Here is a 57,223-nt window from a genome sequence, read left to right as displayed (position 1 = left end):
CCTGAATCGCGACGGCTGGCTCGATGCGCTACGCGAAACCATCCCTGAGATCACGCCTACCCTGGCGCTGACCACGCAGGCACAAGGCGGCCTGCTGATCGATGTGCGTGAGGATGCGGAGCGTGCCTCGGGCATGCCCGCCAACGCGCTGGGCCTGTCGCGCGGGTTTCTCGAGCTGCGCATCGAACAGGCCGAGCCCGATCGCGATCGGGCGATCGCCTTGATCTGCGGCAGCGGGCAGCGCTCGCTGTTGGCCGCCGAATCGCTGCGGCGCATGGGCTATCGGCGAGTGAGCTCGGTGGCCGGCGGCTTTGGCCGCTGGAAAAGCGAGGGCTTGCCGATTTCCCGCAGTGGTCTCGACGCGGATGCGAGCGAACGGTATGCCCGCCAGCTGCGTCTGGCCCAAGTCGGCGAGGCCGGACAGGCGAAGCTGCAAAACGCCAAAGTGGTGCTGCTGGGCGCAGGCGGCCTGGGTTCGCCGGCAGCGCTGTACCTGGCCGCGGCCGGCGTCGGTCAGCTGACTCTGATCGACGACGACGTGGTCGAACGGTCCAACCTGCATCGCCAGATCATCCATGCCGATGCGCGCGTCGGCATGAAAAAAACCGAGTCGGCGCGCATGGCGCTGCAGGCGCTCAATCCGCGCGTGCGCATCGTGACGCATGAGGAGCGCCTGCAGGCGGACAACGTCGAGCGTCTGCTGGCCGGCCACGATGTGCTGATCGACGGCGCGGACAATTTCGCTGCGCGCTATCTGCTGACCGCCGCGTCCTTGCGGGTCAAGTTGCCGATGGTCTATGGCGCCGTGGAGCGTTTCAGCGGGCAGGTGAGCGTGTTCGATCCGCGTCGAGACAATTCTCCCTGCTACCGCTGCCTGTTCCCCGAACCGCTGTCCGTTGCCGACGCACCCAATTGCAGCGAGGCCGGGGTACTCGGCGTGCTGCCGGGAATGATCGGGCTGCTGCAGGCGACCGAGGCGCTGAAGCTGATCCTCGGTATCGGCGACTCACTGGTCGGACGTCTGCTCTGCTTCGATGCGCTGGATATGCGCTTCAGCGAGCTGCAGCTGGCGCGCGATCCACGTTGTCCCGGCTGCGGAGCCGATGCCACGTTCGGCGGCTACGAAAATATTGCACGCCAGTGTGCCGCCGTCGGAGGCTGAGCGCGGCATCTACCCCGAGCGCATGTCGATACGACTGCTGCGCAGAGTCAGTTCGAGGTAGTCGGTTGGCATTGTCAGGCTCCGGCTAGCATGAAGGGAAAGGTGCGAGGGACGAGTAGCGAGGGCGCATGCTCACGAGACAGACCCGCACCGCCAACCTACGTAATGCCGTTGGAGTCGCTACAGACCACGGCCGGTTTGTAAGCGCGTCGTCCAGCCGGGATAATGGCGGACTTTACGGCCGGGCATATCCATGAGCGCACGCATCCTCGACGGCAAACGCATCGCGCAGGAACTGCTGGAGCGCGTGGGGCGTCGCGTCACCGAACGCCTGGCGCAGGGGCTTCCCGCGCCCGGTCTGGCGGTCATTCTGATCGGCGACAACGCCGCGTCGTCGGTCTACGTACGTAACAAGCGCAAGGCCTGTCATCAGGTCGGCTTTCGGTCGTTCGATCACGACCTGCCGGCGGATACCAGTCAGGAAGAGGTCTTCGCGCTGATCGACAACCTCAATGCCGATCCGGACGTGCACGGCATCCTGGTGCAGTCGCCGCTGCCGGAGCATATCGACGAGGACGCGCTGGTCGACCGCATCGACCCGGCCAAGGACGTGGACGGTTTTCAAGCCATCAACGTAGGTCGATTGGCGCTGCGCCGCTTCGGCTTGCGGCCGTGCACGCCGCGCGGTGTGATGACCCTGCTTGGCCATACCGATCGCCCTGTGCGCGGCCAGCACGCGGTGGTCGTGGGGGTATCCAACCACGTCGGTCGCCCGCTGGTGCTGGAGCTGATGATCGCCGGCTGCACCACGACGTCCTGTCATCGCTTCACCCGCGATCTGGAAAGTTTCGTACGCCAGGCCGATATTCTGATCGTGGCGGTCGGCAAGCCGGGGCTGGTCAAAGGCGAATGGATCAAGCCCGGCGCGGTGGTGATCGATGTCGGCATCAACCGACTGGAGGACGGCCGGCTGGTCGGCGACGTGGATTTTCAGGCGGCCTCGGAAAACGCCAGCTGGATCACCCCGGTGCCCGGTGGCGTGGGTCCGATGACCGTCGCCACACTGATCCAGAACACCCTGGAAGCCGCCGAGGCGCACGCTTCCCACGGAGTCGATTGCAACTAAGTACGGCAATGTTCAGTCGCTGATCTGGCGAGCATCACGATGACCCGCGTATAATTCCCTCTTTGCAGCGGGACTTTCGCATGCGCATCCTCGCCGAGGCACTGACCTACGACGACGTTTACCTGGTTCCCGGCCACTCCATCGTGCTGCCGCGTGACGTAGACACCTCCGCCCGTTTCACCCGCAACCTGCGCCTCAACATTCCTATCGTCTCCGCCGCGATGGATACGGTGACCGAAGCGGGACTCGCCATCACGATGGCGCAGTGCGGCGGCATCGGCATCATCCACAAGAATCTGACGCCGGAACAGCAGGCGGCGGAAGTGCGGCTGGTGAAAAAGTTCGAGGCCGGCGTGATCCGCCGCCCGATCACCGTCACGCCCGATACGTCGATCAGCGAAGTGCTGCGACTGACCCGCGCGCACAACATCTCCGGCGTGCCGGTGGTGGAGGGTTCGAAGCTGGTCGGTATCGTTACCAGCCGCGATCTGCGCTTCGAGCGCAAGCACGACGATCCGGTACGCAACATCATGACCCGCCAGGAAAAGCTGGTCACCGTGCGCGAAGGCGCCAGCCAGGACGACGTGTTGCTGCTGCTGCACAAGCACCGCATCGAGAAAGTGCTGGTGGTCAACGACGACTTCCAGCTGCGCGGTCTGATCACCGTGAAGGACATCCAGAAGGCGCGTGACAATCCGCATGCCGCCAAGGATCAGCAGGAAGCCTTGCTGGTCGGTGCCGCCGTCGGCGTCGGTGGCGATACCGAGCGGCGCGTAGCTGCGCTGGTGGAAGCCGGTGTGGATGTGCTCGTGGTCGACACCGCGCACGGCCATTCGCAGGGCGTGATCGAACGCGCCGGTTGGGTGAAGAAGCACTATCCGCAGGTGCAGGTGGTGGCCGGCAATATCGTGACCGGCGACGCGGCCCGTGCGCTGCTCGACGTCGGCGTGGATGCGGTGAAGGTCGGCGTGGGTCCGGGTTCGATCTGCACAACACGTGTGGTGGCCGGCGTCGGCGTGCCGCAGATCACCGCGATCGACATGGTGGCCAACGCGCTGAAAGACGAGATTCCGCTGATTGCCGATGGCGGCATCCGCTATTCCGGCGACATCCCCAAGGCGCTCGCTGCCGGCGCGTCGACCGTGATGCTGGGCTCGATGTTCGCCGGCACCGAGGAATCGCCCGGCGAAGTCGAGCTGTTCCAGGGCCGTTCGTACAAGAGCTACCGCGGCATGGGCTCGATCGGCGCGATGCAGCTCGGCTCGAAGGATCGCTATTTCCAGGACGAGGCGGACGCCGACAAGCTGGTGCCCGAGGGCATCGAAGGTCGCGTGCCGTACCGCGGGCCGCTGCGCAACATCATCCACCAGCTGATCGGTGGACTGCGCGCATCGATGGGCTACCTCGGCGCGGCCAATATCGAGGACGTGCGCCACAAGGCGCAGTTCGTCAAAGTCACCTCGGCCGGCGTCACCGAAGCGCACCCGCACGATATCCAGATCACCAAGGAAGCGCCGAATTACCGGCTGAATTCTTGATGGGGCAGGGATGAGGGGCGAGTAGCGAGGGCGCGATAAGCGGCGTCCTTCGCTACTTGTTTGAACTGTTAGTCAGTGGGCGCATGTTGACGTGCTCTTTATCGACGTTCCTTAGGGATCGGTTGCCGAGCCCTCGCTACTCACCCCTAATCCCTCGCTTATTGCAAATCCAGCCAAGCGCACTGAACCGCAATTTCCATTCGCCCGTATCCCCAAGCCGCCAACCCATGACCAACATCCATAGCGACAAGATCCTCATTCTCGATTTTGGCGCGCAGTACACGCAGCTGATCGCCCGGCGCATCCGCGAGATCGGCGTGTATTGCGAAATCTGGGCCTGGGATCACGACCCGGCAGAGATCGCTGCTTTCGGGGCGAAGGGCATCATTTTTTCGGGGGGGCCCGAGTCCACCACCTTGGCCGATGCGCCGAAGGCGCCGCAGCAGGCGTTCGATGCGGGTTTGCCGATTCTCGGGATCTGCTACGGCATGCAGACGATGGCCGCGCAGCTGGGCGGCGCCACCGAAGCGGCCGACGCTCGGGAATTCGGCCGTGCCGAAGTGGATATCGTTGCGGATAGCCGTCTATTCAAAAACCTCACCGATCACTCCAGCAGTCATCGCCTGGACGTGTGGATGAGCCACGGTGACCACGTCGCCAAGGCGCCGCCGGGTTTCGTCATCACCGGCACCACGGACCGCATTCCGGTTGCGGTGATGGAGAACGAGGAAAAGCGCTGGTACGGCGTGCAGTTCCATCCTGAAGTCACGCATACCAAGCAGGGTGGCGCGCTGCTGAAGCGCTTCATCACCGAGATCTGCGGCTGCCAAACGCTGTGGACGGCAGCCAACATCATCGACGATCAGATTGCCCGCGTGCGCGAGCAGGTCGGCGATGACCACGTGCTGCTCGGGCTTTCCGGTGGTGTGGATTCATCCGTGGTCGCGGCGCTGTTGCATCGGGCCATCGGCGACAAACTCACCTGCGTGTTCGTCGACACCGGCCTGCTGCGCTGGAAGGAAGGCGATCAGGTGATGGCGACCATGGCCGAGCACATGGGCGTCAAGGTGATCCGCGTCGATGCGCAGAACCGCTACTTCGACGCGCTCGCTGGCATCAGTGACCCGGAAGCCAAGCGCAAGATCATCGGCGGTTTGTTCATCGAGATTTTCGACGAGGAATCCTCCAAGCTCACCGCCGACGGCGCGGGCGCGGTGAAATGGCTGGCGCAGGGCACGATCTACCCCGACGTGATCGAGTCCGCCGGCAGCAAGACCGGCAAGGCGCACGTGATCAAGAGCCACCACAACGTCGGCGGCTTGCCGGCGCACATGAAGCTCAAGCTGGTCGAGCCACTGCGCGAGCTGTTCAAGGACGAGGTGCGCCGCATCGGCGTGGAGCTGGGGCTGCCGCGTGAGATGGTGTATCGCCATCCGTTCCCGGGTCCCGGCCTGGGCGTGCGCATTCTGGGCGAGGTAAAGCGCGAGTACGCCGATCTGCTGGCGCAGGCCGACGCGATCTTTATCGACGAACTGCGCAAGGCCGACTTGTACGACAAGACCAGCCAGGCGTTTGCCGTGTTTCTGCCGGTGAAGTCGGTCGGCGTGGTCGGCGATGCGCGCGCCTACGAATGGGTCATCGCGCTGCGCGCGGTGGAAACCATCGACTTCATGACCGCGCACTGGGCGCACCTGCCGTACGAGTTTCTGGGCCGGGTATCGAATCGCATCATCAACGAACTGCGCGGCGTTTCCCGCGTGGTCTACGACATCAGCGGTAAGCCGCCTGCCACGATCGAGTGGGAGTGATTTTAACCCCTCCGGCAGTATCAATTTGTACGCCCACGTACGCCATAAATCGTTGAACTATGGGTTCACCCCCCGATTTCACTGACACTTACGAGAAGGCCGATGAAGGCCGATAGGAGTGTTCATGTCGAAGCGAAGAAAGTTCAGTGTGCAGTTCAAGCGTGGTGCGCTTGAGCAAGCGAGGCAACCGGACGTCAGTTGTGCCCAGGTTGCTCGTGAGCTGGGGATCCGGGACAACCTGTTGACGCGCTAGAGGCGTGAGGCCGGGAGTCAAGGCAATAGCGCCTTTGCCGGTACGGGCACGCCACGGGATGAGGAGCTGGCGCGTTTGAAGCGCGAACTGGCGCGGGTGAAGAAGGAACGGGATTTTTTGCGCGAAACGGCGACGTTCTTTGCCAAGGGATCATCCTGAGGTATCAGGTGATCGAACGTTACCGCGATGAGTTCCCGATCCGCCTGATGTGCCGTTGCCTGCGGGTATCGGCCAGCGGTTATTACGACTGGAGCCGGCGTCTGCCTAGCGCCGGCCAGCTCGACAATGTACGTTTGCTGAGGCGTATGCGTGAGCTGCACGAAGACAGCCGAGGCACGCTGGGTGCCGGCCGGATGCAGGAAGACCTAGCCGATGAAGGTCAGCGGGTCGGCCTGAACCGCGTGGCTCGGTTGATGGCCGCTGATGGCTTGCAGGGTTGGCCGCGCCCGAAGCGTCAGCGGATGCGAGCACGGCCGGCACTCACACCGCTAGGCGTACGCAACCGGCTGGAACGGGACTTCACCGCACTGGAGCCGGAAACCAAATGGGTCACGGACATCACCGAGATTAAAACCGGGGAAGGCAAGCTTTATCTATGCGTCGTCTTGGACCTGTTCGACCATCGGGTGGTGGGTTGGTCGATGCACCATCGGCAAGATCGGCAGATGGTGATCCGGGCCGTACAGACGGCTGTATGGCAGCGACAACACAACGAACCGGTGATCCTGCATTCGGATAGAAGTAGTCAGTTCAGAAGCGGTGATTATCGGAAGTAATTGCTGGCCAACGCGCTGGTGTGCTCGATGAGCGCGGTTGGCCACTGCGGCGATAACGCTGCTTGCGAGGGCTTCTTCGGCCTGCTCCAGCGCGAACGGATTTATCGCATGACCTATCCAACACTCGATACCCCAAGAGCGGATGTGTTCGAATACATCGAGCGCTTCCATAACCCAAGAATGCGGCGAAGGACCGCCAGGCAGGAATTGAAGTTTTCCACCCTTTCACAACCGTCCGTGATTTCGGGGTAGAACCCTTAGGCGGCGGCTGCTTCTTCGACCGCCTCAATGAAGAGAGCAAGGCCGTTCGCGCGAAGACAGGCGCGAGCTGTTGCCGCGTAAGCGGCTTTTGGACCGGCGGCAGCGCTCAACTTTTCTATCAACCGCTCTACTCGTTGATGATCCTGGAGCGTACAAGCTTCATATGTATCAGGACATGCAAGGCGGTACTCCTCGATCAAATCGGAAATTTCTCGCCATTTCTTTTTTCTAGCAGACACCAAACGAGGACTGTCCAGATAAAGAAAATGTACTGTTGTCTCGACCCGCTTCTTCACAATGGCATTGGCCGGATCGACAGGGATTGGCACACCCTCCTCGTCGAATGTCATCAACTTCGGATCCGTCTTACTGGCTGGATCGAGGAGAAGGACCGTTTCGCTTGCCGTACTTCTCTGGTCCCAGGTTGCTCTTACCGAGCCATTCGATAATGGGAAGTAATCCCATTTTCCTCTTGTAGCGCCTTGGCCATCAGTGTGCGGCGAGTTTGGATAGCTGCCGGCGATCCGGTAGTTCTTCCAGTCGAAAGCCAGCCACGGATAACCATCGTGGGCGGTTCTATCTTCATCCAAGGCTCTTAGTTTCGGCCGAAAGTGATCGACGTGCCAATCCGAAACGGCATCCGGAGCCTCAGAATACCAACATTTGTTGTGAGACATTTGAAGAAGAAGGTCTTTAACCTCTCCCCAAATTCCCATCTTACTGTCAATGTAGGCCTTTCTCTTGGCCTTCGTATCGAGCTGATCAAGAGCTATCTGCAGGGCAGCAACTTTTGCCAGCCAAGCTGCCGGGATTTTCGTTTCATCTTGAAAGACGTAGATCATGGGCGATCGCCCTTAGGGGCCATGATCTCGGTCAGCAGCAGTTTCGCTACATGATTACGTTGTGCGATCGTTTCCGGCGATAGTGCCTTCCGCCCTTCATGCTTGAGGTCTGTGAGAGCGCGCAGGAACAACTCGTACTCTGGCTCTCGGTCTTCGAGAACGAAACCTAGTCTCCTAAGCCGCTCGGTTAATTCCAGCAGTCTATGTTCCTGGAGAGTGTTGCGTGGATCCACTCGCAGGAGCTGGTTGCGCTCGTCGAGTTCTTGCTGAGTATCTGGGTCAAGGGTGGTAGGAAGACCGAATATCTGTGTCAGGATGCTAGTGAAACCAAGTCCACGGGGATCAACCTCTGGCGGCCTTATAGAGACACTGCCATCCTTAGATCGTGCCATCACCTGGACTTGAGACGCTTTGAGGCTTCCGATTGTCAAAGGGTCATGAGTGGTGAGGATGATGTGGCTCTCGCCGCGTTGCGCCACGTCCTTCACTAAATGCAAATAGTCCCATTTCCAATTTGGATTCAGATGAGTGTCCGGCTCATCTAGTAGGAAGAGACTTTCATCTTGACTCGTGAAGCGCATCAGGCCAAGCACACTCAGAAGCTGCTTTTCACCGTCGCTGATTTCGTGAAAGGGAATTTCCCCTTCAATGTCATCCTTATCGACCCAGATGCGCACCTCACGAATCAAGTCGGAAATGTCGAGTGATTCAAGGAGTGCGAAAAATGTTCGCTCGTCTTCAAATGAACGCGCTATATCGTTCAGCGCAGCCAAGTCTTTCAAAAATATATATACTTGCTCTTCATTGGTGGGTTTTGCACGGTAGTCGTCTTGCTCCCGAGCGCGGTCGGCGATCGGCGCTAATGCTTGATTCCACAGCTTGTCGAGGAGCGTTCGAACCAGCCCTGACGAGTTCCAGAACGTTTGATCGCTTGCCTTTACATTGGCTGCCGAAGAGCGGCCATCAGCCCAGCGGGGCTTCCTGAGGACGAGAAGGGCGCTGTCAAAACCAGTGATGCCCATATGCTTTTTCAGAAACGTTTTTGCGGAGTCGGATCCGAAAGCGAAGTAGCTCAATAGTGCTAACTGGCCATAGGCCGGTCGACAATAGAACAGTCGGCGAAGATCTAGATTCTGAATGTCTGCCGCCGAAGAACCGGGAGAGATCACCCTTTTATAATATCGAAGCTGGTGTCTATCGAACAACTGCTCCAATCGCCTACTAGAGCCCGAATAGTAACCAAAGATGTTGGCTGGTAGATAAGTAGATCTGTGAGCATTGAACGCGGATCGGGTTTTCGCCTTACCGTCAACTTTCACGGAAAACGCGCCATCCTCAGCCGAGTTCTCAATTTCGATCCGATGCCCATGACAGTTATACGCAATAGCGTAGGAAAAGGATGTTTGCTCCCCAAAATCCAAGTCACGAAAAATGGTGACTAATGCCTCGATCACGTTCGATTTTCCGGTTCCGTTCTCCCCAACAAGTACGGTGGAAAGCTCGCCTTCGTCGAAGTCGATTTGGACATCAACGAGATTCTTGAACTGACCGATCTTTAACCAATCAAGCCGCATGTCGGACCACCAGTTCGTCATTGGTGCTGCCGATCGCTACGTCGCCCCGGTCTATTTCCTGCCGAAGTTGCTTGTAGAATTCATCGATGATCATCTCGCTTCTCCGCCAAAGCTCCTTGGCAGAAGCGATCCCTCCCATGTCCACTAGCGTCAATTTGAGATAGTCAGACGTGACGTCGGCTCTCCTCTTTTGCGACATGAGGGCTCCTCTTTTGATAGTGTGCGTTTTGCGCTTCGGCTGCACAATGCGTTGACGTCGGCGGGGAGGTTGAGCGTTCTTGGTTCGCTTTATCCGCTCAAAGAGAAGGTCCGCGGGTTCGTCGCTCGGTGCAGGCTGCACCAGTTCGCCACGAAATGCCCTGCTCAATATTGCCTTTTGAAGATGCCGTAGTGTCTCCAGTGTGTCGGCTGCTGTTTGCCGCATAATCTCAATCGTTGCGAATTCACGATCAATAAAATCTGCGGCTTCGAGGAAATTTCCGCCTGGAGGAATGGGGATTGGCAAGCCTCTAAGGGTCGCACCGCTTATCTTCGGCATATTCCCCGCAGTGCCGGTGGCATGTTCGCGAAGATAGCGGCGGGCGTTAGCGGAATTCAGATAGCGCCATAGATAGCGACGCCGACTCTCGTCGCCCACCCGTAAACGCATCATCAAATCAGGATAGATGTAGGTCTTCTCAGGCCCGTCGAAAATTGCCGTCGCACCAAGATGCTCAAGCGCATTAGCTCGCTGAACCAGCAGATCGCCTGACTTCAGCCAATACTTCGAATCGTCTTGCGGTCGCTCGTAAACGCGCTTCACCGCAGCCTCGTCGAGCCGCAGGTATCCTGATGTCGTTGCGGTAAGTCGTAGTGCTAGCGGGCCGGTGGCATCCGGGCCAGTTTTTGGAGACCAGCCGTTCGCGGGTCCTTCATCAACCAATTCGACTAGGGGCAGGTAGTCCGGGCGTTTCCCCTTGTAGCCGGGGTTCTCCTCGAACGCTTTTCTTAGAACGGCTTCTTTGTATTCCTCGCTCGCGGAAAGCGCGGTTTGAACGCCAGCGTAGGTTACGTCGATCCTATCGCTGTAAGCTGCAATCGCTGCAGCGATGCGGCGCTGTTCATTGGTGGGAGGAAGGCTGATCCTCGTCTTCTGAAACGTACCTTTGGTGACGTGCCGAAGTCCGACGCCGCCGTGGGCTTGGCCGATGAGCTCGTCGAGAGTTTCATTGATTGCAAACTTGAAAAATACAGGGTCTATAAGCTCTCGGTCGAAGTCTACTCGGTAAATGTGCTGGTTCAATACGGCGGGGCCGCCTTCCCACAAGTGCGCTCCGAACGATGTGCCCGGGGTACCTGACCATGCAAACAGCAGGTCTCCGTCATCGACGGCAAAGCGGTCATCGATCGGCCCTTCGAAATGATTGAATGAGGCCGTCGGTCTATTGAGATTTTGAATCCGGACGATTGGGTGGCCCGTTTCCGACCACTCTGAAGGCTTGAACGCGCGCCCATTCACGAGGTCACAAATGTCGCCGATGGGAACAGTAACCCAATGTTGCGGCAGCGACGTCATCGCGCATCATTTCCTTCTGCGCTCAGCTCATCGCTTAGCAGGTCAATCTGTTCGATGGCGGCGCGAAGGAGCTGTGAAATCCGGGCAGCGAGCTCTTCGGGCTCCGCATTCGTGCCAGCGTTGTCCTGATCTGCGCGTAGCCAATCGATATCGAGGTTCTCATTGCGCGCCGCGATTTGTTTACGCGTGAAGCGCCGGAAACGACCCTGCTCGCCGAGGTCCTGACGAGGACTTGTCCCGAGCGGATCGGGACCGAAACAAGCCTCAAACTCTTCGAAGTGTGCCGTTGCGAGCGGTTGCTTCTTACCAAACGCTGGCATGCCCGTGCGCATGTCGTAGATCCATGTTTCCTTGGTATTTCCCCGAGGCTTTTCGCCCCGAGAAAAAAATAACACGTTGGTCATCACTCCCTGGGCGTAGAAGATGCCCGTCGGAAGCCTAATGATGGTATGCAGATTGCATTTCTCGAGGATGTCCTGACGAACCTTTCTCCCTACACCATCTTCAAACAGCACGTTGTCCGGCAGCACCACCGCAGCCCGGCCACCAGGTTTCAGAGCAAGATAGATGTGCTGGAGAAACGCGAGTTGCTTGTTGGCAGTAGGAAAGGGAATGTCGCGCCGCTGCCGACGGGCACCACCAGCACGAGCGCCGAACGGAGGGTTGGCTAAGATGACGTCCGGATCCGTCAAATTCGCAGAGTCGACGGTGAGCGCATCACCCAGGATAAGCCGTAGATCCAACCCGTGCAAAAATGCGTTCATTAGACAAATTCGGTAGGTGCCCTTCTCAATTTCCATCCCCTCGAAACGAGGCAAGCTTCGCTTAGCAGTTTTCGATTGTGTTCGTCCGAGAACGAAGTCGTTGGCAGATACGAGAAAGCCGCCACTGCCTGCGGCTGGATCTTGGATCAGTTCGCCACCCCTCGGCTGGACTAGGCGAACGATAGAATCGATGAGTGCTCGAGGCGTGAAGTACTGCCCGGCTCCCGAGCGCGCATCCTGTGAATTTTTCGCAATGAGACCTTCGTAAATGCCACCCATCGCGTCTGTTGAGATGGAGCCCCAATCGAGCCTGTCGATTCCGTCTATAACTGCTCGGAGGTTCTCACTATGGGAGAACACCGTCGTCGGGAAAGCGTAGATCTTTCGGACCCGATCGTCATTTGCATGCCCTCCGAGGAACGTCAGGACGTCTCGATAATGTGTAAGAAGATCGCCGCCGGTGTATCCCACGATATCATCCCAGCGATATCCATCAGGGATAAGCTTTTCAGTCTCGTTCTCGGCGGCTATTCTAAGGAATAAGAGGTACGTAAGCTCGGATATATATTCATGATAGCTCACCCCATCACCCCGAAGGATGTGGCATAAGTTCCATATTTTTTGCACGATATTTTCTTGTTGCACTTTACGACCCCAGACGCATTGCTAAGTATTGCACCGGTTTCTTCCATGCCTTTGCGTTTACATAGCCCGATGCGGTTGATGTCGCTGAGCGTCTGATCGGAAAGGTTTTGCTAACCGCAATCGAAGCCCTCAGGCGTACGGCGAACTCAGTGCGCCTTGGCACCTTGTGCCCGTGCTGGAGTAGCGATGATTACTGCACCGAGAAACAAGTCGATTGATCGGGGGGCAGCTGCAGTCGATGGTCTGCATCATAGCGCTAACGCCCGTTTTAGATCATCTTGCTTGAAGGCGCTGGCCATCCGGTCAATTTCGGCGGAGCGCGCACCGGCGGCCTTGGCGGTTGCACGCCACGTCGCGGTCACGGTCGCGACCTCTTTGATGATTGTGCGTGCCTGCGGCAGTGTGAGGCCGAAGAACTCCGAAGCCGACTCAAGCAGGTCAAGCGAGCAGGTGCCCTCGTCGAGGTCGATGTTCGTCGTCAGCACGCGTACCTTGAGGTCGGTGGGCGCAGGATTGAGGTCATAGGCGGGAGAAAGAGACCACCCCGTCTTGCCGAGCCAAAGGAAGCCATGGTTGCGCAGGTGGTCGTCGACATTGGAAATTAGCACGTTAAAGACGATCCGCCGATAGAGGGCATGAGCGTCGGTCTTCCCCTGCGCGCCATGTTGCGTAAGAGCGTCGACGATCTCCGGATAGCTGCCGCGCTCACCGTCCTTGGCATGCATCATCGCCATCGCTGACAGGAAAGGAATGCGGATCGCGGATCGAGCCGGAACGATCGAAGCGTCGGGACAGCATCACAGCCTTGCTTGCGACTTCGATCAGCTCATGGTGCGGCGTGGTAATACCGGACTGCTCGGCCAGCCGCAGTGCGATCTCTTCCCATGTTTCTATGCTGTAGTCGTCGGTCTCCTTCGGAAACTTGGCGATGGATCGGTGATCTGGAGCAGCCGCCCGAGTTCGATCAGGGCTGGGACGCCGACGCGGATAGGCGCTTGGAACGTTTCTTCGCCTGCCCAGCGGAATCTGAGGGCACCCAGGCGGGTCTCGTCGGCGACGCCGAGCAGGTAATCGCTTTCCGCAAGGGTGCGAACAGCGCGGCCTTCGCGTTCGGCAAGACGGCGCCCTTTGCATAAGACGGCGCCCCTATGTGTCGGGCGCTGAGTCTCATACGGAGCCGAAGGTCACCCGTCCGGGCGGAGGGGCGAAGGAACCGCGGGTCAGGGCAAGGGCAGGCTCAAGTGAGAACCGGTCTGGATCGGCGAGCCACGCGCCATCATATTCGAAGAGGATAGTTTCCGTGCCTCGAACGCGATTGCTCCTCGCCAGGCCGATAGGGCGCGTGCGGCCGTTCAGGTCGATATGTACCTCGAAGTCAGCCATCGCGAGATGATCCGGCTGTTCGCTTGAGATGCGCGTGCTTGGGCAGTTCCGCGCTGGCCAGCGCTTGGCCAACCGGGTCGTTGCCGAAGTCGGCGATCTGGCCCAAACCGTCGAGCAGGCTGAGCGCCTGAAGGACGCTAGCATAAATGCCGATGCTGACATTGGTGTTCCCAGCCTCGACTTTTTGCAGGGTCGAGCGGGATGTGAAGGCACGTTCTGCGACGATAGCCATTGGCAGCCGCCGCCGCCGACGGGCATCGTTGATGTCTGCACCGTGCTTGCGCAGGACGCGCCGCACAGCGGCGGGAGGGTTATGTGGTGTAGGCATTTGTAACCTTCGAACTACATATTGACGAAATATGTAGCCTGAAGATTGCAATATTTTTAGCCCTCGCGCGATGGGCATGCATTGAGGGGATAGCGGACCGAGCTCATGAGGGTATAACTCTGGGGGCTGAATCTTGACCGGCGCGGGCTGATGTGACTTTCGAGGGTGATGGCGCCGTTCGTGCAACATCCGGCGGCTAACACTTCCCGAGAGGACTCGGTTGTTCACTACAGCCGCTGATCGCCCCCCGAAGAGTCAATCGATCCGCCTAGAGACGGTCACTCATGGACAGGCAACATGGGCGCGGCAAACGCTGATGCGATATCTGCACTCAACATCGAGGAGAAACCGACCTTTAGGAGCCGTTGGCCGGATCACGCAGTCTCATGCATGCCAAGCGATGTCGCGTCAGAAGGGAAGAACGGGATTCGTATCGCCCAGGAATTGTTCAGGTTTTGCTCGAAAATGTTGAATTTTTCGGCCTTATAAAAATTGCCCACGGGTGTTTTTGCAACGTCGGCTCCATTCGCGACGGCCTGCGCACTTTGCATGAAGCTCAGAAAACCCACGGCATTGCCTGGATCCTGCGTTAGATCGATCTTCGCCCCGTTGAGGGCATAAATGTCTTTATCGTCCGCGTTGGGTACCTTGCTGCTGGCTCCCATTTGCCTGAACAGGCTCATGAAGCTGACGAGGTCGTCTGCCTGCTTGCTGATCGCGTTGGACTGAGCGTCGGTCAGCGGATTGCCGTCGGCATTTGCCCAGGCCAAATATCCGCCCACGAGGTCGTTGTGAAATGACTGGACGGCGTGAACCAGGGAGCCGTTACTGTTCAGCAGGTTCTGCAGCCACGCTCGGTCACTATCGCTAAGCGTGCCGGACGTTACCTTAATCGCGCCGTTGTCCGACTGGAAGTCAAACTTCGCATTGGCGAGATCGGGCCGCTGGAGAATGAGTTGTTGCATCGACGAAACGAGTGCCGTTGCCACCGCTTGGGCATCCTGACCCGTACGGGCATTGCTGTCGAGTGCCTGTTGGTACTTCGCAAGTGTCGTTGCAGCGGCGCTCAGCGAGGTCTGATTCTGCAGTGCGGCGGGCTCGAGACCGTTGGCCGCCATCATAGCCTCGACGCCGCTCCACTTGTTCATGAACGCTTCGTTGGCCGCTGTGTCGACGGGCGTCACAGCGGTCGCCGCCGCAGTCGAAGGGTTCGTGGCGCCGCCCTCGAATGGAGCAAGCGCTACGTAGCTGAGTCCTGGCGTTGCGGCTAACGCCGTCGCGTTTGTCGGATTGATGTTGATGCCCATCTTTCTCTTCCCACTATCTGGCAACTGTTATGACGGCGCGGTGTAGCAAAAACTTAAGCTCCCGATGATCGTCTGATTAGATGCTGGACCAAGTGAGATTGTCAGCAATCCGAGTGGTTAAGTTGCAATCATGTCTTTTCAATAGGACTTTTAGCGGCCGTTGAGGTGATTCCGACCTGCTGAACAAAGTCGACCTCATCGCCAAGAATCACTACCTCACAGAAACCCTCGCCACACGTTGGCGGTTCGAAGATTCTGAAGACGTTTTCGACGGCCTCATCGGGAACTGTTTCGTCGGCCGCTCGGCTCTTGTTGCGGCGGAGCGCGGTCTCCAAGTCAACCTTCACCCATACCGCACGGATCGGGACTCCAGCGGCTTTGGCAATTTCGATTACCCGTGCACGGCGATTCGCGGTGGCGAACGTTGAATCGACGTAAATGGCGTCGTTCGACTGCGCTGCCCATTTCCTCGTCCAGGTAGATTTGCCCGCGCCTTGCACACCGATGACCATGATTATCCGTCGTGGGCGCGCCAGGAGCGCCGCAGATAAGTCCGTATACAACCGTTCCCATGCGGCGGCATGGCGGTCTGCCGTAAAGACTCGACCGGCGGCAGTCTGCAAATAATGGTCTGGGTTGAGATGCATCAGATCTGTCTTTCCGATGTCGATCTGCAGTCGGTGATTGTCGCCAATCGGGAATGTCTCAGAGTGGTCGATGGTTACATACGTTGCTTGCCAGAAACCGATTCGCGTCAGACCGCAGTCGATCCGAAACCGCCTGTTGCGGACGGCCGTTTTCGGGAAGGACAGCGACGCAAATCAACATCAGTTTTCGCCCTGACAAAGCCGAACTCTATCAGCAGCTCCTGAAGACTAACCTTCAAGGCGGGGCTCGCCGGAAGGTAGGGCCGTGGCTGGTGTAGATGGCGGTGGAGGGTGATCACTAACGCATAAATGAGTGTCCGCCAAGCTTCCAATAGTGTCCGCGGACAACGCCCGCAGGCTGCGGTGAGCGGTAATGCATTGAAACGTCATCGGAATTCATATTCGTGCGATTGGCACGGTATTCGCTCCGAACAGTCGATTTCCAAGTCTTACGTCGCTGCCCACGAGTGTTAATCAGGAGTCCATCCGATGCTGAGGTCTATCGCCACACTGCCTTTACTTTGCCTGTCGTTGACCGCTGCCGCCGCGGCCCCCGTTCCGGTCAAAGCACGGCCATTCGACGCACAACTGGCTAATCGCATCGATGCCGACGTGCAAACCATCATGCAGCGTACGGGTACGCCCGGTGTGACGATCCTTGTCGCCGAGCGCGGCCACGTCGTCTATCGCCACGCATACGGCTTGACCGATCGCGAGAACCATAAACCAGCCACGGTGCTTACCGAATACGAGATCGGCTCGATTACCAAGCAGTTCACCGCTGCGGCGATCCTGCTATTGCAAGAGGCCGGCAAGCTGCATCTCGACGACAAACTCTCCGTCTACCTGCCAAACGCCCCGCACGCCGACGAAGTCACATTGCGACAACTGCTCTCGCACACCAGCGGCTTGCCGGAATACATCGATGCGGTCGATACAGCCAAGGCGATCGATAAGCCGGCGACCTTCAACGAACTGATGAAGTACGTCGCCGACAAACCACTGGACTTCCCACCCGGCACCCATTGGTCGTACTCCAACACGGGCTACATCCTGGCCGGTCGAGTCATTGAGGTGGTGTCGCACGAGACATATGGGCACTACCTCCAGACTCATCTGCTCGATCGCGCGGGCATGACGCACACCTCCACCGTGGCGGAAGAGGGCAAGTTGCCCGGTATGGCGATCGGTTACGACCGCGAGAAGGGACAGATCACGCGTGCGCGTACCATCGCCGCCTCGGTGGGTTGGGCCGCGGGGTTCCTGGTCTCGACCGTCGATGATCTCCAGAAATGGAACCTCGCTCTACGCGGTGGAAGGATCGTGACGCCGGTCGATTTCACACTGATGTGCAGCTCGGTCAAGACGAAACAAGGTGACGCTGGCTACGGCCTAGGTCTGTTTGTCGACAACATTGACGGCCAGCCTCGCGTGGGTCACACAGGCGGCTCGCTGGGGTTCACCACTGCGAACGAGTACTTCCCGCGTCAGGACATGCAGGCAATCGCCTTCACCAACTTCGTGGACCACCCGGAACCCGGCGAAATGATTACGACGGCGATCTTCGAGGATATGAATCCCACTATCGCCGCAGATGCGATGCGACCGGCTCAGGGCGAGAATCCGTTGGTCACGGCAAAGGTCAATGCTTACTTCGTGCAATTGCAGGCCGGTGATGCGGACTCTCCCTATCTCGCAGACAAACTCGCGAAAAAAATGAGGACGGGCTTGGCCAAGCGTCTAGGTGATGAGTTCAATGGCTACGGAAAGCCCACAGCCTTGGTGTTCAAGGGCACGCACACCGATGCCGGCGTGACGTTTCAAGATTACGTGATCCATTTCGGGCCGGGCAGTCAGCTCAAGTTCGGTATCGCACTGGATAAGGCGGGAAAGATCGGAGCGCTTTCGTTCGGATGAATCACGCACGGCGGTCGCTGCTGATCGGCTTCGCCGAAGCCAACTAACCTCAAGCAAACGCGAACTGGGGCTGTTTTACGGGCCATGAAGGGGACGCGTGGTGTTCACGAAGTTGGCGTATCGAAGCCAGTGCGCTTTCGAACCGGAGGCGGCGTCCGTGACCGATCGCTTTGCTGCGATCCAGCTGAAAGGGCGATTGTCCGCAGATGGCCGAACAGCGACACAGAGCGATCGGCCCATCGCCCCTGAGTCGACCCTTCCCGGGCGAGGCGGTGAACGTCTCCAGCCGGCCAGAAAAATGGGCCGTGCAAACTTCGATTTCCTCTGGCCATGGCCTCTTGAGTGGACAGCAGCTTTTTCGGCGTGAATGCGTGCTCTACAACGCGTCGAGTGGGATTTTCAGATAACGCGTGCCGTTGTGTTCCGGCTCAGGCAATGAGCCGGCACGAATGTTGATCTGGACGGCCGGAAGAATAAGCGCAGGCATATCAAGCGTCTGATCGCGGGCCATGCGCATCGCGACGAACGTATCTTCCGAGCTATCGTCATGCAGATGAATATTGCTCTTGCGCTGCTCTGCCACTGTGGTTTGCCATTGCGGTTGACGCGACTGCGGCGGGTAGTCGTGACATGTATAAAGCCGGGTCTCGTCAGGCAGCGACAGCAGTTTGCGTGCTGAGCGATAAAGCGCATGCGCGTCGCCGCCCGGAAAATCGCAGCGTGCGCTACCTACGTCCGGCATGAACATCGTGTCGCCGACAAACACGGCATCGCCGATCTGGTACGCCACGTCAGCCGGCGTATGTCCGGGCACGTGCATGGCTTGTGCACTCAGCTCGCCGATCTGGAACGTCTCGCCGGCAGCGAACAAATGATCGAACGGCTGACCGTCGGCCGGCACGTCCGCCCCCAGGTTAAAGACACGCTTGAATACATCCTGCACTGTGCGAATGCCATCGCCGATGGCGATCCTTCCTCCCAGTCGTGCCTTCAGATATTGCGCGGCCGACAGATGGTCCGCGTGGGCGTGCGTTTCCAGCAGCCATTCAACTTTCAGCCCGCGTGCCTGCACAAATGCCACGACTTTGTCGGCCGATTGCGTCGAAGTACGGCCGGACTTCGGATCGTAGTCAAGCACCGAATCGATCACGGCGCACGCAGAGCCATCGCCAGCGTGGACGACATAGGTAACGGTGCAGGTGGTCCGATCAAAGAACGCTTCTACCAGTGGCTTCATCGCATGCTCCAATCAATACATTGAAAAACAATATATATTTTCATATATTGTAGGTCAAGATGATTGTCAGGTAGAAGGACGCCGATTCATGAGCACACCGTTATCGCCCGCCGCGCTCGACGTGCTGCGGCAATCCGCGACGAAATGCTGCGCCCTTCTCAAAGCCATGGCGCAGGAGGACCGTCTGCTGCTGCTGTGCCAGTTGATCGAAGGCGAACACAACGTTGGAGAGCTGGAAGCGGCGGTCGGACTTCATCAACCGAGCCTTTCGCAGCATCTTGGCGTGTTGCGCGAGGAGGGACTCGTCAGTGCGCGGCGCGAGGGAAAGTACATGTACTACAACCTCGCGAGCGTCGAAGTCTTGAGCATCATGCAGACGTTGTCGAAGCTCTATTGCGGCAAGGTCAAAGGGCGCCTGAAATGAGTGTCGACCTGGTCCACTTCTCGCCGTTTTCCGCGCTCGTCGGCGGCTTATTGATCGGCTTCGCGGCAGCGCTGCTCGTGCTCGGGAACGGCCGCATCGCCGGCATCAGTGGGATTATCGGTAGCCTGCTCGACACGACATCCAGCGATCGTGCTTGGCGCGCCGCATTCGTGCTCGGACTTTTCGCCGCGCCCTGGATATTCAAGCTGTTCACGGCACTGCCGCCAGTCACGATTGCGTCATCGCCCCCTGTGCTTGTGGTGGCCGGCCTGCTCGTCGGCATCGGCACCCGTTATGCGTCTGGTTGCACCAGCGGTCACGGTGTGTGCGGCCTCTCACGAGGTTCGGCCCGGTCTCTTGCCGCCACCGTGACGTTCATGGCGATGGGCTTTTTCGCCGTTTTCGTTACCCGCCATCTGCTGGGGTTTTGACATGCCGATTCTCAATGCGCTGTTGGCTGGGCTGATATTCGGCGCAGGACTGCTCGTTTCCGGCATGGCCAACCCGGCGAAAGTGCTGGGCTTTCTCGATATCGCCGGCAACTGGGATCCGTCACTGGCGTTTGTCATGGCCGGCGCCATCGCCATCGGCAGCGTCGGCTTCGCGATGGCGCGCAGGCGCAAATACAGTCTGTTTGACGCCGCCATGTTGCTGCCGACCGCAAGCCGCATTGACCGCCGCGTGCTTGCTGGCAGCGCCATGTTCGGTGCCGGCTGGGGTCTGGCAGGTTTCTGCCCTGGACCTGCGCTCGTGTGCGTCGGCAGCGGTGAGTTTGGAGCGATGCTGTTCGTCGTCGCCATGCTCGTTGGCATGAAGATTTTCGCTCTGGCCGAACAACGTCCTAGCCAAACCAACGGATCGTAATCTCGCATACATTCGCGTGCATGCCCGGAGTCAGCGGACCGTGTTGGCCTGTTTTCCGCATTCCGCGGAGCGGGATGTGTCGGCGAGATTGAGCCGGCGGCAGAAGAGCTCGTGGCCCCTGCAAATGCTCTTCTGCCGGTATCCCGTTCTTTTGGATCGACCGTGACCGACGTGTGGTCGCGCGAGGCGGGCAGGACGGTAAATACCTGGGCGGAACGCGCATGCCTGGGTCGCGCACACGATGGAGTCGCGGCGCTTTGACAGCGCTCGATCAACGAGCTTGACGTGTTGGCCGCAAAGCGTGAGCGGGCCGACGGCAGCACCGTGCATCCGCGGTTGAACAGCGAAGCGATAACCGATCGAGCCAGCGGGACTTTGCAAGCCGGACGCCGGGGCATCGACCTTTGAAGCCGTCGATTGGCAAGACGCGGCAGGTGCCGCCGCCATGCCGCGAGCCTCGTCGCTCTTCATGGAGCCCTAAGAGCCTGTTCCCGGTTTCCCCGTACCTTGCGTTGTCATCGAGCGGCCGTCAGGTGGTAGGGCGTGGCGCCGGCTTGCCTGGCTGGCGAGTCAAACCGCACCCTGCCGCCTGGCGGCCGCTCGGTGGCAACCCTGCGGGCAGGGGCTGCCTGCCCCCATCCCGGCGTCATCACTCCGTCGTGGACCGAATCACTCCGTCGTGGACCGACGTCCACTCCCCTCGTTCTTCCTTGGCCTGCGCGCAAACAGCTCCCGGCGCGGGGCACGGGAAGATCGTAAACCGGCCCTTAAGACTATTTCGCATTGACACGATGAAAGTCGGCAGGCTAATAGAAGCCCGAAGGGAATGACGATATTTACCGACTTTCAGAGTCCGGTGATAAAGCGGCAACCCGTTCATTTCGCAGAGGGAAACCGGCATGCTTAAGGGGTTGAGGACGCGATGGCAGCAGCACTTGCTCGTCGCCGCGCTGTTCTGCGGGACGTACCTGCTGGTGCGCGGCCTGTCCATGGCCTATTTTGCTTACTGGATGCCTCAGAACGGCATCTGGCTAGCGGGTGTGCTGCTCTTGCCGCGCCGTTTCTGGCCGACCTTGTTGATGGCGAACGTGGTGGCATACGCACCCGTCGCTTATGCGTGCTTCGATCAATACGGTTGGGGTGGGTCGTTATTGCATCTGGTTCCGATATCGGCTTTTGCCATGGGTGTCGCATGGCCGCTGCGGGCGCATCTCCCGGGCACCGTGTCCGGCAAGCGGATCCTCGAATCGGTCACGGCCAAGCAGATGGTGGCGCTGGTCGGCTGCACGTTTGCCTTCGCTCTGCTTTGCGCCGCGGATAGCACCTTGCAGCTTGTTCTGCAGTTTCAGCCGGGGGATAACGGTCCCGCTTGGGTCCGGCTGTGGGCGCCGCGCTACCTGTTGGGAACCTATTTCGGTTCTCTCACGGCGGTGCCGCTGGCGTTGGCCGTCGTCGGAGCCGTTCGCCGGGCGGACTCATGGAGTGGCTTGCTTCGGCAGATGGGTCGCAGCCGTTTGCTGCTCGAGGGTGTGGTTCTCGGCCTGGCTTGCGTCGGCGTACTGACCGCGATGGGGGCGGGTGTCGCCGGGGACCTCTGGCGCCAAGCCGCACGCATGGCCCTGTTTTTGCCGGTGGCGTGGATGGCCGTGCGCTACGGCTGGCAAGGTGCGGCCGTCGGCGGTACCGCGGCCAGCATAGGCATCATGCTCAGCATGCCTGCCCAGTACGATCCCGGGGTCATCAACGCCCAGAATTTCATGGCCATTTTTCTCACGGTGTTGCTGCCGCTCGGTGCGAGACTGAACTGGCTCAATGAACAAGAGCGGCAGCTGGCGACCGACCAGGTGCAAGTTCGGCAGGCGGCGCAGCGCGAAATCCACCAGGGCGAACTGCGCTTGCGCCGCGGTATGGAAATGCAGGGGCAGGCCCACGAGTATATGCAGGAGGGTTACGGACGGCTGCTGGAGCGTGTCGGCGACATGCTGCCCGAAAAAGAGCTGCATTACTTTCGCACGCTGCTGGTTCTGGTCCGGCGCTTCACGTCCTCGGTGCAAGGCAGTTTTCTTCCTGCGCCATGGAAGTGGCCGCGCCTAGGCTTGCTGACGGCGCTTCGGGGCGGCGCGATCGCCGACACCCTCGAAGAATGCGGCATCACCTTCGATGACCATGTTTCGGAACGGGTTGCACTGCTGGCGCCGGGGGCGCAGTGGACACTCTATCGGCTGGCCTGCGAGGCAGTGGCCTATACCCTGATGCAATCGCCCGCTACACCATGTATCCGTCTCTACGTTCGGGTGGCCCTGGTGGGGCCGATGCGCGATATACCTTGGGCCGTGCTGGTCGTGGTCGGCGAACCCGAGCCGCCCACGGCGCCGCCCCTGCTGATCGCGTTACCCCAAAGCAGCCATCTGCTGTTATCCCGACTCGGCGCCCTGGGCCTGGACCTCGCCGGCATGCGGGATCGTGCCAGCCTTCACCAGGGCAGGTTGCGCTCCAACAAGCGGTGGCAGCGCCTTAGCGTGTCGTTGCTGGATGCGCCGGACGTCAAGCTCGATGCCGGCTACGCCGCGCATAAAGGCCGACGCGCTGTTTGTGCGGCGTAAGAACCTGTTTATGATCTCTCCGTATCTCGCGTTTTTATCGAGCGGTCGTCAGGCGGTTGTGCTTGGCGCCGGCTTGCGTGGCTTGCGCGCTTGCGGGGCGTGGCGGTTGGCTCGCGTCCCGGCGCGCGGCACGGTGAGATCGTGACCGGCTTCCAAAACGGAAAAAGACACGGCACGCTTTACGGCAGCTGGTTAGAATTCCTCGATACCTAAACGCTTGTATGCGAATGACCCGATAGAGGTGACACCATGATTCGACACAATGCACGGCGTGCATCATTGCTGGTGGGTTTGATCGCCAGCATCGCGGCGCTGCCTGCCATAGCACAGCGGCAGGCTGGAGCCAGTCAGCCACAGCCAAGCCTGGGCCAGTCATGGCCGCAGATGACGAATGTCAGTGCAGCGCCCGGCTGGCGCGTCTACGTGTTCGTACAGGACAAGGTCAAATACATCCAGGTCAACGATCTGGTCGGCACCGTACGCGCAACGGTGGCCACGGCGAATGGTCATTTTCTGGTACTGCCGTTGGGTGCCGATGCGCGACGCGTGTCGACACCGACACAGCCGCTTGCGGCGGCTCTTGATAGCACCTCGCCAGCCATCATCGTCTACCAGGACAATGAGGTGCAGCTGACGGCCCGATACCAGAGCGACGGCAGTACCGTATGGACGGCTACCGCCAAGAAAGCGTCGGCGACAACAACACCCTCCAGCGCGGCACCGCCAGCAAAACCGGCAACGTCCGTGGTTTGTCCGCCATGCGCCGGTGGTCAGTCCAATTGATCCATCCGCGAGCGCCGGTGAGGCTCGTGGATGTGAAAAGCTCATGCCGCGTCGGAAAACGCGGTGCTGCCAAAGTCAGCCATTGAGCCGGCTGTTGTTCCATGGAGCTTCCTGCCGCGGCAGCTGTCATCCAGCCTCAGCGGCCAGGCAAAACGGCTGACCCGTCGGCTAGCAACACGGCAAAGAATTTAGCGCGCTTGGGCTGCCGTCATATGGCGGCGGCATAAGCCGATGCAGCCTCAGAGCCTGTTGACGATCTCCCCGTGCCCCACGCTGGGAGCGATTTGCGCGCGCGAGGGTACTCGGGGAATTGCCATGGCTGGCGCCGGCTTTGAGGAGCGAGGAGTGGACGTCGGTCCACTACCGAGCGATGACGCCGGGATGCGGGCAAAAACGCCCTGCGAATAGCGTCGTTGTACCATCCCGATCAAGACAATCCGAGGATCGACATACGGAAAATCACGACATGCGCCAAGAACATTCCTCGGCCATCCCGCCCACGGATTGGTTGGGCAAGTGGGCGGCATCGATCACCGACTATTCGATCAGCGCCATCTCGTTGGAGGGCCGGGTGCTTACGTGGAATCCGGGGGAGAAGTTATCCACGGATACCGACCCGACGAAGTCATCGGACAACCGATAGGGGACTTCTACACGGAAGGTGACCGACACAGAGGCTTACCCGCGACAGGACTGGAGCGGGCTAGGCAGGTCGGCCGCCACGATACGGAAGGGTGGCGGGTGCGCAAGGACGGCACGGTGTTTTGGGCCAGCGAACTTCTTACCGCTTTGTATGCGCAAGACGGCCAGATCGACGGCTTCGCGAGGATTGTGCGGGACATGATCGACAGCAAGCGCGCGCACGATGCGGTGCTTGAAAGCGAGCGCAGATTCCGCATGCTGGTCGATGGCGTGACCGACTATGCGATTTTCATGCTCTCGCCGGACGAGGCGGTCACGAACTGGAATTTGGGTGCCCAGCGGATCAAGGGCTACGCGGCGCAGGAAATCATCGGTTCGCATTTTTCGCGCTTTTACACGCCCGAGGATGTCGCTGCCGGGTTGCCTCAGCGCGCTTTGGAAGCAGCAGCGCGCGATGGGCGCTTCGACGCCGAGGGATGGCGCGTCAGAAAAGACGGTACGCACTTCTGGGCGCAGGTCGTCATCAATGCGATACGTGGCGACGACGGTACGATTGTGGACTTTGCCAAGATCACGCGGGACATCACCGAGCGCAGGGAGTCGAACCGCCTTCTGGAAGAAACGAGAACGGCCTTGGTTCAGTCGTAAAAGATGGAGGCCATCGGCAAACTGACCGGCGGTGTCGCCCATGACTTCAACATTCTTCTACCGATGTTGCGCGGAAACCTGGAGCTGCTCGAAAACCGTCACTCTGGCGACGTTTGGACCCGTGAGCGGCTCGGTAGGGCCATGGATGCGGTGGAGCGTGGGGCAAAGCTCGCTGCGCAGCTCCTCGCGTTTGGGCGCCGACAGCCGTTGCGACCGGTCGTGATCGATCTGGTCCCCGCTATTGCAGGCATGGAAGATATTCTTCGGCGCGCGCTGGGGGAAAGCCGTCGAGATACAAACCGTCGTGGCGGAAAAGCTGTGGAGCACATGCGTCGATGTCGACCAATTCGCGAACTTCGTCCTGAATCCGGCGATCAACGCGCGCGACGCGATGCCGTTCGGCGGAAGGCTGACCCTGGAGCTGGCGAACGCGGTGCTCGATGATCGCCATGTGACCGGTATGCCCGACGTACCCGCAGGGCAATACGTCATGCTGGCCATGACCGACACGGGCACCGGCATGCCACCCGAAGTGGCCGAGCGCGTATTCGAACCGTTTTTCACGACGAAGCCGGAAGGCGCGGGCACGGGCTGGGTTTGAGAATGGCGTACGTTTTCGTGAAGCAGAGCGGGGGACACATCCGTGTCTCCAGCGAGCCGGGTGACGGCACGACCGTCAGGATCTATCTCCCGCGCTTCACTGAACCCGTCGTCGCCATGCCTCCGGATGCAGTGGAAGCCAGTGTCAGATCGCTCGGCGGGATGGAAACCGTTCTCGTCGTGGAAGACGACCTGAAGGTGCAGTCGACCGTCGTCGATACCTTGTCGAGCCTTGGCTACAAGGTATTGAAGGCAGATAGCGCCGCACAGGCACTGGAGCTCGTTCGAAGCGGCATCCACGTCGATCTTCTACTGACGGATGTCGTCATGCCGGGCCCACTTCGCAGTCCCGATACGGTCGCGCAGTCGGTCACTATCCTGCCGCGCCTGAAGGTGCTCTTTACGTCCGGCTACACGCGCGACGTGATCGCTCACGGCGGCCGTCTGGATCCGGGCGTGGAACTGCTGAGCAAGCCTTACAGCAGGGAACAGCTTGCCGACAAGATCCGGCAGATGTTGAGGTCTGCCGATGCTGAAAACGTCAACCGCGTGCTCGGATAAGACAAATGAACCGCCGGATTTGCCCATATTCCGGGGTGCCCGTGCGGCTGTTCGAGTAGGACTGAAACATCGTGCGGCAGCCAGGACAGGTCGGCATGGCGAACTGCATGACGCTGAAATCGATCAATGCGCGGGATTTCGAAACAAACGAAGTCCGATACATGCAGTCGTCTTGCCGACGATAAGAAGCCGTAATGTCGGCATCGCTCGATCGTTGCCGCACGCGTTTGTGAGCTGGATATCTAGCGTTATGCAGAGGCTTGATGTCCAGCTCTCCCGCACTCGACGGGCAGGCAGCCCTGCTGCCCGCATTTTTCGTGCGCAGTGTGGTGGCCTGATGATTCTGCATACCCTCGCAGGCGAGGATGGTCATCAAGCGATGTCCGATAAGCATGTCGCGTCGATCGGCATTTATACTGCGGCGGTAACGATCTGAACCATCTCTTGCGGGTGCCCGCCGTCTGCCGTCGAAGATGGCGTGGAAGGTAACTTCCCCTGCTTTTTATCGGCCGCCTATATGGCGTGCGGCGCCTCCAGGCAATAGCCACAGTTGACGAAACGTTTGGAAGGCTTTATGGCCGATAGGCACGATCGGTTTTTCGATTCCTTGTCGCGCAGGCTAAAGGGAGTCGCAGTGACCTGGCGCGCTGAGACATTGTTCCGGCGTGAACCGGAAGATGTCTACAAGACACTGGTTGCCGATTTATCGCAGACTCTTGTCCCGACCACCATCATGGGAGTGACCACGATCGGTGTGGATTTGTTCGCGTGGCTATCGAGCAAAAGTTCCATGCTCTTGCTTGCAGCTAGCATCGGCGGATTGGCCTCGGTCGCCAAGATTCTGTTGATACTCGTGCAATTGCGGCGTGGCGTTCGTGATGACATGTGTATTCGCGAAGCGCGGCGTTGGGAAGCCTCGCATTACGCAGCGACCACCTTGGTCGCGTTATCGGTCGGCATGGCTACGTTTGTGATTTTTCGCCGGTCTGACGTCCAGTTGCACTTGTTGGCGACGGGACTACTTTTCGGTTATTGCGCGGGCATCGTCGCACGGATAGCCATCCGTCCTCGGATGGCTATCCTCGCATTGATTCTCGCGGCCGGTCCGGGCATTGTCGCTGCCGCATCGTGGAACGATTTGCCGCACAAAATTATCGCGGTGATATTCACTATCTTCTTACTCGGCGGCTTTGAAACCGTAAGGCATGTCCATCGCACTGCCGTGCGGCATATCACTACCCGGCTGGACATGGCCGCGCTCGCTCATAATGACCCGTTGACTGGCTTGGCCAATCGACTCGGCTTGCGGGAGGCGTTTCGTGACGCCGCTTTTCATCGAGGAAACGTTGCCGTTCATTGCCTGGATCTGGACGGCTTCAAGGCCGTCAACGATCGCTACGGGCACGCCGGGGGCGACGGTATCTTGATTTGCGTCGCTCAACGCCTTCTTGCGATCGCTCCGGAAAATGCCACGGTGGCCAGAGTGGGCGGCGATGAGTTCGTCGTACTCCAATGCGATGTGCGTCATGAAAGCGAAGCAAACGCCCTGGCGCGCCGGATCATATCGACTCTCTCCGAACCCTTCGCGCTCTCGGAACAAATCGTGGAAATCGGTGCCAGTCTTGGCTACAGCCTGCCGACAGCTGGAAAGAATCTCGACGACTTACTGCGTTCAGCAGACGAAGCTTCTTATCGTATCAAGCGAAGTGGAGGGGGAATGGCCAGCGCGATCGGTTGAATGGCATCGGCGTTGGATGCGTCATTGAATTTCGCGGCGGCCGCAGCCAAACGCGCCGAGAGCACGATGCATGCGAGTAGCGACATCGGGTTCCCCGAGGATTAATGTCGATCGATGCGGTGCATCGTCGTTCTTCCTTGGCCTGCGCGCCAACCGCTCCCGGCGCGGCGCGAGGCACGCGGCACGCGGCACGAGGAGATCGTGAACAGGCTTTTAGTTCTTCGGTATGCCGGCCGCTGTTCGGCAGTCAATTGCCGCCATGCGCAGGTGCCCGCTCAAAACAGTGTTCGACGACCCAGCTTGCCGGTTTTATCTCGCCGTCGGGGCCGAACGTGAGCGGTCGTTCCGCGAGAGGGCCGCTGGTGGCCGTAGCACCAGTGCGGTGTGGCGTATCCAAAACCCCCAAGGTGATAATCGTCGACACGGAACGCGTGGCAAGAATCAGGTCGAGGTAACGTTTGTAGGTCTCGGCGACGATCGCATCGCGAGCGGCCGTCGAGCCGGAGAGACGACTGTCGTCAACGTCCAACTCCGTCACATAAACGGACAGCCCGAGATCCCGTATGGCCCAGATGAAGCGCGAAAGCCCGGGTCCGAAGCTGTGTGTCTCGCCAGCGCGCAGATGGGACTGGATACCTAGCGCGTGCACGGGCACACCGCGTTTCTTGAATCCCGCCAACATCGTGAGTACGGCAGCACGCTTGCTTTCCCCGTCGGGCGTGTCGTTTTCCAGGCCGTAATCGTTATAGCAAAGCATCGCGTCGGGATCGGCCTGGTGTGCGGCTCGGAATGCCGTGTCGAGATAGCGTGGTCCGAGCATCTGATACCAGAACGCATTACGCAGGCCATCGGGTTGACCGTCCTTCAGCTGAATGGCTTCGTTGACGACATCCCATGAGCTGACCCGGCCTCGGTAACGACCGGCGACTGTGCGAATGTGGGCGGTCAGCACCGCTTCGGCATTGGCCGGCGTGACAGTCCGGTAAACCCAGTCGGGCAACGCCCGATGCCAGCAAAACGTATGTCCACGCATGCGCTGACCGTGGGCCTGCGCAAAGTCGGCAATGGCATCGGCCGGCGCAAAGTCGTAGCGTTCCGGCTCGGGGTGGACCGACTGCCACTTCAGCGCGTTCTCGGGCACCACGATACCTGCCTGACGAGCGACGACATCGCGATAGGTCGCGTCGGTATTCAGCTTTGCCGGGTCGAGCGCAAAGCCGAACTGGATGCCTTTTTTGGCGGCCAGCTGGCGCAGCGGCACGAAGGGCGCGCCAGCAACCGACAGGCGAATGCCTGCGACTGGGATGCACGCTAGCGCACGAAGGGTTGTCGCCATGAAACGGCGACGGCTTGCTGAGTCCATAAGTTGAGCCCTCATCACAGAACGAAGCGGATAAGCCTCTCGCCAGCACTGGTTGAAGCGCTTGAGTTTAAGTGGAGGCGATGGTTCGTTCGATAGGAACGAATGGCGATGATAGGCCGCAAGCTTGCGCTGCCATTCGGGCGGCCGGTGCAGAGGCTGCGGGGTCGCTGAGGCCTCTTTGGGTAAGTATGCTTCTCGTCGTGTGGGAGCATTGGCCGGCGATCCGATAACAGCTCACCCGATGGGCTTTGTAGAACTATACGAGCGAAAAGCGTCGCGAGTTGTCGAATATGCGTATCCGCTTTCAGGCGATAGCGCGGCTGGATCGTGCCGCGGAACATATTGGGATGATCAAGTCATGTGGTGTGAGCTGGCACGAATAGCGTGGATATGGACCCTGAACAAATAAGATTTTTCGGCGCGTTATCCATCGGATGGATGGCTCTGGTCAGCTTAGGCGATGGGTAGCATTTTTTTCGATATTTGTGTCGTTATGATTGGTATGCGTATTGGTCGATCTTTTCCGATGCGAGTCTGGCAAGTGCGACGAGCTTGTCTTGCTGTTCGGAGGCTATCGAACGCGGATGTCGGTCGAGAACGCAAAGCGCCCCTAGCGGATATCCATCGGCGTCGCGTATGGCAATCCCCGCATAAAAACGTATCGAAGGTTCTTCCGTGACCAGCGGATTGCTGCTGAAGCGTTGATCCAAAATGGCATCTTCGAGAACGAAGATGCCATTTTGCATGATCGTGTAATTGCAAAATGCCCAAGCTCTCGGTGTGTCAGTGACAGTCAGGCCGTGACGTGCTTTGAACCACTGCCGATCGGATGAGAGAATGGTGACAAGAGCGATCGGCATCTGAAGTAATTCGGCGGCGGCAATGACAATGTCATTGAGTTCATGCTGCTCACCGCGGGTCAAGACGTGAGACTTTTCCAATGCGCGCAGACGGCTCTCCTCATTAGTAGGAACAGGGTACGTGAGCAATCCTGTTTCTTGCCTTTGTGGCGGCAACGATATCGCCTCCAGTAGTTGTTCCTGGCTGTGAGTAGGGGGCAGGACTTGCATTCGAGGATGGTCTCCCACGTCGATCTTGATTTGTTCCAGGTGCATAGTCGTTATAAGGACGATCCGCGCATGCGCGAGTGGGCGCGATTGGAGTATCCGCCTGAGCATGGCCAGGCGACCCCAATCAGAGTGCGCGATTTCAATGATGAGAACGTCCGGCTTTTGATGACCCGCTTCGATAAGAAACGACAGCGCATCGCCGCATGTCGTAATACGGGCATTTGGAACAAGCCTCAATAATTCCATGGGCTGCAATCCCGATTCTCCATCCGTCAGGACGAGTAGCGGGATGACGGCTTCGTCGTTGCGTGCGATCAATCGCTCGCGCAAGGCAAGCACCGCACTTCGCCTCACTCGTCGGTGTCCGCCTGGTGTCTTCCACGAGTCGATAACGTCCTGCTCGATCCAGGTTTGGACTGTACGAATCGAAACGCCCAGTAAAAGCGCCGCTTCACCGGTGGTGAGGATGGGATCGTCCATAAGGCATCTCGGTTGGCGGAGGTCGGCAGATCGTACGTCTGAATTCGGTAAATATGTAGAATTTTCAGATAAAGATGGAAAATTCGAAATTCGAAAGAGGCAGTCTGTCGTCGTGTAAATGAATAACCTATTGTATTTCATAGGCATATGTTTCATTGGCGCGATGGTATCGACTTGGCTAGATCGTGCCAGGGTTTCTATCTGGCAAAAATTAAAGTTCGTGCTTGCTCTGCCGACATAGGCATCAGCGCGGCAATTGAAGATGTCCAGAGCCCATGCACCATGCACCGGCATGCGAGAAGAAACATGCAGATAGAAAAGTCAGGCTGTCCCGAGCAGTACGTCGGTAGACAGCCGATTCTGGATGCCGGTGGTCGGCTGGTGGCCTATGAGCTTCTTTTTCGTAACAGCTCTCAGAACGATGCTCGTATCACGGACGGTGTCATAAGCACGATGGCCGTCATTGGGGCGTCGCTCGGCGAGTTGGGTCTTGGCGATGTGCTAAACGGGAAAGATTGTTTTCTCAATTGCCCGGATGAATTTTTTTACTCGCCAGCTTTGAAATTACTTCCGCCGGAGCGCTTTGTGCTTGAGGTGATGGAAACAAGTGCGCTTGGCCCCGAACTCCATTGCGTATGCAATCGTCTGCGTGAGGAGGGTTTCAGGATCGCGTTGGACGACGTAACCGCCTATACCCCGGACGTGGAGCGAATGCTTTCGGCTGTCGACATTGTCAAAGTCGACTGGAAGTACACGGTTCCGAGCGAGCGGGCCGCATTGTGTCGCGTGTTCAAACAAGCTGGGGTGCTCGTTCTCGCTGAAAAGGTAGAGGTTTGGCAGGACTTCCATCTTGCCTTGGATGCCGGGGCTTCGCTGTTCCAAGGTTATTACTTCAGTCGTCCGGAGGTGCTTAGTTCGAAAGCGATCCCTCCTACCGTGGGCGCCGTACTCGAGATTATGCAGATGCTGTTGGAGGATGCGCCATACCGGCATGTCGCCGCTGCGCTGCTGCGCATCCCGGCGTTATTGGCGCAACTGCTGCGGCTCGCTGCCAGCGGGGCCACTCCGTCAAGGCGGACTTCGCGATTCGAATCGGTCGACGATGCATTGCTGCTCGTGGGAAACGATCGACTGATGCAGTGGTGTGCTCTTCTGCTTTATTTGAGCCATCTTCCCGATGGCGATGATCCGTTGGCTCACATGGCGACTCAGCGCGCCATCATCATGGAGAGGTACATCGTTTTTCATCATCCAAAAAATCCACGTCTTCAACGTAGAGCCCACTTGGCGGGAGCCCTCTCATTGCTGCATGTGGCGTATCAATGCGAGGCGGAAATGTTTTGGCGGGGGCTGTGGCTCGACCAGGAAATCCGTGACGCCGTCCTTGCGGAGCGCGGCCCTATTGGGGACGCGCTCATGTTCGTTCGCCGCTGCGAACATGGCGATTTGTCCCACTATGCCAGCCCGGTTCAAGCTGAACTATGAATGCCGCAGCATTCGTTGAATGAGTCAGAAGGCTGCGAAATGAGATTGTTTCCTCTCGCTTAAAAGCGCTTTTCACGACGAGTTTTATCGGACTTATGCTTCTGGGTTCGATGAATAATCACATTTCTCGATAGGCGAAGGCGACCGAGCTGATTTGCACGCGCATGCACAAGGGCGCCATGTAGCAGCGAAAGTCGTTGGCCGTTTACGAGCTCGGCACTCGCCTGCGACCAGGCATCGCGTATCCATCGGTTGCTTGAGGGTAGCGGGGAAATACTCGCTCAAGTTTTGAATGAGCCTGCCGAAAGCATGGTTGAGCGCAGCACGGATAGGCGGTCTACAGAGAGCTAGACTCGAGCTCACCTGGCGCTGTGGTCGTCGATAGGTTGGAGCGGCTCTTTGCCTGAAACAGGTACTTCAACCAATATTTCCCTAGCAGGCGATGATCTCGGGATTCACTGGGAAAGTGGCGCACATGCGTCTTTCGCTCAGCCCAAAGCAACGATGGAGGCAGCATGAACGGACGCGTTCAACCAGGCCGACCGAAGCCTCATTGTCGATGCGATACCTGTTGATGCAGATGGTCGCCGGCGGGGGCGATATCGCGTCTCAGACAAGTTACCTAATACAGGGGAAATTGATGAAATCCGCAAAATTCACGGTAGCCCAGCGCGGCTTGCTGGAGCCTTCGGCATGGTGGTTATCGTGGCCTTGGTGGGAGGCGGGATATCGGTAGTCAACTTTGCCAAGTTGAACCAGGCCAACGACTGGAATGTACACAGCTACAAGGTACTCAGGCACAGCGACAACATGCTGACCCAGATGGTCAACATGGAGACGGGCATTCGCGACTATGTCGCCTCGGGCGAAGAGCGTTTTCTCGAACCCTACAATGCCGGCAAACGCCAGTTCGATATTTCCTTCGACGACGTCAAGGCGCTTACCGCCGACAATGTGGCGCAACAGCAACGTCTTGCGAAACTCAGGGAGTTTCACACTGCAATCGAGCAAGTGGATCAGAAGCTGATCGACATGCGCAAAGGTGTGTCGACGGGCTCAACCACTACTCAAAGCCTGATCGATTATTTCAAGGAAGGTCACGACAAGCAGGCCATGGATGCCTACCGGGCGCTGGCGACGGAGTTCAACAACGCAGAAGAAACCCTGTTGGCAAGTCGCTCGGATCTGGTCGTAGAGTTAAGCACTTCGACCAAGTGGTGCCTGTCGTTGGCTGCGTTGATGACCGTCCTTTTGTCGGCAGGACTGGGCACCTGGATCACCCGCTCGATCGTGCGCGCGCTCGGCGGTGAACCGGATGTGGCCGCTGCGGCGGCAAGCGAAATTGCCAGTGGCAACCTGGTCGCCGCCATACCGCTGACGCGCGGCAACGCCACCAGCCTGATGGCATCGCTCGAGGCAATGCGTATTCAACTGAACACGATCGTGCGTGAAATCCAGTTTTCCAGCGAAGCGATCACCGTGACGGCGGGACAGATTGCCCAGGGAAACACCGATCTCTCGCAACGCACCGAAGAGCAGGCGGCATCGCTGGAGGAAACGGCGGCCAGCATGGAGGAACTGAGCGCAACCGTGCGGCAGAATACGGGAAATGCGAGCCAGGCCAATTCGCTGGCGGTCAGCGCCTGCGATGTGGCAGCCCGCGGCGGTCAGGTCATGGGTCAGGTCACGGCCACCATGCAGGAGATCTCGCAGAGCTCGGACAAGGTCGCCGAAATCATCGGTGAGATCGAAGGCATTTCATTCCAGACCAACATTCTTGCGTTGAACGCCGCGGTGGAGGCCGCCCGGGCGGGTGAACAGGGGCGCGGATTTGCGGTCGTGGCCACTGAAGTCCGTTCGCTCGCGCAGCGCAGCGCTACTGCCGCCCGAGAAATCAAAGAGCTGGTGAGCCAATCCGTCGAACGCGTGGCGCACGGTTCGGAGCAAGTCTCCCTGGCCGGCGCGACCATGGATGAGATCGTCGGGGCCGTCAAGCATCTAACGAGCCTCATCGGCGAAGTCGCAGCGGCATCCAGAGAACAAGGCGCCGGCATCGAACAGGTCAACGTGGCGGTGAGTCAGATGGATGCGGTCACCCAGCGGAACGCGGCGCTTGTCGAAGAGAGCGCCGCCGCGGCGCAGTCGATGGCCGGGCAGGCGAGGAGTCTGAGGGACGCCATTGGAATCTTTCAGGTCGAGGTCGGTCAGGTCGAGGGCACTCGCGTTCGCGAAAAGATCGCCACTGGCAGGCTCAGCGTCAGCCCTGTTGCATTGCCGGCGTGAGGTGACCTGTTCGAGGCGGTCGCTCGCCGCCTCGGTCAGGAATGGCACCATCGAGGACATTGCGGACGCCGTCCGGAACGGCGGCTATCCTAGCGGTATACGCGGGATTGCAATCGACGTCGTATGGGCGTGCTTTCACCGTTTCGGGCCGCCCATACAAACATCGGCAGGCTGACATTCGTCGATGCCGATGGAAATCCGATCGCCATCGTCGCGCCGCGTGGACTGGCCGGCGGAGGAGGCTCCTTTGCGAGTGAGAGTCACGGTAAACTGCTGGCTAACGATCTTGGACAACGGGTACGGACGGGGACTTCGCCTTTCCGGCGGCGGTTGGCGAAAATCGTCAAGGCGTCTGGAGATATCCCGCACTTCAACGTGTCAGTGTAAGTACTGCCTCGCTCCAGGTGCGTCATCCATCAGCGATTGACCACTCTCATGAATGAAGATGTCATTGCCGTCGACCCGATTGCCGCGTTCAGCGTCGACGACATGCTCCACATGCGTCGTGCGTTGCAGCTGGCCGAGCACGCGCGCGATGCCGAAAACGAGGTGCCGGTAGGTGCCGTACTGGTGCTTGACGGCGATATCGTGGGACTGGGCTGGAATCGCAATATCACCTTGCACGATCCCACGGCGCATGCGGAAATTCAGGCGCTGCGCGCTGCCGGCGAAAAGCTCGCCAATCACCGACTGTCTGGCGCCACGCTTTACGTAACCTTGGAGCCTTGCTCGATGTGCGCCATGGCGATGATTCATGCGCGGGTAGGGCGAGTGGTCTACGGCGCGGCCGATCCCAAGACGGGTGCCGCCGGCAGCGTGTTCGATACGCTGGTGTCGGAGAAGCACAATCATCGCGTCGATGTCGGCGGTGGTCTGTTGGCGGAGGAATCGGCCACGCTGCTGCGCCAGTTTTTCAGGGCCCGTCGCTAGGCTCGACTAAAGAAACGACAGCGCCTGCGCGCAGGATGCATCGACCTTCAGGGTGAGCAAGGAATCGGCCCGCGTGCGGCCCTGATTGACGGCAGCGATGGGCTTGCCAGCCTTCGCCGCAGCATGCGCGAAACGATAGCCCGAATACACCATCAGCGACGAGCCGACGATCAGCATGGCGTCCGCCCTGTCCAAGGCTTGCATGGCCAAGTCGACGCGATCGCGCGGTACGTTTTCGCCGAAGAACACCACATCAGGCTTCAACATACCGCCGCAGTGAAGGCAATCGGGCACGTTGAAACCGGAAAAATCCTGCATCGGCACGTCCGCGTCGCCGTCGGGCGCATCCAACGCATCGATATGGGCCCAGTCGGGATTGAGCCGCAGCAGTTCGGTCTGGAATTCGCCACCGCGGGGCTCGCGTCGTTCGCAGCGGAGGCAACGGATCACGTCCATGCGTCCGTGCAGGTCGATCACCTCGCGGCTGCCGGCGGCCTGGTGCAGCCGGTCCACGTTCTGGGTCAATAGCAAAACCAGCTTGCCTTGCTGCTCGAGCGTGGCGAGCGCGCGATGCGTATCGTTCGGATTCGCCGTGCCGAAGCGTCGCCAGCCGACCAGGTTGCGCGCCCAGTAGCGTTGCCGCGTTGCGTAGCTGCCGACGAACGCTTGATACGTTACCGGTGGCGTGCGTTTCCATTCGCCGTTGGCGTCTCGATAGTCGGGGATGCCCGAGTCCGTGCTGCAGCCGGCGCCTGTCAGCACAAACAACCGTTCATGCGTGCCGATAAAGTCGGCCAGTGGCGTGTTGACTGCCGGATGGTTATGTAATGAAGCCGTGCCGAGCAATGCGCATACTCCGGTGATATGGATGGCCGACTCGTTGCGATATTAAGACGAACGCAGCGAGGATTCAGTGACCTCCGGCGTCGCTGCCGACCACTTCGGGCCACTGCTGCGGCACCTTGCGGATATCGGAAACCTTGTAACCCATCGCGGTCACGCGGGCCACCATCGCATCGTAGTCCGCCTGCGGGATGGTCGGCGTGCGCGCCATGATCCACACATAGTCGCGCTTGTCGCGCGCGATGATCGTCTCGCTGTAATTGTCGTCGAGGTACGCAATGACGTACTGCGCCTTGATCGGCCAGACGATCTGCACGCCCCATACGGCGTTGTGGGTGTTGGGCGTCACGAAGCCGGTGGACTTGATCGTCTTTATCGGGTTGGTGAATGCGCTATTGCGATAGCGGAACACCGTATCGATGTGGCCGTTCGGCGCCAGCGTGTAGGTTTCGACGGCGTTGAAGGCCTTTTTCTCTAGCGTCGAAGGGATCGACGCGATCACGTACCACGGCCCCATGAAGCGCTGAAGGTCGACCTTGTCGACCGGTTTGATCGGCGCCATGTCGGCGGCCATAGCGGTGACGGACGTCAGCGCAAGCACGCAGCTGAACAAAAGTGTGCTGGAAAAACGCATGTAGTACTCCGCAGTGGGTTTGGCAGCGGCGATCCAGCGCGGATCGCACGCGTATCAGGGACGGACGAACCGATAGTGGGCAACCAGCCATTCCTGGCCGTTGTCGTAGCCGAAGAGTTCGGCGCACGACATCCAGAACATCCGCCAGCGCTGAAACCACAGTGCAGCCGCCTTGGCGCCGTACGCTTCGGTCAGCGTCGCCATCACCGACTCCTTGCGCGCATCCTGGTTGGCCAGCCAGTGATTGGCCGTGCGCTGGTAGTGTGTGCCGTCGACGTGCCAGCGCTGCTCGATCTTCAGATCGCGCTGGAACCACAGCAAGGTATCCGAGGCGGGCATCAGGCCGCCGGTGAAGAAGTGCCGGCCCATCCAGTTGTCGTCACCTTCGGTCTCGAACGGATACATCAGCGTCTTGTGCGCAAAGATATGCACGAACAGCTTGCCGCCGGGTTTGAGCCAGCTGGATACGCGGCCGAGCAGGGTTTCGTAGTTGCGCATGTGCTCGAACATCTCGATCGATACGCAGCGGTCGAACTGCGCGGCTTCGAGCTCGAGCTGATTCACGTCCTGCGTGATCACCCGCACGTTGGACAAGCCCCGCTTCGCACACTGCGCTTCGATGTGCTTGCGCTGCGGAGTGGAGTTGGAGACGGCGGTGATCCGCGCGTTCGGATATTTTTCTGCCATCCACAGCGTGAGCGATCCCCAGCCGCAGCCGAGCTCGAGAATCGTCTGGCCATCGGCCAGCTCGGCACGCTGACCGTACAGCGTCAGCATGGCGTCCTCGGCCTGCTCCAGCGTTTCATCGCCACGCGGGTAATAGCAGCCCGAGTACTTCAGGCGCTTGCCCAGGCACTGCTCGAAGAACGCGGGCGGCAGCTCGTAGTGCTGTGCGTTGGCGGCATCGGTGTGGATGGCTACCGAGCTCTGACGCAGCATGTCGATGCGCTCGGCGTAGCGAGCAGCCTGCGCATCGAGTCCACCGGTCAGCTCCTCGCGCAACCGCTGTGCGCACATGCGGCGGATGCCCTGGCGCAGCAGCGCATCGGGAAGATGGCCGCGTTCGGCCAGGCCCAACAGTCCGGGGGCAGGCTTTTCCTGCGGCAGTTCGGCGGCGGCGGATTGACTCATCGTTCGGTCCTCTTAGGAAACCAGGGAAACAGCATGGGCGTGGTGCGCTGGTAGTCGCGGTAATCCTCACCGCGACTGCGCAAGGCGTGCGTTTCGGTATAGGGAATGCCGCTGATCCAGCGCAGAAAGATGTACATCACCAGCGGCCCGGACCACGCCAGCCAGAAGCGTGTCGAACCCACCGCCAGGCAGACGTAGGCGAACCAGTGGATCCATTCGAAGAAATAATTCGGGTGGCGCGAATAGCGCCAGAGCCCAGCACGGCAAGTGCGGCCGCGGTTCGCCTCATCGCTGCGAAACCTGGCCAGCTGCGCGTCGGCGATCGCTTCGCCGATCACGCTGATCAGCCACACGATAAGACCGGCCGCGATCCAGCCGCCGAACGTTTCCGGATTGTGCGCCACCGACAGAAACGGCAGCGAAAACAGCACGATCAGGTACGCCTGAAACTGAAAGAACAGGAAAAAGTACAGCTGGTTGCCGTTCCAGTGTTCGCGCAGATGGCGATAGCGGCCGTCTTCCGGCTCGCCGCTGACGCGCTTCCACAAATGGGCTGCCAAACGCATGCCCCACAAGCCGCCGAGCACGGCCATGACGACCCGCGGCCACGCGGCGCCGTCGCCCAACATCGCGAACAGCACGGCGCTGCCGCCCACGCCGCACGACCACAGCACATCGACAATGCCGGCGTTCGAACGGGGACGCTGCCACATCCAACCCAGCGTCATCATCAGTGCGGCCAGTACCCACAGGCACAGCAGCTGGATCCAGGGATTCATGACGCATGCCCCTGCAGCCGCGCGGTCGACGTCGGTGCAGCGGCGGGCGTACGACCGGACAGCCAGGCCAGAATCGGCGTGGCGATCGCCCAGCCGGCCCCCAGAAAGAACAGCCCGCGCCAGCTGGGATCGGTAAACGTCACTACGTGAAAACCGTGGCTGGCGCTCATATAGGCCACCGGACCACCGATGGCGCCGAACAGCACGGCAACCCACAGACGCTTCTGCAGATAAGCCAGGGAGATGATGAAAGTGAGCGAAAACGTAGCCCACAGTGAAACGATCCACAGCGGCGCGAACGAGGGTGAGGGCCACGGTGCGCCGTAGTGCGCCAGACCACTGTAGGCCAGGCCACCGTCGACCATGCAGCCCATCACTATGGCGGCGGCCATCAGGGAAAGATGGGTTTTTACGTGGCCGGTGAGGCTCAGCTGGATCGATGCGTAGATCAGCATGCCGACCAGTCCGGGCCACGGCAGCCCGTGCTCCGCGCCTATGACCGCGGCGAACCAGACCATCTGGTAACCGATCAAACAGGCCCAGAATTTCATCCGTTTGCCTTGAGAGCCGTATCCAGCGGCGGCAACAGGGACGGGCGCCGATTGTCCGGTTTAGCCAGCAGCAGATGCGAGACGCCGATCGAGCGTTCGCGGAAACCGCCTTCGCAGTAGGCGAGGTAAAACTCCCACATGCGAATAAAACGATCGTCGAAGCCCTGCGCGCGAACCTGTGCGAGTTGCGCCATGAAGCGTTGGCGCCAGGCCTCCAGCGTGCGTGCGTAGGAAAGTCCGAAATCTTCCATCTGCACCAGCGCCAGATCGGTGGTGCGCGTCTTGGCATCGAGCATGGCGCTGATCGACGGAATGAAGCTGCCGGGGAACACGTGGCGTTTGATGAAGTCCACTTCGTTGACCGCCTTGGCGTAACGGTGGTCTTCGATGGTGATGGCCTGCAGCAGCGCCAGGCCGTCGGGTTTCAGCAGCGAGCCGAGCTTGGCGAAATAGGTGTCGATGTACGGCGCGCCGATCGCTTCGACCATCTCGATCGAGACGAGCTTGTCGTAGGTGCCGATAAGGTCGCGGTAGTCCTCCAGCAGCAGCGTGACGTGCGCGTTCAGGCCGGCAGCTTCGATACGCGCTTTGGCCAGGTCGTGCTGCTCTTTGGAGATCGTGGTGGTGGTGACGTGGCAGCCATAGTGCCGCGCGGCGTACAGCGCAAAGCCGCCCCAGCCGGTACCGATCTCGATCACGCGATCGGTCGGCTGAAGATCGAGCTTGCGGCAGATCCGTTCCAGCTTGCGCTGCGACGCCGCCTCCAGCGTATCGTCCGCACCGTCCCAGATCGCCGAGGAGTACATCAGGTCCGGCGACAGAAACAGCTCGAAGAAATCGTTGCCCAGGTCGTAATGCGCCGCGATATTGCGGCGGCTGCCGCTGCGCGTATTGCGCTGCAGTGCATGCCACGCGCGCATGGCCATGCCGCCTAGGCGCGCCATGCCGGTTTCCATGCCGTCGAGCAGATCGCGGTTGCGCACCAGCAGCTGGATCAACCCGACGAGGTTGTCGCAGCACCACAGGCCGTCCATATAGGCCTCGCCGGCGCCGACGCTGCCGTTGGCCGCCACCGCGCGATAGAAACCGGTGTCCAGCACGTCCAGATGCACCACCAGATCGGTCGGCTCGTGTGCAGGCGTACCCAGTTCCACCTTGCCCAAGGCGTCGGTGAGAACCAGACGTCCGCGCTTGAGGCCGGCCATCTGTGCGAGCAGGCGCTGGCGCAGAAAACGCGCGCCGGCCGATACGGTCGACGCATCGGTGCGCGCGGCGACAGTGGAAGGGACGACAGTGGATTTGGCGACAGCGTTCATGCGGACCTCAAAGCGATTTCGGATGGTCGTAGACGGGATTGCGTTTCAGCCACAAACGAAGGGCCTGCCAGTGGATGGCGCTGACGACTCGTGCGGTCATCAGCGGATAGCGCCAGAGCACGCGCGCCAGCGACGCACCGGTCAAGGGGCGCCGGTGCAGGGTCAAGGTGGCGTCGAACTCGCGCACACCGTCGCGCAGTACGTCCATGTGCACGCGGAGATCTTCACCCGGCGCGGTGAATCGCCAGGCATAGTCGCGCGCCATCGGCATGAACGGCGACACATGGAAAACCTTGGGGAACATCCAGCCCAGCGCGCGCCCGTGCGCTTGCGCGCTATCGATCGGCAGCACATACGCGTGCCGCTCGCGCCAGGGCATATTGGTGATTTCGGCGACGATGCACACCAGGGTCACACCGTCCTCGGCAAAGCAGTAGTAAAAGCTCACCGGGTTGAACGTGTAGCCGAAGTAGCGCAGATGCGTCAGCAGGCGAATCGGACCGGTCGGACGTTCGCCGGTGGCATGTTCCACGCGCTGGCGCACGGCGTCGGATAGCGACAGCTCGGTGGGGCCGAGATAATCCTGGCGGCGAAACTGCGCCACGTTGGATTTTTCGTTCGACCACAGCCAGCGCTGCTCGAAAACGCGATCGACCTCGTCCAGGTCAAGATACAGCTGCGCCATCTTGTAATCGAAGCTGTGCGTGTGCGGTGCCATCCGACGATGACGCACCGTGCCCTCGTAGATGGCGCTCGCGAACGGCGCCGTCTCCTGCAAGCGCATGCTGGCGGGCTTGGCTGTCACGCGGGCAGGGCCTCTTCATTTCGTTCGATAGCATGCGAATGGACAGTCGTATCGGACCAGCGCACGCCAAGGGATTCGGCCACTTCCACCGCACTACGCATGCCGTCTTCATGAAAGCCCCAGCCCCAGTACGCGCCGGCGAACCAGGTACGCCGCTTGCCCTGGATCTCGGGCTTGCGTGCTTGCGCAGCGACCGACGCCGTGCTGTAAACCGGATGGTCGTAGCTCATGCGACGCAGCACCTTGTCGGGGTTGATCGCATGCGTGCGGTTCAAGGTTACGACGAACGGTTCGGGTGAGTCGATGCCCTGCAGCAGGTTCATGCAATAGCTGACCGTGCATGCTTCGGTCGGATCGCGCGGCAGCCATGCGTTCCACGCCGCCCATGCCTTGCGCCGTACCGGCAAAATGCTGGCGTCGGTGTGCAGCACGGTGTCGTTTGTCTGGTAAGGCATGGCGCCGAGAACCGAGCGTTCGCGTTCGTCGGCGTCGGCCAGCATCGCCAAGGCCTGGTCGCTGTGGGAGGCCAGCACCACCTGATCGAAATGTTCGACGCCCACGGCGCTTTCCACTTCGACGCCGTCGACGTGTCGCTTGATCGAATACACCGGACATTTCAGCCGCTCATGCACGGACCATACGGCGCGCAGCGCCTTGACGTAGGTCGATGAGCCGCCCTTGACCACGCGCCACTGCGGGCGATCGCTGACCTGCAGCATTTGATGATTGGCCATGAACTGCACAAGATAGCGGGCGGGGAAACCCAGGATCTGCGTCGGCGGCGAGGACCACAGTGCAGACGCCATCGGCACCAGATGTTCGTCGCGGAAGGCATCGCCGTAGCGGTTCTGCTCGAGATAGTCGCCGAGCGTCATGGTGTTGTCCTGCTGCAAGAGCAGGGCAGGCGCCTCGCGATAAAAACGCATCAGGTCGCGCACCATGCCGATAAAGCGCGGCGACACGATATTTTTGCGCTGGCAGAACAGCGTATCCAGCGTGGCGGCGTTGTACTCCAGCCCGCTCGACTCGTTGTGCAGCGAAAAGCTCATCGTCGTGGGCTGCCAGGCCACGCCCAATTCGTCAAACAATCGCGTCAGCAGCGGATAGTGCAGCGGGTTATGCACGATGAAGCCGGTATCGACCCGGTAATTGCGCCCGTGCAGGGTGATGTCGTGCGTATGCGTATGGCCGCCCAGATAGTCGCTGGCCTCAAACAGGGTGACGTCATGCTTGCGCGACAACAGCCACGCCGAGGCCAGCCCGGCAATGCCCGATCCCACCACGGCGATACGCATGGTCTAGCCCCGCGCCTTGGCATGAACCCACGCCGGCACCGGCTTCAGCCCATGCACCAGTCCGAGTGCCGACATCAGCTTTAGGCCGTACCAGGTGATATCGATTTCCCACCAGCGAAAGCCCTGGCGGCTGGAGCCGGGAAAGTAGTGATGGTTGTTATGCCAGCCTTCGCCGAAGGTGATCAGCGCCAGCCAGAGATTGTTGCGGCTGCTGTCCTTGGTTTCGAAGCGACGCGAACCGAAGCGGTGCGCCAGCGAGTTGATGGTGACGGTGGCATGGAACAGCACCACGGTGGAAACGAAGAAGCCCCAGATCAGCATCTGCCCGCCGCTGGTGCCCAGCTGCGGCGCCACGTGATGCAACAGCACGCCGAGGAAATACATCGACACCGCCAGTAGCACCGGCACCAGCGTGTCGTAGCGGTCGAGCACGCGCAGCTCGGGAAACTTCGCCAGGTCCGGCACGCGCGAGATATCGGTCTGGAAGTTGCGCGGGGTCAGAAACCAGCCCACGTGGCTCCAGATAAAGCCGTAGACGTTCGGCGAGTGCGGATCGAGCTCGGTATCGGCATGGCGATGATGATGGCGATGATGCGCCGCCCACCACAGCGGCCCGCGCTGCACGCAGGAGGCGCCGATCAGCGCAAAAATGAACTGGACTGCTCGTGACGTGCGGAACGTGCGGTGGGAAAAATAGCGATGGTAGAAGCCGGTGATCGCGAACATACGTACGGCGTAGAGCGCTGCCGCCACGATCAATGCTACCGGCGAAACGCCGACCCAGATCACTGCGATGCAGGCCAGATGCATCGCGATGAACGGCGTGGCGCGCAGCCAGTCGATGCGGTCGGCCCGCTCGTCGTCCACGCTCACGATAGCCGAGGTATCGAACCACGCACGCAGCTGCCGGACGACCCAGGAGCGTTTTTCCGTTGGCATCGGCCTACCCAGCGACTTGGAGTCCACGCCGTCGGGGCAGGGCATCGAAACGGATTTGGAAAATGCCATGAAATTCTGCCTGTCTTACCTGTGGCTATACGTACGAACCGGCATGCCACTCGGATGCATGGCAAATCTGCGCAATCGCTGTCGTGTTGCCCCCGACGACCGGCCTTGTCCACGCCGCGGTGCGGGTGGAGATGCGGGATGCTGTCGTCCCGACCGAGACTACATCGTCGCAGGATGCGCGCGAACTATCAGTGATCTTTCCCGGACTGATAGGCTGCCAAAGCGTTCTCGCGGGATTTCGCCAGATCCACGATCGGCGACGGATAGCCGCTGCGCCTCAAGCGGTCGGGATCTTTCCAGGGCTCATGCAACAGATCGCGAGGAAAATCCGCCAGTTCCGGCAGCCAGCGTTTCAGATAGACGCCTTCAGGATCGAATTTTTTCGACTGTGTCACCGGATTGAACACGCGGAAATACGGTGCGGCGTCGGCGCCGCAGCCGGCCACCCACTGCCAGCCGAGCGTGTTGCTGGCCAGGTCGGCATCGACCAGGGTGTCCCAGAACCAGCGCTCGCCCTCGTGCCAGTGCTGGCGCAGGTTCTTGGTCAGAAAACTCGCCACGACCATGCGCACGCGGTTGTGCATCCAGCCGGCATGCCACAGTTCGCGCATGCCCGCATCGACCAGCGGAATGCCGGTACGCCCCTGCCGCCAGCGTTTGAGCAGGGCTTTATCCGGCGGGTTCCAGCGAAAGTCCCTGAAGCGCGGATTGAAGTTTTCGGTGGGCGTCTTGGGAAAGTGATAAAGCAGATGGTAGGCAAACTCGCGCCAGCCCAGCTCGCGCAGGTAAGGCTCGATCTCCGGCCGCTTCTTGGTATCCGTGCGCTTGACGTGGTTGGCCAGCGCGAAGTGGATCTGCCGTGGAGAGATTTCGCCGAAGTGCAGATGCGGCGAAAGCCGCGAGGTGCCGTGGCGGGCTGGCAGGTCGCGCGCATGCGCGTAATCGGTGACCGCATCGTCGCAAAACAGATCCAGCATCTGCGCCGCGCCATACTCACCGGGCTGCCAGTGTTCGGCAAATCCGGCATCCCAGGAAAGGGTCGGCAGTAGCCTCAGCGCCTCCAGATCCAGGTTGCCGGATAGCGCCTTCCAGCCTCGTATGGCCGGTTCGGGCAACGGTTCGGCCGGGCTGATCTGCGTGCGTAGATTGCGCCAGTACGGCGTGAATACCCGATACGGATCGCCTTGCTGCGTGGCGATCTGCCACGGTTCCAGCCAGAGCGAGGCATTGTGGCTGTGCACGGCGACGCCCTGTTCCCGTAGCGCGGCCTTGACACGGGTATCGCGCTCGATGGCGGCCGGTTCGTACAGTCGATTCCAGTACACCGCCTCGGCGCCGCTTTGCTTGATCAGTGCCCGCAGGCAAGCCAGGCTGTCGCCTTGCGCGATATGTAGCCCCGCATGGTGACTGTGCAGCCGCTTCTGCAAGGAGGCCAGCGAATGGTGCAGCCACCACTGGCTGGCGGCACCGATGGCCCATGCGCCTTCTTCAGCCGGCGCATGGATATACACCGGCAGCACGTGCTCATGCGATGCGCATGCCGCGGCCAACGCGGGATTGTCGTTCAGGCGCAGATCGCGCCGGAATAGAACCAGTGCCGTGCTCATGCGCCGCTCATACGCAACAGGGGACCTGCAAAGTCAGACGGACTTGCGCGCGGCGGCCGCGTTGATCGCTGCCACGCGCACCACGTGATCATGCGTTTCCGGCGAACCGCTGATGGCGCCCCTGGCGATCACCGCACCGGTCGGCTGACCGGTCGGCGAGCCGCCCACCGGTTCCACCGATACCGCCAGTGCGGCGGTCGGGCCCAGCTTTGCCAGCAACGACGGTTCCAGCGCGATGGTGGTCGGCGCATCGCGCTTGATCATGGCGACGGAAATCGGCTTGCCACCCGCGGGAATCAGCCACAGCTCGGGCGCTTTGCCGCTGGGCAAGGCCGACGGCGCGGCCGGCACGACGATCATGCGCGCACGATCCAGATCCATGGTGGCCGTCCAGCCGGTGACGCCGCTGTCCTGCTGGATGGTGGACACCATATAACCGGCCGGCGCTTTCGGCGACGAGGTTTCCGCCGTTGCCGGCATGTTTTCGCGAGGCAGCGTGACGACAACCGCGAGCAGGGCCACCGCCACGGCGGTGGCTCCGATACCGAGCCAGTGCCATAGCGCCAGATTGTTCCAGAGTCCCTTGCTTTCGCGGCGCGGCGCGGCGGCCGTTGGCGCGTCCAGCCGCAGGTCGTCGCGAATTCTGGCCCAGACATAGGGCGCCGGCGTTACGCTGGCGATCTGCTCGCTGAGCGGCATCAGGCGCCGCTGCCACAGGGCGACCGCGGCGGCAGCCTCGTCCGTCGTTTGGACTTCCTGGGCGACCGCTGCGCGCGCGTCGGCGTCGAGTACGCCAAGCACGTACTCGGCATAGCGCAAGTTGTCGTTACCCTCGTCGGCTGGCGTATTCATTTTTCCAGGCATACCCGTAGTTGCATCAAGCTGCGACGGATCCAGCTTTTCATGGTTCCGAGCGGCACCTTGGAGCGCGTCGCCAGTTCGTTATACGTAGCGCCGGTGAAAAAAGCTTCACGGACCGAGTCGCGCTGTTGCGGTTCGAGTGCGTCCAGACACTTCTGCAGCCGGCCGTACTCCTGGCTCGTCTCCGCGTCGACCGCTGGCGTGGGCTGATCGTCCACTGCCTGCTCCAGCCGCGAGGGGTCGTCCACCAGCTCTTCGCGATGCTGGCGCAGCCGATCGATGGCCTTGTTACGCGACAGCGTGATAAGCCAGGTGATGGCGCTGGCCTTGGCCGCGTCGAAGCCGGCGGCGCGGCGCCACACCGTGGTGTAGGTTTCCTGCAGCACTTCCTCGGCCGCGCTGCGGTCGCGCAGCATGCGCAGACACACGCCGAAAAGCTTGGACGACGTGCGCTTGTATAACTCGGCAAAAGCTTTCTGGTCGTTGCGTCCGGTTTGTATCAGCAGTCGATTTAGCTCTTCACGTTCAGCGGGGCTGGTGACGCTCATGGTTAAACGATCCTGTGTTCATGAAGAATCCGGCGCTCCGACAGGCAAATTCCGGCGGCCGAAGGCGATGCCCGCAGCATTCCCCTAGCATGAAGCGGCCATGCCGGGCTTGCAAGCCTGGGCAGCGGCACAGGCTTGCGAACACGCTAGCGCGGGCAGCTTTGTGGACTCGGCCGGCGGCCTTTTGCGATGGCTTCTCGCTAGACTGGCGGTCTGACCGGCTATCGAGCCGCCCGGGGATACGCCATGACCGACCGCCATGTTTGAACTCAAAGGCATGCTGTCGCTGCACGCCGGCGATCGGACGCTGGGCGGACTCAACCGTATCGAACTGCTGGAGAAAATCGGCGAAACCGGTTCGATCACCTCGGCGGCCCGCGCGGTCGGCATGAGCTATAAAGGCGCCTGGGACGCGATCGACGCGATGAACAATCTGTCCGACGAGCCGCTCGTGGTGCGGGTGGTCGGCGGCAAGCGTGGCGGTGGCTCGGAGCTGACTGCGCGTGCACAACGGCTGATCGACGTATTTCGAGCCATGGAGCGGGAGCATCATCGCTTCATGCGAGAGCTCGGCGCTCTTAGCGATGTGTCGATCCGCGATATCGAATTGATGAGGCGATTCATGATCAAGACCAGCGCACGCAATCAGCTGTCCGGCGCCGTGGTATCGGTGCAGAAGGGGGCCGTCAACGACGCCATCGAGCTGGAGATTCAGGGCGGACAGCGCATCGTTGCGACGGTGACAAGCGACAGCACCGACAATCTGGGGCTCGTGCCGGGCAAAGCCGCGGTGGCGCTGATCAAGGCATCGTCGGTGCTGCTGGGCATTCCCAGCGCGTCGATGAAGCTGTCGGCGCGCAACCAGCTGGCCGGCACGGTAAGTCGGATCACGCGCGGTGCAGTCAATGCCGAGGTGACGATTCAGCTCGACGGTGGCGGCGTGGTGGTGGCGATCGTCACCAACGACAGCGTCGACTCGCTCGGACTGATCGACGGGCTGGCGGCGATCGCCATCATCAAGGCGTCCAGCGTGATTCTTGGCACGACGGACTAGCTATCCGTTGCCGCGTCAGCTGCCGGTAGCGGCAGAGTCGCTGAAAATACGGCCGTCGCGAATCTCCAGCACGTGCTCGCCCAGCGCATCGACGTCGGCCGGATCGTGCGTGATGATCAACATCTGCAGATCGAGTCGCGATTGCAGCGCCGCCAGCTCGCTGCGCATGCGCACACGCAGCGGTGGATCCAGTGCGGAGAACGGCTCGTCGAGCAGCAAAATGTCGGGCTCGGCGGCTAGCGCGCGGGCCAGCGCCACGCGCTGTTTCTGGCCACCGGAAACCTGCGACGGGTAGTGCGTCGCCACGGCGCCCAGCTCGAAGGCATCGATCCAGCGCGCTGCCGCTTCCGGCATCGACGACCGGCGCGGGTTGAGGATGCCGGTGCGCATGCCGAAGGCCACGTTTTGCGCCACGGTCAACTGAGGGAACAGCGCATAGTCCTGGAACAGATAGCCGACCTTGCGCACCTGCGGCGTCAGGTTGACTCCCTTCGCCGAATCGAACAGCACGTGCTGGTTGACCACGATACGGCCGTCGTCGGGCGTCAGCAGGCCGGCTATAGCACGCAGCGTCATGCTCTTGCCCGAGCCGGACGGCCCGTACAGAACAACGCGCCGACTGGTCGAGTGGAACGCCACATCCAGCTCGAAACGTCGATCGGTATCGGCCAGCAGGCGGCGGAAAGAAATGTCTACGGTCATGCGTCAATACACCCGCAGGCGCGAGCGATCGGGCATCAGCCGGCCGGCAATCAGCAGCACGACCACACAGGTGATCGATGCGACGACGACGAGAATATTGGCACCGCGGTCGTCGCCCGCCTGCACGGCGGCGTAAATCGCCACCGAGAGTGTCTGCGTGCGGCCGGGTAGGTTGCCGGCAATCATCAAGGTGGCACCGAACTCGCCCAGCGCGCGGGCAAAAGCGAGCAGTGCGCCAGCGGTGATTCCCTTCGACGCCAGCGGCAGCGAGACGCGAAAAAATACCGCACGCTCGGGCAGGCCCAATACGCGTGCGGCGCTCTCCAGCTGCGGGTCGACGTTTTCGAAGGCGGCGCGCGCGGCTTTCTGGATCAATGGAAAGGCCACCAGGGTCGAGGCGATCACCGCGCCCTCCCAGGTGAATACCGGATTGATGCCCCAGCGCTCCAGCCACGCGCCGAACACGCCGCGTCTCCCGAGCAGCACCAGCAGGTAGTAGCCCAGCACGGTCGGTGGCAGGACCAGCGGCAAGGTGAGCAGCGAGTCGACCAGATCGCGCAGCGGCGAGCGCCAGCGCGACAGTCCGAAGGCTACCGCGACCCCGAGCAGCAAATTCAACGCGGTCGCGCAGATCGCCACTTTCAGCGACAGCAGCAGTGGAAACCAGATGCCCATGGACCGCTGTCAGGGTTTGAGAAATCCGGATTTGGCCAACAGCTGCTGGCCCTCCGGCGACAGCACGAAATTCTCGAAGGCCTGCGCGTCGGCGACATGTTTCGACTGCGACACCACGGCGATCGGATAGCTGATCGGCGTTGGCGAGTTCAACCGCAGCGCGACCTTGACCTTGTCCTTCGCAATGGCCGCATCGGTGGCAAATACAAAGCCGGCATCGACCTCGTCGCGGGCCACGTAGTCCAGGCTCTGCCGCACGTTGGCCGCGAGCACCGCTTTGGCCGAGACCGCTTGCCATGAACCATCCGCCTGCAGCGTGGCCTGCGTATAACGTCCTACCGGCACCGATGTCGGATCACCATAGGCAATCCGCTTGATCGATGGCTGCCCGAGGTCCTTCAGGCGGGTGATGGTCAACTGGCTGGCCGTCGGCACGATCAGTACCAGTTGGTTGGTAGCAAAATTTTTCCGCGAACCGTTCAGCAGCACGCCCTGCGCCTGCGCCTTGTCCATCGCTTTCTGATCGGCCGAGGCGAACACGTCGGCCGGTGCGCCGTTGGCGATCTGCTGCAGCAGGACATCCGACGCCGCGAAGTTGAGCACTACCTTGGTGCCCGGGTGCTTCGTTTCATAAGCGGTGGCGACCGTCTTGAACGCATCGGTGAGGCTGGACGCTGCAGATACCACCACGTCGCCGGCGGTAGCGCCAACCGACCAGAGCAGGCCGATAAGTAACGAAACGAGGGCGACGCGAGAGGAGGTGAACCTGCGCATAGGTAGTCCGGAAAGTCGTGGAGTAGCTCGATAGGTAGTTGAGTATATAGCGCCAGTCGAATGCCGAAATGATGGTGCGCTCGGGGGCTTCGGTTACGTTTCGCCACCGTCGCGGTTCGTGCGGATGAGCCGCGAGCCAGGCGCCTGTCTGGCGACGTCAGAGAAACAGGTGCGGTACGAAGCAACTGGTATTGCGTGTGATCCGGTCGTTGTCCTCGCGGATGCCGATGCCTGAAGGTTTGTCGCCGATCATCCAGGAACCGACGAGCGCATGGTGGCCATCGAAAACCGGCAAAGGCGCCAGCGCCTGATAGACGGTAAACGGTGCCTGCCTGCCGGCGTCACGCGCGTCGAGTACCACGATGCCCTGGCCTTCTCGACCCCAGAAAGGCTTGGACACAACCGCACCGTCGATGTCACCGCGCTGATAGCTGGCGGGCAGTAGATTCGGGTGGTTGGGAAAGAACTCCCACAGCAGCGGCAGAACCGCCTTACTCGACAGCAGCATCTTCCACGGTGGCTCGAGCCAGCGCGTGCCGCTGGTCGCGATGTGGGGCGCGAACCTCTCGCTCAGCAGCCATTCCCACGGATACAGCTTGAACAGCCGCTCGATCGGGCGATCGGCCAGGTCGATAAACGCCTTGCCCGACCACCCGATAGATGCGATATCCAGCGCCTGTACCTGATGCCCGGCCTGCATGCAGGTGTCGAGCAGGTAGTCGGTGGTCGTGCCGTCTTCGGGGTTGTCGTAACACGCGGCGAAATGCACGCGCGGGCCGCCGCCGACGTGTCGCCAACGATCGATCAGCTGCTCGTGGATCGAGTTGAACTGATCGGCGTCGGGCGCTACGTCTTCAAGCCAATGCCATTGCACTACCGAGGCCTCGAACAGCGACGTGGGCGTGTCCGCGTTGTACTCCAGCAGCTTTGGCGGCGAACGGCCGTCGAACGACAGATCCATTCGCCCGTACAGCGCCGGGTCGCGGTCGAACCAGCTGCGCTCGATCAATCGCGCCGCGCGGTCATCGAGCCCCAGCTCGGCGTAGCGACCGGCGCGAATAATGCGGTCGACCGTTTCCATGAACAGCGCGTGCAGCTCGTCGGTCGCCGACTCGAGAGTATCGATTGCCGCTTCGTCGAACAGGTAGCAGGCGTCTTCGCGCCAGTAGGCCTGCCCATCGATCGTATGAAAGCCGAAGCCGAGCGCCTCGACCCGGCTATGCCAATCGTCGCGTGGAACGAGGGTTTCGCGGCGCATCAGCCGCCTCGCGCGGAAACGCGGCCGCTCGAACCGAATCCGCCGCGCTCGCCAAAGTCGAGCCCGGTCGGACCACGGCCGGCAGAGTCGCCGCCCAGCGCCAAGGTTCGGCCGGGACCGGGATCGTTCTTGAGTGGGCCGTTGCGCCAGTCGTCCCGGTACCAGGGACCGTAATAGTGATAGCCGCCGTAGCCACTTACCGACTGATCGCGTGTGCACTGGCTTGCGGAGTAGTCACGTTCACAGTCTTCCGGCGAGCTGTAGCTATTGCGCTGAACGTTGGTGCCTCCAAACGCCAGCATGCCGCCGACGGCGACGGCGCCCAGTGACATCAGTGGCACCGCCAGCGAGCGCTTGCGGATCAGCGGCGTTTCCGGTGGATAAAACGACGGATGCCGGTAGTTGGCCGGGAGCCTGGGCTTTGTATCCATGGCGTTGCTCCTCAGTACGTCATGGCGGCGGCGTTGATCGTGCCGATGCAGATGGCAATGATCGCCACGAACAGCGCGACCGACTGCGTATTCGCCTCGATACGACCGCGCAGGTCGTGAAAGACCAGGCGCAGCACGAAGTGCGCGAGCAGTTGCACGACCCAGGCAACCAGCCCCCAAAGGGCAACATCCGTCAGACTGACGGCGTGCGCGATGGCACTGGCCAGTGGCAGCACAAAGCCCACCGCGGCGCCGCCAAGGCTGATGGCCGCCGCGATATTGCCGTCACGAATCAAGGCTATCTCACGCTGTGGCGTGATCCAGATGTAGGCAACGATAAAGCCTGCGAAATAGACAATGCCCACGGCCAGATAGGCCACAAACGCGGGCAGGGTGAAAAGGTTCGACAGAATCACAAAGCGTCCCCGGGTCGCGCGGCCTCCCCTTGGCCGCGGCAGCAGCATAGGCGATTTGTCCGGTGGCTCCCATAGGTTGATTGCCTTTGGAGTTTCAGAGCTGGCAAGGGGTCAGTCACCGCGCTACGGCTCGAACATCTTTGGCGAGTCCTGCAGCCGGGCTTGAAAAGGAAACGTGCCGACGTCGTTGCAATGCCTGGGTGCTGGCGTCGCTCAGCCGACGACAGCCGGAACGTTCATTTGCTTCACCGCTTCGCTGGCCAGCGGCAGCAGGCCTTCGCCGCCATCGGTGACGAAGTCTTTGAGCTGTCGGCGCATCACCGGGTCCCAGAAGCGGGTGAGGTGATCGCGTACGCCGGTCACGGCGGTGGCGTGGTCGGGCTCTGATGTGAAGTAGGTGGCGATGTCGTTGGCCATGGTGACCAGTCGTTCGATGTGCATCACGGTTCCTGCAAACGTTCGGACAGCTGATCGTCCAGCAGTCGATGGGGATGGGTATAGACGTTATGGCTGCCGGGACGGGCGAAGCCGATCAGGGTGATGCCGGCGCTGCGCGCCAGCTCGATCGCCAGCGCGGTGGGCGCTGAAATGGCCGCGAGCAGGGCGATGCCGGCGCTGGATGCCTTGGTGACCATTTCATAGCTGGCGCGACTGGTGACCAGCGCCATGCCGTTTTGTGGATCGATGCCGGCGCGGTGCATTGCACCGATCAATTTATCCAGCGCGTTGTGGCGGCCGACGTCTTCGCGCACCAGCACAATGCTGCCGTCGCGATTGGCCCATGCCGCTGCGTGCACGGCGCCAGTGGCCGCGTTGATCGGCTGCTGCGACTGCAGCTGGCTCAGGGCACGTTCCAGTGCGTTGCGCGTCACGGTGATGCCTGCGCTGACCGGCGGGCTGTGCCGTATCGCCTGTTCCAGCTCGCGCGTGCCGCAAATACCGCAGCCGCTGCGGCCGGGCAGCAGGCGCTCATGCTGATGGGCGAGATGTGCGCCGTGCGCTTGGGCATCGACCTTCATCGACAGCTGCATGCCTTCGAGCAAGGTCTGGACGTCCACCTGCAGGAGCTGCGTCGGTGCGGTGACCAGACCTTCGCTGAGCGAAAAGCCCAGCGCAAAGTCTTCCAGATCATGCGGCGTCGCCATCATCACGGCAAAGCTCACACCGTTGTAAAGCATCGCGATCGGCATTTCCTCGGCGACGCAGTCATCCTCGTGGGTCGACTCGCCGTGCCGCCATCGATCGACCGCACGATGGACGAAGCCGGACGCTTTTTCCTGGCCATCCGGCATTGCTGGCTTACGCAGGCCCAAGCGTGCTGGCCGGTTGCGGCGCTGCCGACTGTTCCAGCAGCGACTGTTGCTCGTTGGAGAACGCGCGGAAGCGCTTCTGCCATTCGGACGGCTGCGACACGCGGGTCACCTGCACAGCCGTGACCTTGTACTCGGGACAGTTGGTCGCCCAGTCCGAGTTGTCGGTGGTGATGACGTTGGCGCCGGATTCGGGGAAGTGGAAGGTGGTGTAGACCACGCCCGGCTGCATGCGCTCGGAGACGAGGGCGCGCAGCACGGTTTCGCCCGAGCGGCTGGCGATACCGACCCAGTCGTCGCTGGCGATGCCGCGTTCTTCGGCGTCGTGCGGGTGGATTTCCAGACGATCTTCGTCATGCCACATCACGTTGGCCGTGCGCCGCGTCTGGGCCCCGACGTTGTACTGGCTGAGGATGCGGCCGGTGGTGAGGATCAGCGGACGCTCGAGATTCACCTTTTCGCGCGTGGGCACGTACTCGGTCAGCATGAAGCGGCCCTTGCCGCGCACGAACTTGTCGACGTGCATTACCGGCGTGCCGTCGGGATGCTCTTCGTTGCACGGCCACTGGATCGAGCCGAGCTCGTCGATGCGATCAAAGCTCACACCGTGGAAAGTCGGCGTCAGCGCCGCGATCTCGTCCATGATCTCCGAGGGATGCTCGTAGTTCATCGGGTAGCCCATGGCTTGCGCCAGCTTCTGGGTGATTTCCCAGTCGGCGTAACCGGCCTTGGGCGCCATCACCTTGCGCACGCGCGAGATGCGGCGCTCGGCGTTGGTAAACGTGCCGTCTTTCTCCAGGAACGAGCTGCCGGGCAGGAACACGTGAGCATATTTCGCCGTCTCGTTGAGGAACAGATCCTGCACCACCACGCACTCCATCGCGCTGAGCGCGGCGGTGACGTGCTGGGTATCCGGATCGGACTGGGCGATATCCTCGCCTTCGACGTACAAGCCCTTGAAGCTGCCGTCCATCGCGGCCTCGAACATGTTCGGAATGCGCAGGCCGGGCTCGTTGTAGAGCGGCACGCCCCAGGCTTTTTCGAACAGCTCGCGCGTGGCCACGTCGCTGACGTGACGATAGCCGGGGAACTCGTGCGGGAACGAGCCCATGTCGCAGGCGCCCTGCACGTTGTTCTGGCCGCGCAGCGGGTTCACGCCCACGCCTTCGCGACCGATATTGCCGGTGGCCATGGCCAGATTGGCGATCGCCATCACCGTGGTGGAACCCTGCGCGTGCTCGGTCACGCCGAGCCCGTAATAGATCGCGCCGTTGCCGCCGGTGGCATACAGCCGCGCGGCGCCGCGCACGGCGTCGGCCGGCACACCGGTCTGCGCTTCCATCGCTTCGGGGCTGTATTTGTCCTGCGCGACAAAGTCACACCATTTGGCGAAGGCATCGTCCTCGCAGCGCTGCGCGACGAAGGTCTTATCGACCAGGCCTTCAGTCACGATGACGTGGGCCAGCGTATTGAGCACCGCCACATTGGTACCCGGCTTCAGCTTGAGGTGATAGTCCGCCTTGATATGCGGCGTGCGTACCAGGTCGATGCGGCGTGGGTCGATCACGATGAGCTTGGCGCCAGCGCGCAGCCGCTGCTTCATCTGCGAGCCGAACACCGGATGGGCGTCGGTCGGATTGGCGCCGATGACCAGTACCACGTCGGTCTTTTCGATGGAGTCGAAATCCTGCGTGCCCGCCGATTCGCCCAAGGTGGCCTTGAGGCCGTAGCCGGTTGGCGAATGGCAGACGCGCGCGCAGGTGTCGACGTTGTTGTTGCCGAAGCCCGCACGGACCAACTTCTGCACCAGATAGGTTTCTTCATTGGTGCAACGCGAAGAGGTAATGCCGCCGACGGAGTGGGTGCCGTACTTGGCCTGCAGCCGCTTGAACTCGCTGCCGACGTGGGCGAACGCCTCGTCCCAGCTGACGATCCGCCACGGATCGGCGATATTGGCGCGGATCATCGGCGTGGTGATGCGGTCCGGATGGCTGGCGTAGCCGATGGCGAAGCGGCCCTTGACGCAGGAGTGGCCATGGTTCGCATGGCCGTCCTTGTTCGGCACCATACGCACGATCTCTTCGCCCTTCATCTCGGCGCGGAAGCTGCAGCCGACGCCGCAATAGGCGCAGGTGGTGGTGACGCTGTGCTCGGCCTGACCCTTGTCGATCAGCGACTTCTCCGACAGCGTCGCCGTGGGGCAGGCCTGCACACAGGCGCCGCACGAAACGCATTCGGAATCGAGAAAACGGTTGTCCTGGCTGGCCGCGACCTTGGATTCGAACCCGCGGCCCTGAATGGTCAGCGCGAACGTACCCTGCACCTCGTCGCATGCGCGCACGCAGCGCGAGCAGGCGATGCACTTGGACGGATCGAAGGTGAAGTAGGGGTTGGATTCGTCCTTCGGCGCGAACAGCGGGTTCGCTACCGGCGCGGCAGCACGGCCGTCGAGCGCGATCTGGCTGTCCTTGCTGGCCGGCATCTTGGCAAACACGTGATTCGCGCCTTCGTAACCGTAGCGCACCTCGCGCAGGCCAACCACGCCCGCCATATCCTGCAGTTCGCAGTGGCCGTTGGCGGGGCAGGTGAGGCAGTCCAGCGGATGATCGGAGATGTAAAGCTCCATCACGCCGCGACGAATTTCCGCGAGCTTCGGCGTCTGCGTGCTGATCTTCATGCCGTCGGCCACCGGCGTGGTGCAGGAGGCCGGATAGCCCTTGCGTCCTTCGATCTCGACCAGGCACAGGCGGCACGAACCGAATGCGTCGAGCATCTCGGTGGCGCAAAGCTTGGGAATATTGATTCCGGCCTGCGCGGCGGCGCGCATCACCGACGTGCCTTCCGGCACGTGGATGCTCTTGCCATCGATCTGCAGCGCAACGGTTTTCTCGGATACGGCTTTCGGTGTGCCGTAATCGATCTCAACGATGGACAACATGGCGCGTTACCTCCTCAGGGCGTGACCGCTTCGGCGGCGCCTGCGAAATCTTCGGGGAAATGATCCAATGCGCTGAGCACGGGGAAAGGTGCCATGCCGCCCAGCGCGCAGAGCGAGCCACCGAGCATGGTCTGGCACAGATCGCGCAGCAGCACTTCGTTGCGATCGCGTTCGGCGGTATCGCCGGCCTTGAGCCGGTCGATCACCTCCATGCCGCGGGTCGAGCCGATGCGGCAGGGCGTGCACTTGCCGCAGGATTCGATCGCGCAGAACTCCATCGCATAGCGCGCCTGCGCCGCCATGTCGACGCTGTCGTCGAACACCACGATGCCGCCGTGACCGAGCATGCCGCCGATCGCAATAAAGGCTTCGTAATCGATCGGCGTATCTAGCTGTGAGACCGGGATGTACGCGCCGAGCGGACCGCCGACCTGTATCGCACGCACCGGCCGGCCGCTGACCGTGCCGCCGCCGTAGTCTTCGATCAGTTCGCGCAGGGTCAGACCGAAGGCGCGCTCCACCAGACCGGCACGCTTCAGATTGCCGGCCAGTTGCATCGGCAGGGTGCCGCGCGAACGGCCCATGCCGTAGTCGCGGTAGAACGCTGCGCCCTTGTCTAGAATCGTCGGCACCGAGGCCAGCGTCACCACGTTGTTGATCACCGTGGGCTTGCCGAACAGGCCTTCGATC

At 60.9% G+C, this 57,223-nt stretch carries 52 protein-coding genes and 3 pseudogenes (2 of these 55 only partly in view); 21 read left to right on the top strand and 34 right to left on the bottom strand.

Annotation, left to right across the window (positions count from 1 at the left end; translation table 11 throughout):
* The 5 genes and pseudogenes from moeB to HDE76_RS01810 all read left to right on the top strand — a co-directional run.
* A protein-coding gene (gene moeB, locus HDE76_RS01830; protein WP_184505091.1) for a molybdopterin-synthase adenylyltransferase MoeB crosses the window boundary here: on the top strand, window positions 1-1,162 show its 3' portion. Its footprint begins 11 nt before the window's first position; 1,162 of the gene's 1,173 nt are visible here — the last part of the coding sequence; the start codon falls outside the window, past its left edge; the stop codon is at window positions 1,160-1,162.
* 253 nt (window positions 1,163-1,415) lie between these two features.
* Complete coding sequence (gene folD, locus HDE76_RS01825; protein WP_184505089.1) at window positions 1,416-2,288, top strand: bifunctional methylenetetrahydrofolate dehydrogenase/methenyltetrahydrofolate cyclohydrolase FolD; 873 nt, start codon at window positions 1,416-1,418, stop codon at window positions 2,286-2,288.
* A gap of 80 nt (window positions 2,289-2,368) precedes the next feature.
* The gene (gene guaB / locus HDE76_RS01820; protein ID WP_179476625.1) at window positions 2,369-3,826 is read left to right on the top strand and encodes an IMP dehydrogenase; all 1,458 of its coding nucleotides are present in this window, start codon (window positions 2,369-2,371) and stop codon (window positions 3,824-3,826) included.
* Window positions 3,827-4,053: 227 nt separating this feature from the next.
* On the top strand, window positions 4,054-5,634 hold the full coding sequence (gene guaA / locus HDE76_RS01815) for a glutamine-hydrolyzing GMP synthase (protein WP_184505088.1): 1,581 nt from the start codon (window positions 4,054-4,056) through the stop codon (window positions 5,632-5,634).
* A gap of 124 nt (window positions 5,635-5,758) precedes the next feature.
* Window positions 5,759-6,915, top strand: a pseudogene (locus HDE76_RS01810) (IS3 family transposase).
* Window positions 6,916-6,920: 5 nt separating this feature from the next.
* On the opposite strand, the gene HDE76_RS01805 reads toward HDE76_RS01810, so the two are convergent.
* From HDE76_RS01805 to HDE76_RS20535, 5 genes are all read right to left on the bottom strand, one after another.
* Window positions 6,921-7,766, bottom strand: coding sequence for a hypothetical protein (locus HDE76_RS01805; RefSeq protein WP_184505086.1), 846 nt, complete (start codon window positions 7,764-7,766; stop codon window positions 6,921-6,923).
* Window positions 7,763-9,361, bottom strand: a complete 1,599-nt coding sequence (locus tag HDE76_RS01800) for an AAA family ATPase (protein WP_184505084.1) — start codon at window positions 9,359-9,361, stop codon at window positions 7,763-7,765. The genes HDE76_RS01805 and HDE76_RS01800 overlap by 4 nt, the downstream gene beginning before the upstream one ends.
* On the bottom strand, window positions 9,330-10,895 hold the full coding sequence (locus HDE76_RS01795) for a restriction endonuclease subunit S (RefSeq protein ID WP_184505082.1): 1,566 nt from the start codon (window positions 10,893-10,895) through the stop codon (window positions 9,330-9,332). Before HDE76_RS01795 ends, HDE76_RS01800 begins: the two co-directional genes overlap by 32 nt.
* On the bottom strand, window positions 10,892-12,304 hold the full coding sequence (locus HDE76_RS01790) for a type I restriction-modification system subunit M (RefSeq protein WP_184505080.1): 1,413 nt from the start codon (window positions 12,302-12,304) through the stop codon (window positions 10,892-10,894). Before HDE76_RS01790 ends, HDE76_RS01795 begins: the two co-directional genes overlap by 4 nt.
* Before the next feature lie 248 nt (window positions 12,305-12,552).
* Entirely contained in the window at window positions 12,553-13,032 is a 480-nt protein-coding gene (locus HDE76_RS20535; protein WP_221262251.1) for a HipA domain-containing protein, read from the bottom strand.
* 267 nt (window positions 13,033-13,299) lie between these two features.
* Here HDE76_RS20535 and HDE76_RS20665 point away from each other — a divergent pair, with 267 nt between their 5' ends.
* Window positions 13,300-13,440, top strand: coding sequence for a hypothetical protein (locus tag HDE76_RS20665; protein WP_255481375.1), 141 nt, complete (start codon window positions 13,300-13,302; stop codon window positions 13,438-13,440).
* A gap of 239 nt (window positions 13,441-13,679) precedes the next feature.
* On the opposite strand, the gene HDE76_RS01780 is transcribed toward HDE76_RS20665, so the two are convergent.
* From HDE76_RS01780 to HDE76_RS01770, 3 genes are all read right to left on the bottom strand, one after another.
* Window positions 13,680-14,015: a helix-turn-helix transcriptional regulator gene (locus HDE76_RS01780; protein WP_184505078.1), complete on the bottom strand. Its 336-nt coding sequence runs from the start codon at window positions 14,013-14,015 to the stop codon at window positions 13,680-13,682.
* A 374-nt stretch (window positions 14,016-14,389) separates the two neighbouring features.
* Window positions 14,390-15,322, bottom strand: coding sequence for a hypothetical protein (locus HDE76_RS01775; protein WP_184505076.1), 933 nt, complete (start codon window positions 15,320-15,322; stop codon window positions 14,390-14,392).
* 128 nt (window positions 15,323-15,450) lie between these two features.
* A complete protein-coding gene (locus HDE76_RS01770; protein ID WP_179476617.1) occupies window positions 15,451-15,969 on the bottom strand; it encodes an ATP-binding protein in 519 nt (172 codons plus the stop codon).
* Window positions 15,970-16,458: 489 nt separating this feature from the next.
* On the opposite strand from HDE76_RS01770, the gene HDE76_RS01765 reads away from it, so the two are divergent.
* The gene (locus tag HDE76_RS01765; protein ID WP_184505074.1) at window positions 16,459-17,886 is read left to right on the top strand and encodes a serine hydrolase domain-containing protein; all 1,428 of its coding nucleotides are present in this window, start codon (window positions 16,459-16,461) and stop codon (window positions 17,884-17,886) included.
* A gap of 376 nt (window positions 17,887-18,262) precedes the next feature.
* Here the strand turns inward: HDE76_RS01765 and HDE76_RS01760 are convergent, their stop codons facing one another.
* Window positions 18,263-19,123, bottom strand: coding sequence for an MBL fold metallo-hydrolase (locus HDE76_RS01760; RefSeq protein WP_184505072.1), 861 nt, complete (start codon window positions 19,121-19,123; stop codon window positions 18,263-18,265).
* A gap of 88 nt (window positions 19,124-19,211) precedes the next feature.
* Between HDE76_RS01760 and HDE76_RS01755 the strand changes: the two genes are divergently transcribed.
* From HDE76_RS01755 to HDE76_RS20515, 8 genes are all read left to right on the top strand, one after another.
* Window positions 19,212-19,547 carry a metalloregulator ArsR/SmtB family transcription factor gene (locus HDE76_RS01755; protein WP_184505070.1) on the top strand — a complete coding sequence of 112 codons (336 nt, stop codon included), beginning with the start codon at window positions 19,212-19,214 and terminating at the stop codon, window positions 19,545-19,547.
* Entirely contained in the window at window positions 19,544-19,978 is a 435-nt protein-coding gene (locus HDE76_RS01750) for a YeeE/YedE family protein (protein WP_184505067.1), read from the top strand. The genes HDE76_RS01755 and HDE76_RS01750 overlap by 4 nt, the downstream gene beginning before the upstream one ends.
* A gap of 1 nt (window position 19,979) precedes the next feature.
* On the top strand, window positions 19,980-20,411 hold the full coding sequence (locus tag HDE76_RS01745) for a YeeE/YedE family protein (protein WP_184505065.1): 432 nt from the start codon (window positions 19,980-19,982) through the stop codon (window positions 20,409-20,411).
* 899 nt (window positions 20,412-21,310) lie between these two features.
* On the top strand, window positions 21,311-23,014 hold the full coding sequence (locus HDE76_RS01740) for an MASE1 domain-containing protein (protein WP_184505063.1): 1,704 nt from the start codon (window positions 21,311-21,313) through the stop codon (window positions 23,012-23,014).
* 249 nt (window positions 23,015-23,263) lie between these two features.
* Window positions 23,264-23,797 carry a hypothetical protein gene (locus HDE76_RS01735; RefSeq protein WP_184505061.1) on the top strand — a complete coding sequence of 178 codons (534 nt, stop codon included), beginning with the start codon at window positions 23,264-23,266 and terminating at the stop codon, window positions 23,795-23,797.
* A gap of 516 nt (window positions 23,798-24,313) precedes the next feature.
* Entirely contained in the window at window positions 24,314-25,087 is a 774-nt protein-coding gene (locus tag HDE76_RS20525) for a PAS domain-containing protein (RefSeq protein ID WP_221262249.1), read from the top strand.
* 241 nt (window positions 25,088-25,328) lie between these two features.
* Window positions 25,329-25,688 carry an ATP-binding protein gene (locus tag HDE76_RS20520; RefSeq protein ID WP_221262246.1) on the top strand — a complete coding sequence of 120 codons (360 nt, stop codon included), beginning with the start codon at window positions 25,329-25,331 and terminating at the stop codon, window positions 25,686-25,688.
* A gap of 2 nt (window positions 25,689-25,690) precedes the next feature.
* Window positions 25,691-26,248 (top strand): response regulator, encoded by a 558-nt coding sequence (locus tag HDE76_RS20515; RefSeq protein WP_221262295.1) that lies wholly within the window; start codon window positions 25,691-25,693, stop codon window positions 26,246-26,248.
* On the opposite strand, the gene HDE76_RS01725 is transcribed toward HDE76_RS20515, so the two are convergent.
* Window positions 26,229-26,621: a hypothetical protein gene (locus tag HDE76_RS01725; RefSeq protein WP_184505059.1), complete on the bottom strand. Its 393-nt coding sequence runs from the start codon at window positions 26,619-26,621 to the stop codon at window positions 26,229-26,231. The genes HDE76_RS20515 and HDE76_RS01725 overlap by 20 nt on opposite strands.
* A 261-nt stretch (window positions 26,622-26,882) precedes the next feature.
* Between HDE76_RS01725 and HDE76_RS20915 the strand changes: the two genes are divergently transcribed.
* Complete coding sequence (locus HDE76_RS20915) at window positions 26,883-27,986, top strand: GGDEF domain-containing protein (protein ID WP_184505057.1); 1,104 nt, start codon at window positions 26,883-26,885, stop codon at window positions 27,984-27,986.
* Window positions 27,987-28,233: 247 nt separating this feature from the next.
* Here HDE76_RS20915 and HDE76_RS01715 read toward each other — a convergent pair whose 3' ends face one another.
* Window positions 28,234-29,322, bottom strand: coding sequence for an endo-1,4-beta-xylanase (locus tag HDE76_RS01715; RefSeq protein WP_221262244.1), 1,089 nt, complete (start codon window positions 29,320-29,322; stop codon window positions 28,234-28,236).
* 518 nt (window positions 29,323-29,840) lie between these two features.
* Complete coding sequence (locus tag HDE76_RS01710; RefSeq protein ID WP_184505053.1) at window positions 29,841-30,899, bottom strand: helix-turn-helix domain-containing protein; 1,059 nt, start codon at window positions 30,897-30,899, stop codon at window positions 29,841-29,843.
* Between the two features lie 306 nt (window positions 30,900-31,205).
* Between HDE76_RS01710 and HDE76_RS01705 the strand changes: the two genes are divergently transcribed.
* The 4 genes and pseudogenes from HDE76_RS01705 (at window position 31,206) to tadA (ending at window position 35,597) form a co-directional block, all read left to right on the top strand.
* The gene (locus tag HDE76_RS01705) at window positions 31,206-32,384 is read left to right on the top strand and encodes an EAL domain-containing protein (RefSeq protein WP_179476606.1); all 1,179 of its coding nucleotides are present in this window, start codon (window positions 31,206-31,208) and stop codon (window positions 32,382-32,384) included.
* A 693-nt stretch (window positions 32,385-33,077) separates the two neighbouring features.
* A pseudogene (locus HDE76_RS20655) lies at window positions 33,078-33,554 on the top strand (CHASE3 domain-containing protein); the annotation flags it as partial.
* Window positions 33,555-33,812: 258 nt separating this feature from the next.
* A pseudogene (locus tag HDE76_RS01700) lies at window positions 33,813-34,667 on the top strand (methyl-accepting chemotaxis protein); the annotation flags it as partial.
* A 489-nt stretch (window positions 34,668-35,156) separates the two neighbouring features.
* Entirely contained in the window at window positions 35,157-35,597 is a 441-nt protein-coding gene (gene tadA, locus HDE76_RS01695; protein ID WP_218861947.1) for a tRNA adenosine(34) deaminase TadA, read from the top strand.
* A 6-nt stretch (window positions 35,598-35,603) separates the two neighbouring features.
* Here tadA and HDE76_RS01690 read toward each other — a convergent pair whose 3' ends face one another.
* The 12 genes from HDE76_RS01690 to HDE76_RS01635 form a co-directional block, all read right to left on the bottom strand.
* Complete coding sequence (locus HDE76_RS01690) at window positions 35,604-36,443, bottom strand: NAD-dependent protein deacetylase (RefSeq protein ID WP_184505049.1); 840 nt, start codon at window positions 36,441-36,443, stop codon at window positions 35,604-35,606.
* Window positions 36,444-36,507: 64 nt separating this feature from the next.
* On the bottom strand, window positions 36,508-37,074 hold the full coding sequence (locus HDE76_RS01685; protein WP_184505047.1) for a lipocalin family protein: 567 nt from the start codon (window positions 37,072-37,074) through the stop codon (window positions 36,508-36,510).
* A gap of 54 nt (window positions 37,075-37,128) precedes the next feature.
* Window positions 37,129-38,205: a cyclopropane-fatty-acyl-phospholipid synthase family protein gene (locus HDE76_RS01680; RefSeq protein WP_184505046.1), complete on the bottom strand. Its 1,077-nt coding sequence runs from the start codon at window positions 38,203-38,205 to the stop codon at window positions 37,129-37,131.
* Window positions 38,202-38,984 (bottom strand): DUF1295 domain-containing protein, encoded by a 783-nt coding sequence (locus HDE76_RS01675; protein WP_184505044.1) that lies wholly within the window; start codon window positions 38,982-38,984, stop codon window positions 38,202-38,204. Before HDE76_RS01675 ends, HDE76_RS01680 begins: the two co-directional genes overlap by 4 nt.
* Window positions 38,981-39,535: a DUF2878 domain-containing protein gene (locus HDE76_RS01670; protein WP_184505042.1), complete on the bottom strand. Its 555-nt coding sequence runs from the start codon at window positions 39,533-39,535 to the stop codon at window positions 38,981-38,983. The genes HDE76_RS01675 and HDE76_RS01670 overlap by 4 nt, the downstream gene beginning before the upstream one ends.
* On the bottom strand, window positions 39,532-40,851 hold the full coding sequence (locus tag HDE76_RS01665; protein WP_184505040.1) for a cyclopropane-fatty-acyl-phospholipid synthase family protein: 1,320 nt from the start codon (window positions 40,849-40,851) through the stop codon (window positions 39,532-39,534). Before HDE76_RS01665 ends, HDE76_RS01670 begins: the two co-directional genes overlap by 4 nt.
* 7 nt (window positions 40,852-40,858) lie before the next feature.
* Window positions 40,859-41,635: a DUF1365 domain-containing protein gene (locus tag HDE76_RS01660; RefSeq protein WP_184505691.1), complete on the bottom strand. Its 777-nt coding sequence runs from the start codon at window positions 41,633-41,635 to the stop codon at window positions 40,859-40,861.
* Between the two features lie 17 nt (window positions 41,636-41,652).
* The gene (locus tag HDE76_RS01655; protein ID WP_184505038.1) at window positions 41,653-42,951 is read right to left on the bottom strand and encodes an FAD-dependent oxidoreductase; all 1,299 of its coding nucleotides are present in this window, start codon (window positions 42,949-42,951) and stop codon (window positions 41,653-41,655) included.
* A gap of 3 nt (window positions 42,952-42,954) precedes the next feature.
* Window positions 42,955-43,890 carry an acyl-CoA desaturase gene (locus tag HDE76_RS01650; RefSeq protein ID WP_255481430.1) on the bottom strand — a complete coding sequence of 312 codons (936 nt, stop codon included), beginning with the start codon at window positions 43,888-43,890 and terminating at the stop codon, window positions 42,955-42,957.
* A gap of 257 nt (window positions 43,891-44,147) precedes the next feature.
* Window positions 44,148-45,566, bottom strand: a complete 1,419-nt coding sequence (locus tag HDE76_RS01645; protein WP_184505036.1) for a deoxyribodipyrimidine photo-lyase — start codon at window positions 45,564-45,566, stop codon at window positions 44,148-44,150.
* 33 nt (window positions 45,567-45,599) lie between these two features.
* The gene (locus tag HDE76_RS01640) at window positions 45,600-46,418 is read right to left on the bottom strand and encodes an anti-sigma factor (protein ID WP_184505034.1); all 819 of its coding nucleotides are present in this window, start codon (window positions 46,416-46,418) and stop codon (window positions 45,600-45,602) included.
* On the bottom strand, window positions 46,415-46,975 hold the full coding sequence (locus HDE76_RS01635; protein ID WP_179476594.1) for a sigma-70 family RNA polymerase sigma factor: 561 nt from the start codon (window positions 46,973-46,975) through the stop codon (window positions 46,415-46,417). The genes HDE76_RS01640 and HDE76_RS01635 overlap by 4 nt, the downstream gene beginning before the upstream one ends.
* 259 nt (window positions 46,976-47,234) lie before the next feature.
* Here HDE76_RS01635 and HDE76_RS01630 point away from each other — a divergent pair, with 259 nt between their 5' ends.
* Window positions 47,235-48,029, top strand: coding sequence for a TOBE domain-containing protein (locus HDE76_RS01630; RefSeq protein ID WP_184505032.1), 795 nt, complete (start codon window positions 47,235-47,237; stop codon window positions 48,027-48,029).
* 15 nt (window positions 48,030-48,044) lie between these two features.
* Here HDE76_RS01630 and HDE76_RS01625 read toward each other — a convergent pair whose 3' ends face one another.
* From HDE76_RS01625 to HDE76_RS01575, 10 genes are all read right to left on the bottom strand, one after another.
* The gene (locus HDE76_RS01625) at window positions 48,045-48,731 is read right to left on the bottom strand and encodes an ATP-binding cassette domain-containing protein (protein WP_184505029.1); all 687 of its coding nucleotides are present in this window, start codon (window positions 48,729-48,731) and stop codon (window positions 48,045-48,047) included.
* 3 nt (window positions 48,732-48,734) lie between these two features.
* Entirely contained in the window at window positions 48,735-49,406 is a 672-nt protein-coding gene (modB, locus tag HDE76_RS01620; RefSeq protein WP_179476591.1) for a molybdate ABC transporter permease subunit, read from the bottom strand.
* A gap of 9 nt (window positions 49,407-49,415) precedes the next feature.
* Window positions 49,416-50,180: a molybdate ABC transporter substrate-binding protein gene (modA, locus tag HDE76_RS01615; protein WP_184505027.1), complete on the bottom strand. Its 765-nt coding sequence runs from the start codon at window positions 50,178-50,180 to the stop codon at window positions 49,416-49,418.
* Between the two features lie 157 nt (window positions 50,181-50,337).
* Complete coding sequence (locus tag HDE76_RS01610; protein WP_184505025.1) at window positions 50,338-51,438, bottom strand: glutathionylspermidine synthase family protein; 1,101 nt, start codon at window positions 51,436-51,438, stop codon at window positions 50,338-50,340.
* Entirely contained in the window at window positions 51,438-51,869 is a 432-nt protein-coding gene (locus tag HDE76_RS01605) for a hypothetical protein (protein ID WP_184505023.1), read from the bottom strand. The genes HDE76_RS01610 and HDE76_RS01605 overlap by 1 nt, the downstream gene beginning before the upstream one ends.
* Window positions 51,870-51,880: 11 nt before the next feature.
* On the bottom strand, window positions 51,881-52,333 hold the full coding sequence (locus HDE76_RS01595; RefSeq protein ID WP_184505021.1) for a DUF350 domain-containing protein: 453 nt from the start codon (window positions 52,331-52,333) through the stop codon (window positions 51,881-51,883).
* A gap of 165 nt (window positions 52,334-52,498) precedes the next feature.
* Window positions 52,499-52,726: a formate dehydrogenase subunit delta gene (locus tag HDE76_RS01590; RefSeq protein ID WP_184505019.1), complete on the bottom strand. Its 228-nt coding sequence runs from the start codon at window positions 52,724-52,726 to the stop codon at window positions 52,499-52,501.
* Entirely contained in the window at window positions 52,726-53,598 is an 873-nt protein-coding gene (fdhD, locus tag HDE76_RS01585; protein ID WP_255481372.1) for a formate dehydrogenase accessory sulfurtransferase FdhD, read from the bottom strand. The genes HDE76_RS01590 and fdhD overlap by 1 nt, the downstream gene beginning before the upstream one ends.
* A complete protein-coding gene (gene fdhF / locus HDE76_RS01580) occupies window positions 53,585-56,533 on the bottom strand; it encodes a formate dehydrogenase subunit alpha (RefSeq protein WP_184505017.1) in 2,949 nt (982 codons plus the stop codon). The genes fdhD and fdhF overlap by 14 nt, the downstream gene beginning before the upstream one ends.
* A gap of 14 nt (window positions 56,534-56,547) precedes the next feature.
* Window positions 56,548-57,223 carry the end of an NADH-quinone oxidoreductase subunit NuoF gene (locus HDE76_RS01575; RefSeq protein ID WP_184505014.1) on the bottom strand. Its footprint extends 884 nt past the window's final position, so the window shows 676 of its 1,560 coding nt (coding positions 885-1,560); its start codon lies beyond the right edge, outside the window; the stop codon is at window positions 56,548-56,550.

The organism is Rhodanobacter sp. ANJX3 (assembly GCF_014200755.1).
GTDB lineage: Bacteria > Pseudomonadota > Gammaproteobacteria > Xanthomonadales > Rhodanobacteraceae > Rhodanobacter.
Note: the sequence above shows the minus strand (reverse complement) of the source record. Positions and strands in the feature narration are given on the sequence as shown.

Coding starts and splice junctions, on each gene's coding strand:
- folD (WP_184505089.1), top strand. CDS start 1,416: ATGAGCGCACGCATCCTCGACGGCAAACGCATCGCGCAGGAACTGCTG.
- guaB (WP_179476625.1), top strand. CDS start 2,369: ATGCGCATCCTCGCCGAGGCACTGACCTACGACGACGTTTACCTGGTT.
- guaA (WP_184505088.1), top strand. CDS start 4,054: ATGACCAACATCCATAGCGACAAGATCCTCATTCTCGATTTTGGCGCG.
- HDE76_RS01805 (WP_184505086.1), bottom strand. CDS start 7,766: ATGATCTACGTCTTTCAAGATGAAACGAAAATCCCGGCAGCTTGGCTG.
- HDE76_RS01800 (WP_184505084.1), bottom strand. CDS start 9,361: ATGACGAACTGGTGGTCCGACATGCGGCTTGATTGGTTAAAGATCGGT.
- HDE76_RS01795 (WP_184505082.1), bottom strand. CDS start 10,895: ATGACGTCGCTGCCGCAACATTGGGTTACTGTTCCCATCGGCGACATT.
- HDE76_RS20535 (WP_221262251.1), bottom strand. CDS start 13,032: ATGATGCATGCCAAGGACGGTGAGCGCGGCAGCTATCCGGAGATCGTC.
- HDE76_RS01780 (WP_184505078.1), bottom strand. CDS start 14,015: ATGCCTACACCACATAACCCTCCCGCCGCTGTGCGGCGCGTCCTGCGC.
- HDE76_RS01775 (WP_184505076.1), bottom strand. CDS start 15,322: ATGGGCATCAACATCAATCCGACAAACGCGACGGCGTTAGCCGCAACG.
- HDE76_RS01770 (WP_179476617.1), bottom strand. CDS start 15,969: ATGCATCTCAACCCAGACCATTATTTGCAGACTGCCGCCGGTCGAGTC.
- HDE76_RS01765 (WP_184505074.1), top strand. CDS start 16,459: ATGCTGAGGTCTATCGCCACACTGCCTTTACTTTGCCTGTCGTTGACC.
- HDE76_RS01760 (WP_184505072.1), bottom strand. CDS start 19,123: ATGAAGCCACTGGTAGAAGCGTTCTTTGATCGGACCACCTGCACCGTT.
- HDE76_RS01755 (WP_184505070.1), top strand. CDS start 19,212: ATGAGCACACCGTTATCGCCCGCCGCGCTCGACGTGCTGCGGCAATCC.
- HDE76_RS01750 (WP_184505067.1), top strand. CDS start 19,544: ATGAGTGTCGACCTGGTCCACTTCTCGCCGTTTTCCGCGCTCGTCGGC.
- HDE76_RS01745 (WP_184505065.1), top strand. CDS start 19,980: ATGCCGATTCTCAATGCGCTGTTGGCTGGGCTGATATTCGGCGCAGGA.
- HDE76_RS01740 (WP_184505063.1), top strand. CDS start 21,311: ATGCTTAAGGGGTTGAGGACGCGATGGCAGCAGCACTTGCTCGTCGCC.
- HDE76_RS01735 (WP_184505061.1), top strand. CDS start 23,264: ATGATTCGACACAATGCACGGCGTGCATCATTGCTGGTGGGTTTGATC.
- HDE76_RS20515 (WP_221262295.1), top strand. CDS start 25,691: ATGGCGTACGTTTTCGTGAAGCAGAGCGGGGGACACATCCGTGTCTCC.
- HDE76_RS01725 (WP_184505059.1), bottom strand. CDS start 26,621: ATGACCATCCTCGCCTGCGAGGGTATGCAGAATCATCAGGCCACCACA.
- HDE76_RS01715 (WP_221262244.1), bottom strand. CDS start 29,322: ATGGCGACAACCCTTCGTGCGCTAGCGTGCATCCCAGTCGCAGGCATT.
- HDE76_RS01710 (WP_184505053.1), bottom strand. CDS start 30,899: ATGGACGATCCCATCCTCACCACCGGTGAAGCGGCGCTTTTACTGGGC.
- HDE76_RS01705 (WP_179476606.1), top strand. CDS start 31,206: ATGCAGATAGAAAAGTCAGGCTGTCCCGAGCAGTACGTCGGTAGACAG.
- tadA (WP_218861947.1), top strand. CDS start 35,157: ATGCTCCACATGCGTCGTGCGTTGCAGCTGGCCGAGCACGCGCGCGAT.
- HDE76_RS01685 (WP_184505047.1), bottom strand. CDS start 37,074: ATGCGTTTTTCCAGCACACTTTTGTTCAGCTGCGTGCTTGCGCTGACG.
- HDE76_RS01680 (WP_184505046.1), bottom strand. CDS start 38,205: ATGAGTCAATCCGCCGCCGCCGAACTGCCGCAGGAAAAGCCTGCCCCC.
- HDE76_RS01675 (WP_184505044.1), bottom strand. CDS start 38,984: ATGAATCCCTGGATCCAGCTGCTGTGCCTGTGGGTACTGGCCGCACTG.
- HDE76_RS01670 (WP_184505042.1), bottom strand. CDS start 39,535: ATGAAATTCTGGGCCTGTTTGATCGGTTACCAGATGGTCTGGTTCGCC.
- HDE76_RS01665 (WP_184505040.1), bottom strand. CDS start 40,851: ATGAACGCTGTCGCCAAATCCACTGTCGTCCCTTCCACTGTCGCCGCG.
- HDE76_RS01660 (WP_184505691.1), bottom strand. CDS start 41,635: ATGCGCTTGCAGGAGACGGCGCCGTTCGCGAGCGCCATCTACGAGGGC.
- HDE76_RS01655 (WP_184505038.1), bottom strand. CDS start 42,951: ATGCGTATCGCCGTGGTGGGATCGGGCATTGCCGGGCTGGCCTCGGCG.
- HDE76_RS01650 (WP_255481430.1), bottom strand. CDS start 43,890: ATGCCAACGGAAAAACGCTCCTGGGTCGTCCGGCAGCTGCGTGCGTGG.
- HDE76_RS01645 (WP_184505036.1), bottom strand. CDS start 45,566: ATGAGCACGGCACTGGTTCTATTCCGGCGCGATCTGCGCCTGAACGAC.
- HDE76_RS01640 (WP_184505034.1), bottom strand. CDS start 46,418: ATGAATACGCCAGCCGACGAGGGTAACGACAACTTGCGCTATGCCGAG.
- HDE76_RS01635 (WP_179476594.1), bottom strand. CDS start 46,975: ATGAGCGTCACCAGCCCCGCTGAACGTGAAGAGCTAAATCGACTGCTG.
- HDE76_RS01630 (WP_184505032.1), top strand. CDS start 47,235: ATGTTTGAACTCAAAGGCATGCTGTCGCTGCACGCCGGCGATCGGACG.
- HDE76_RS01625 (WP_184505029.1), bottom strand. CDS start 48,731: ATGACCGTAGACATTTCTTTCCGCCGCCTGCTGGCCGATACCGATCGA.
- modB (WP_179476591.1), bottom strand. CDS start 49,406: ATGGGCATCTGGTTTCCACTGCTGCTGTCGCTGAAAGTGGCGATCTGC.
- modA (WP_184505027.1), bottom strand. CDS start 50,180: ATGCGCAGGTTCACCTCCTCTCGCGTCGCCCTCGTTTCGTTACTTATC.
- HDE76_RS01610 (WP_184505025.1), bottom strand. CDS start 51,438: ATGCGCCGCGAAACCCTCGTTCCACGCGACGATTGGCATAGCCGGGTC.
- HDE76_RS01605 (WP_184505023.1), bottom strand. CDS start 51,869: ATGGATACAAAGCCCAGGCTCCCGGCCAACTACCGGCATCCGTCGTTT.
- HDE76_RS01595 (WP_184505021.1), bottom strand. CDS start 52,333: ATGCTGCTGCCGCGGCCAAGGGGAGGCCGCGCGACCCGGGGACGCTTT.
- HDE76_RS01590 (WP_184505019.1), bottom strand. CDS start 52,726: ATGCACATCGAACGACTGGTCACCATGGCCAACGACATCGCCACCTAC.
- fdhF (WP_184505017.1), bottom strand. CDS start 56,533: ATGTTGTCCATCGTTGAGATCGATTACGGCACACCGAAAGCCGTATCC.